Source organism: Neisseria sp. HMSC074B07 (assembly GCF_001810355.1).
GTDB lineage: Bacteria > Pseudomonadota > Gammaproteobacteria > Burkholderiales > Neisseriaceae > Neisseria.
In genome coordinates this window covers 1-47,336 of sequence record NZ_KV800908.1, presented here as the reverse complement: position 1 = coordinate 47,336, position 47,336 = coordinate 1, and the positions used below count along the sequence as shown (strand labels likewise).

Here is a 47,336-nt window from a genome sequence, read left to right as displayed (position 1 = left end):
TTGTCCTGATTTAAAGTTAATCCACTATATTTGCGTTTGAGGCGGAGTGGGGTGGTTGATGGGCATTTTCTGCTTTTGTTCGCTATAAGCCCTTGCTGGTGTAATGAAGCGGATGAACAAAAAAAGGAGGCAATCCCCCACAGGATTGCCCCAATACCTCAAATCAGAGATTTACGCTTCACAAACAATACAGGCTTTCGCCTGCGGCTTTACCTGCACGGCTCAACTCCGTGCGGGTAAACTTTTGTTTCGAGGGAGTGAGTCTCGAAACATTCACTTGCAAGCTGGAAGCTTGCAGTAGGAAACCGGAGTATCAAATCTTGCCAGTACGGCTGTAATTTGATGTAACGAAATTTACGCGAAAATTTTGGGTTTGCCAAGTGGTTTACATTATTTTTTATGTAAAATATATATTTATAACATTCCAATATTTATAAAAAATATAAAATATAATTCTATTAATTTTAAATTTTTATAAATATTAAAATTATATTTTTATAAATTTGGCACTATATTCTTTAAGGGATGGTTGGTGCAATTGATTTTTTAAAAATGTTATTTTATAACGCTTTGATTTTAAATTAAATTAAATTTAATATGTTAATCAAAATTTTGCATCATATTTATGTTTTACGGGAAATACGCCGGTTTTTTCCTCTGTTTCCCGTTTAATGGGGTTGAATATCCATTTTATCCAAAGAGTTAATGTGAAAAATTCTCAATTAAAAATTTGTTACTATCGTTGTTAATTTTCGATTTAATAGAAATGATAAAAGCCCGAATATGACGGGCTTTGCTTTTTGTTGTAATTGTATGTAATTCAATAAAATCCCTGTTCGCCTTCAGGGCGGGTTTTGAAGCGTTTGTGCAGCCAGAAATATTGTTCGGGATTTTCCCTTGCCCGTGCTTCGATAAAATCGTTCATGCGTTGGGTATCGGCTACAACGTCGTCTGAAGGGAAGTTTTCCCATGCGGGATAGAAACGCAGCGTAACTGTGTTGTCGGCATTGCGCGTCGGAATGGCGGGGATAACTTTGGCTTTGGTCATGCCTGCAATGCGGCTTAAGCCTGAAATTGTGGCGGTGGGTATGCCGAAGAAGTTGACGAAGATGGAGTCGTTGCGGCCGAAATCCTGATCGGGCAGGTAAAGGAAGGGGGCGTCGCTTTTTCGCAGTTGCTTGATAATCGCGCGCAGGCCTTCGGTGCGGCCGATGAGGAAGACGTTGTTGTAGCGGTGGCGGCCTTTGAGGATTTGTTCGTCCAACGCTTTGTTTTTTTGGTGCGAATACATGCTGGTCAGCGGCACGTCCTGATTGAGGGTGTAAACCGCCATTTCAAATGCGGTGAAATGCGGATAAAGCAGGATGACTTTTTCGCCTGACGCGAGCGTGTTATCAAGATGGTGTTTGTCTTGATAATGCACGAGTTTGCGCAGCCTGTCGGCAGGCGCGTACCAATACAGTCCGTATTCGAACATCAGCTTCGCCATGTGCTGAAAATGGCGTTTGAGCACGGCTTTGCGTTTGTCTTCGCTCCATTCGGGAAAGCATTTTCTGAGGTTGGTTTCGCCGACTTTACGGCGCGGTTTGACGGCGTAATAGGCGAGGATGCCCACTGCGTCGGCGATTTTGTGTATAACTTTGAAGGGCAGAAGCTGGATGAGGTAGAGGAGGAAAAAGGCGGCTTTCATGTCGTCTGTTGAGGAATGGGGCGGGAAAAAGGGAATTATAACGGAAAGGGCTGTTTTTCAGGCGGATTGAGGTGGGGAAGAGGGAGGGATTGGCGGCATTTTTGAAACCGGTGTTTTCAGGAGACGCAGCCTGTCTACGGGCATGGTTTCAAATTTGCCTGTGGATGGGCAGGGTTTGTTATTTGAAAAAACGGCCGCAGCAGGCTTTGAATTTTTTGTGCGAACCGCAGATGCAGTCATGTTTCATGCCGGGTAAGGGCGTGGTCGGGTCGATGAAATACCAGCGGTCGTCGATTTTGACGAAGGCGGATAATTCATGATGGCAGGCTGTTTCCTGACCGTCTTGAAAATAGGCTTTGAATTCGACTTGGGCGTGTTGTTTGCCGACATTGGCGTGTTGCAATACTTCCAAACCCTGCCAATGGGTCGTCTGACTCCATGCCAGCATATCGGCTTGATCGAGCAGGTGTTGCTGGGAAGGGACAGTCGTTTCAACGATATAGGCGATATCGTGCAAAACATAGGCGCTGTATCTGGAGCGCATCAGCTGTTCGGCGGTTTGCGGCAGGTTTTCGTGGCGGTGGAACGGGGCGCAACAGTCGTTATAAAGTTGTCCTGAAGAGCAGGGGCAGGTTTGGGGAGCGGTCATTTTGGTTTGGGTTGAGTAGTGTTGGGGAAAAGTTGCGGTTTGGCTGTCGGGGATTCAATCGACCAATTTTTTGCCTAAGATGACAACATCGGCTTGTTGTTCTCCTAAGTCGCATACGGCGGGCAATCGCCCCCATTCCGTAAAGCCGAACTGGTGAAACAGGTGCATGCTGGGGTAGTTATGTCCGAAGATGACTGCCAATATGTTTTTAATGCCCAAGGACGGTGCGCGCTCGAGCACATTTTGCAGAAGGATTTTGCCCACGCCGATACCGCGCGCGTCATGGCGGACATAGAGGCTGATTTCTGCGCTGATGTGGTAGGCATGGCGCGGGTAGTAGTCGCTGAGGCTGCACCAAGCCAAAACCGTGCCTTCGTGATTTTTCAATACATACAGAGGCTGCTTGCCGCCGTGTGCGTCGAACCAAGGTTCGCGTTCGGCAATGCTGACAGGCGTCAGGTCGGCAGTGGATTGGCGGGCGGCTATGGTGCTGTTGTAAATCTCGACAATGTCGGGCAGGTCGGTTTTGGCGGCTTCAGTGATGGTGTATTGCATTCAGACGACCTTAACAGGCTATTGAATCAGTTTGGAAACGGTTTTAAAGGCGGGGTGGCGGGCATCGCCCAACAGTTGGAACAAAATGCTTTCCACATTGGAAACGGTGGCGCGGGCTTCGCGCATTTGCGCCAGTCCGTTTTCTTTGTTTGCAGGTGAACGGGATGTCGTGCATTCAAAGGGAACGTAAACGTTGAAACCTTCCAAGCGCAAATCCAATACGGTTTGCAGCATACAAATATGGGTTTCTGCACCGATTAAGATGATGTTTTGAACGGCTGCCTGCGTCAAAATCGCGTGCGTTTCGGGGGAGAGGGCGGAGAAACGGGTTTTTTCGATAAAAGGCGTGGTTTCGGGCAGCAGCAGGGATACGGCGGGAACGGTTTTGCCCAAACCTTTCGGATATTGTTCGGTTACGGCAAACGGGACGCCTAAGGCGTGCAGCCCTTGTATCAGGATGCGGCTGTAGTGCAGCATATCGTCTTTGTCGTGCAGGGCGGGGAGGAGGCGTTCTTGGATGTCGATAATCAGACACAGGGTGTTTTCGGGATTCATAAATATTCCTTTCGCGCCAAGTGGAGGGTGTATTCATTATAGCGAAAGCCGGTGTGTCTGTAATGGCTGTGGCTTTTATGGGCGCGTTTTCATTTGGCGCAGGATGGTAAAGCCCCGGATGGCGAGGTGCGGCTTCGGTTTGAAGCGTATCTGCCGTTAAAAACATGTACGGTCGGTATGGGAAGGTCGAATCCGATTTGACATTTTTCAGACGACCCTTTGCATGAATTTTCTTTCTTAATTCAAATACAAACTTTTAGGACGGTAGAATTCGCCTTGCACTAACCCTTCCCGCCTGCTTGTGCAGACGGGATGTCACATAAGGAGCATTTCATAATGAAGAAAATTCTGATTTTGTCTTTACTCGCACTGCCTGCACTGGCTGCGGCAGAAGTTCATTTTTACGGCGATTTGAAAGCCGGAGTGGAGGCTTCCAACACCCAATACGGCAGCCACAGAATTTCCAATAACGGCGTAAGCGACATGGGCAGCTATGTCGGTATGCGCGGTTCGCATCCTATCGGCGGCAGCAATAATGTATTGTGGCAGGTCGAACAAGATACGTCCTTGGGTTCGAAAACCGGCGCCAAAGACACTTGGCGCAGCCGCAGCCAAGGCAGCGGAGAAACTTATATCGGCTTCGGGCGTTAAAAGAAATAAGGTTCTATCCCGGTTAAGATAAGCAAAAGGTCGTCTGAAAACGTTTCGCATGGGTGCGGATGTTTTCAGACGACCTTTTTGTCTATATTTAGGGGCGCGTTTGTATTCGCACTGACTCGTCATGGGAAGATTGGTACAGCGTGTGACCGATAACCCGCTATTACTGGTTTTGACGGCAGAAGCGGAGCTTGCAAACCAATCTTTTGATTAAACGCTTTATTTAGCCTGAGCGTTTTTCTGTTCTTGGATAATCCATTTGGCCAAATCCGTACCCAAAACTTTGGCAGTCCGGTTCAGGACGGAACAAGAACCTTTAAAACCGCCAAACATGCCGCCCATAGAATTGCGGGAGAATGTGGTTTTTTTGACTTGTTTGCCGTCAATATACAAAGTCACAGAAACAGCCATGCCCTTGGCGTGTCCCACAAAGGCATTGCCTGCGCTCATGGCGGAAGTGATGGCGATGTCTGCGTAAGTGTCTTGTTTCAGACCATCGCGAACGACGGTCACCCCGCTTTTTGCCGCGCTTTCCTGCAAGGATTCGGACATGATGCTGCCGACTTCTAAACACTCGGATACGATGCGGTTATCAATCTCTTCTTTATCGCGATAGGGGATGCTTTCATCAATGTGAACATCGGCACCGGCGAATGCGGAAGCGGACAAGAAGGCGGCAATGAGGAAGCGTCTGGCGGACATGATGGGTACCCAAGATGAAATGTTAAAAAGAGTGAATATTCTATAATGTTATTTTTACTTAATCAATATAGATTGAATGGGTAAATCGATGGAATGCCGGGCCGGAAGTTTTGCTGAAATTTAGGCATGCTTTTTTGCTTGTAGATCGGAAAAAAATATAGTGGCTTAACTTTAAACCGACGGCGTTACCTCGCCTTAGTTCAAAGAGAACGATTCCTCTAAGGTGCTGAAGCACCAAAGTGAATCGGTTCTGTACTGTCTGTACTGTGCGGCTTCGTCGCCTTGTCCTGATTTAAATTTAATCCACTATAACGGCTGCCCGAGTGGCTTCCAAAATTTTTTGAAACTGCTTAAGAAGGCATTTATGGGGTATTGGGGGCGGTGGGTTTGCTGTTTTTGGCGCAGTGCCGTAATCTGCTCTTTGAACTATATTATAATGCGCTGATTGTTTTTATTAGATTAATCTGACATGACTGCTTATACGCAACAGCTCGACCAAAAAATCCAATACTTGCAACAGCTTTTTCAAGGTTTGGATTTTCCTGAAATTCAAGTTTTCGAATCCCCAGAACAGCATTATCGGATGCGTGCCGAATTCCGTATTTGGCACGAAGGCGGCGAAATGTTTTACGCCATGTTCGAGCGCGGGCAGAAAGCGAGCGGCGCAAGCCTGATACGTTGCGACCAATTTCCCGCGGCCTCCGAGTCCATCAACGCCTTGATGCCCAAGCTCATCGAAGCCGCCGCGCAAAATCCCGAACTCAAAAACCGCTGGTACGCCGTAGAATTTTTGTCTGCGTTGAGCGGCGAGATGCTCGTTACCATGATTTACCACAAAAAGCTGGGCGAAGCGTGGCAACGTGCAGCGGAAACTTTGGCGCGTGAATTGGGCATCCATATCATCGGTCGGAGTAGAGGGCAGAAAATCGTCTTGACTCAAGACTATATAACCGAAGAGTTGAACGTAAACGGTAAAACCTTCCGCTACCGTCAAGTCGAAGGCAGCTTTACCCAGCCCAACGCCCGCGTGTGCGAAAAAATGCTCGGCTGGGCGTGTGATGTTGCACAAAACCTCGGCGGCGACCTGCTCGAACTCTACTGCGGCAACGGCAATTTCACCCTGCCGCTCTCGCAGCATTTCCGTCAGGTGTTAGCGACTGAAGTGTCCAAAACTTCCGTTTATGCCGCACAGTGGAACATCGAAGCGAACCAAAGGGACAACATCAAAATCGCCCGCCTCTCCGCCGAAGAATTTACCGAAGCCTATACGCAAAGCCGCGAATTTCGCCGCCTGCAAGAGCAGGGCATCTCGCTGAAAGATTACGGTTTTTCCGCCATTTTTGTCGATCCGCCCCGAGCCGGCGTCGATGATGAAACGCTGAAGCTGGTTTCCCAGTTTGACAACATTATCTATATTTCCTGCAATCCCGAGACTTTGCGCGCGAACCTCGACACACTCTGCCAAACCCATACTGTCGAACGCGCCGCCTTGTTTGACCAATTCCCGTTTACGCATCATATCGAAAGCGGCGTTTATTTGAAGAAGAAATAAAGAAGCGGATTTGAAGAAGGTCGTCTGAAAACTTTCAGACGACCTTTATTCGTTTTACAGAATCTTCAGCAAATCTAAAGGCGATGCGATGCGGTGGTCGAACGGCCATGTTTCGGTTTGGTCTTCGGCGGCGATATAGCCCCAGTCGGCAAGTACGGTTTTCATGCCCGCGTTGCGTCCGGCCTGCATGTCGCGTTCGGCGTCGCCGACGTAAACCGTGTGTTGCGGATCGGCATGGATTTGTTCGCACGCATACAGCATGGGTTTGACGCTGGGTTTGGATTCGCCGCAGGTGTCGCCGCTAACGACGACGGCGGGCGGGATGACGAAGCCGAGTTTGGGGACGAGTTTGTCGGTGAAGCGCATGGGTTTGTTGGTGATGATGCCCCATTTGATGCCACGTTTGTCGAGTTCGGCAATCATTTCGTTCACGCCGTCGAAGAGGGCGGTGTCTTGGGCGTAGCGGCTGTCGTATTCGTCGAGGTATTCGGTGCGCCATTGGGCGTAGTCGGGATGGTCGGGGGTGATGCCTGCACCGAGTTTGAGTAGTCCTGCCGCGCCATGGCTGGCTTGGGTGCGGATTTCGTCCATGCTTTTTGCGGGCAGCCCGTGACGGGTGAGCAGGGTGTTGAGTGCGCCGCCGAGGTCTAGGGCGGTGTCGGCGAGCGTGCCGTCGAGGTCGAACAATACGGCTTGTATCATGTGTTTTCCTTTGGTTTTTCGATGGGGTCGTCTGAAAAGGGTTTCAGACGACCTTTGGGTTTAGTGGTGGTGATGGTGTGCGCCGTCGGTTTCGTTGGCACACAAGACGCTGTCGGGATGCGGATGGTGTTCGCTTTCGATTTGGATGGTGCAGTGTCCGATGTTTTTGTGGGACAACTCGTGTTCGATGCGGTAGGCGATTTGCTCGGATTCGGCAACGGTCATGCTGCCGTCCACGACGATGTGGCAGGATAGGACGTTGATATTGCTGGTAATCGTCCAGACGTGTAGGTCGTGGACGGATTTGACGCCGTCGGTGTTGCGGATAACGGCGAGCAGGTCGTCGGTGTGGATGTTTTCGGGCGCACCTTCCATAAGGATGTGCAGCGTTTGTTTGAGCAGGCTCCAGCCGCTGCGTCCGACCAGCGCGGCAACGAACACGCTGGCGAGCGGGTCCGCCCATTTCCAGCCGAACGCCATCATGAGCACGGCGGCGGCAATCGCGCCGACCGAGCCGACAAGGTCGCTTAAAACGTGCAGATACGCGCCGCGCATGTTGACGTTGGCTTCGGTGTCGCTGTTTTTCAGCATGTAAACCGCTACGCCGATGTTGACCAGCAGCCCGATGACGCTGATAACGAGCATCCCCAGCGTGGCGATTTCGGGAGGATAAAGCAGGCGTTTGACGGCTTCGTAGAAAATCAGCACGGCGATGACCACCAGCGACAAGCCGTTGAACATGGCGGTGAGGATTTCAAAACGTTTGTAGCCGAAGGTCTTTTGCAGCGTGGTTTCTTTTTCGCCGAGTTTGAACGCCCACAACGCCACGCCCAAGGAAAATGCGTCGCTGAACATATGCCCTGCGTCGGAAAGCAGCGCGAGCGAGTGGGTCAGCCAGCCGCCGAACGCCTCCAGCAGCATAAAGGCGGCGATGATGATGAACGACACGCGCAATACTTTTTTGTTGGCGGTATGCGTGTGGGCGTGTGCGTGATGATGGTGTTCGTGATGGTGAGACATAACGTTCCTCAACAGAGGTCGTCTGAAAATCCGGATTCAGGGTTTTCAGACGACCTTTTTGCCTTGTTTCAAACCCTGCTCGAAATCTTCCAACATATCCAATTCAAAGCGGCTGAAGCCCGCTTTTTCCCGCGCTTCGATATTCACATAGCCGCGGAAGATAAACATATCGTAACGGGCAATCAGACTGCGGAACAGGGCGACAGGTTCCAAACCGCGTTCGCGGCAAAGGTGTTGATACCAATGGTTGCCGATGGCGACATGACCCACTTCGTCGCGATAAATGATGTCTAACACGCCGCAGGTTTCCGAATCGCCGCGCTGCTCCACCTTCGCGCGTATCCCCGGCGTAACGTCCAGCCCGCGCGCTTCCAATACGCGCGGCACCAACGCCATGCGCAACAGCGGGTCGTAGGCGGTTTTATACGCCATGTCCCACAAATGGTTGTGCGCCTCGAAATCGCCGTAATCGAAGCCGAAAGCGCTCAGTCGTTCGCGCATCAGGCGGAAGTGGTACACCTCTTCCTTCGCCACCCGCACCCAGTCGCGCACAAACTGAAACGGCAGCGTGCGGAAACGGTATGCCGCGTCCAAAGCCAGATTGATGGCGTTGAACTCGATATGCGCAATCGCGTGCAGCATCGCCGCATAGCCTTCGATCGTGTTCATCTTGCGCGGCGTCAGTTGCGACGGTGCGACCAAAACAGGCTTCGGCGGGCGTCCTGCGTGGCGGAAGTCCAGCGGCGCAGCGTTTGTTTCAGCACCGTCCATGTTCTGAACGGCGGCAAACGCCTCGTCCGTCAGCCGTCCTTTTTCATCGGGGTCGTCTGAAAGCAGGGCAAGTTCCAGCAAAGCATAGATATCAGGTTTCATTCCAAGTCCGCCGTTTTTCGGAAAACAAACATTATAGCGTTTAAAAAAAACAATATAAGGAATATAATCTTTACAATTTGGCGTTGCGCGTCAAAAACCATTAAATACCACAGTTTGCGCAGTCGGCATACATTAAAGAATTGTGAAACCCGATTGTCTTTTCCGCAGGAAAAAATCCCGCAGCTTCAAAAAATTAGCCCTCGGGAAACACTGTTTGCAAAATGTAAACCGCCCATAAGCGGCTTGCATTGTTATTTTGTAACATCGATACTGGGCGCCACACCCCTTCCAACAAGGAAAAATAATGATGAAACAACACAACCTGTTCAAATTCCTCGCCGCTTCCGCCCTGACCGCAACCATCGGTTTCGCGCAGGCAGGCGCAGTGGATGCACTCAAGAAATTCAACAACGACGCCGACGGTATCAGCGGCAGCTTCACCCAAACCGTCCAAGGCAAAAAGAAAACCCAAACCGCACACGGCACTTTCAAAATCCTGCGTCCGGGCCTCTTCAAATGGGAATACACCAAACCCTACAAACAAACCATCGTAGGCGACGGTCAAACCATTTGGCTCTACGACGTTGATTTGGCGCAAGTGACCAAGTCCGCCCAAGACCAAACCATCGGCGACAGCCCCGCTGCCATCCTCTCCAACAAAAACGCCCTTGACAGCAGTTACTCGCTCAAAGAAGACGGCTCGTCCAACGGCATCGACTACGTCTTGGCAACGCCTAAGAAAAACAACGCCGGCTACCAATACATCCGCATCGGCTTCAAAGGCGACAACCTCGCTGCCATGCAGTTGAAAGACAGCTTCGGCAACCAAACCTCCATTACCTTCGGCGGCTTGAACACCAAGCCCAACCTCTCGCGCGGCGCATTCAAGTTCACCCCGCCCAAAGGCGTGGATGTGTTGAGCAACTGATGGTTTGATCATAAAAAGGTCGTCTGAAAGATTTCAGACGACCTTTATGTTTTTGAAGTTGTCGGTGATGCGTGTTTGAGTGGAAAACGCCTCTAGCCGACACAATCCGGATTTGAGGTTGCCGGTCGGATGGCAGTAGGAAAAGTTCAAAGCGCCGTAACAAAGCGGATACCAAAAGGTCGTCTGAAAATATTTCAGACGACCCCATTCGTTTATACTTCAGGCTTTTTCGCCAACATGGTAACAAACTTAAACTGTATCGGATTGCCCGCCGCATCTTTCGCATGCATGGCGCCGAGTTCCTCTTTGTATTCGGCAATCTCCCAGTCGCGGTAGTATTCGCGCAACTCGCCTTCTTTAAATTTAAACGGGAAAGGCATAGGGCAGGGGAAGTCTTCAGTGTCCATCGCCGAAACGATCAGGTTGTAGCCGCCCGGGTTGGTGTGCGCCTGCATATCGGCAATCACTTGCGGCACGAAACGCGGATACAAGAACATAAACACAACGGTCGCCACGATATAGTCGAAATGATCTTGAAGGTTGGCGGCATTCAAATCATATTCCACCGCCCGCACGTCCAGGTCTTCGATGCGCGCCAACTCGTTGACGTTTTGCACCGCCTGCGGATTGTTGTCCACGGCGGTTACGTCAAATCCTTTCAAACCTAAAAACAGCGCATTACGCCCCTGACCGCAGCCCATATCCAAAGCCTTGCCCACAGGAACGATATTTTCAGCCGCCACTACCGCCGAATGGGTCGCGCTCATGCCGTATTTCTTATTGAAATAATCCTTTGCCGCGCAATAAAGCGAGAGCTTGATTTCCGTGTCGTCCGTCAAAGGCTCGACCGTAAACTGTTGCTGCGGCGCGATCATGTGGTCGCCGTCTTCGGCAGTCAGCTCGACAGAAGCATTATCAGCTTCCGTCAATTTCAGACGACCTTGCAATACGTTCAGGCAAGCCCATTCCCCTTCGTCAAACGCATGACCCGCCCGCAGCGCGTCGGGAATCTCGTCTGCCTGCCAAGCCGGCATTTCCTGATAGCAAAAAAGCGCCATTTGTTCATCCATCGTCGGTTCCTTCTAATCTGTTTTTGATAAGGTGCATATTATATGCCTGTTTCGAGCGGGGCATTGAATTATCGGTTTGCCTGCTGATGCATTTGAAGAAACAGCTCGCTGCAAACTGCTTATTTTCAGTTTGCGTACTGCCCGTCTAACCTGATTTTCAGGCGAGGATGGCAGACCGTCGGATTTGTTTTCAAGAATTTGGTTTTTCGCGGGAAGACTAGTATAAAATCCCACTTTATTTTTTTCTCCCCGTCCTTATCCCATGCGCCTGACCCACATCAAACTCTCCGGCTTCAAATCTTTTACCGACCCGACCACGATTCATGTTCCGGGGCAGCTTGTTGCGGTTATCGGGCCGAACGGCTGCGGCAAGTCGAATGTGATTGACGCGGTGCGCTGGGTGTTGGGCGAGGCTTCGGCTAAGCAGCTTCGCGGCGAGAGTATGCAGGACGTGATTTTTAATGGTGCGGCGACGCGCCGTCCTGCGCCGAGGGCTTCGGTGGAGCTGGTGTTTGACAACAGCGACCACAGTTTGCAGGGGGCGTGGGGGCAGTATTCCGAGGTGAGCATCAAGCGGCAGCTGACGCGTCAGGGCGAATCGACGTATTTCATCAACAATCAGACCGTGCGCCGCCGCGATATTACCGATTTGTTCTTGGGTACGGGCGTGGGCGCGCGCGGTTATGCCGTTATCGAGCAGGGGATGATTTCGCGCATCATCGAAGCGCGGCCGGAGGAGTTGCGCGCCTATATCGAGGAGGCGGCGGGCGTGTCCAAATATAAGGAACGCCGCAAGGAGACGGAAGGCCGTCTGAAAGACACGCGCGAGCATTTGCAGCGTTTGGGCGATTTGCAGAACGAGTTGGCACGTCAGGTGGAAAAGCTGGAGAAACAGGCGGAAACCGCCGAACGCTACAAATCCCTGACCGCTCAGTTGAACCAGCAACAGGATTTGCTCGATTACGCCCAATGGCAGCAATCGCTTGCCGCCGCCGACAAGGCGACCGCGCAGCATCAGTCTTTGCAGGCGCAGCAGGACGAAACCGCCGCGCAGGTTCAGGCGTTAAACGACGAAGTACACGCCTTGCAGACCGCCGAACAGTCGCAGCAGCAGGCGGTGCATGAATTGAGCAACAAACGCGGCGTGTTGCGCGAACAGATTGCCCGTTTGGAAGAACAAATCCGCCATCAGCAAAACCTGCACCAACGCATCGAACGCGACAAGCAGGCGGCGCAGGCGCAGATGCAGCGCATCCATCAGGAGCAGCAGCAAATCCGCGTGCAGCTTGAAGAAAATGAGTTGCAGGCCGAAGAAAAGCAAACCGAATTGGCAGAGTGGGCGATGCAGGTTGCCGAACACGAAGAGCGTCTGCCCGAATTGGAAGAAGCCCAAGCCACACTCAACGCCGCCTTCCAAACCCAGCAAGACGAGGCAAACCGTATCCGCCGCGAACTGGCGTTGAAACAGCAGCAGCTTGCCCATGCCGAACAAACCGTTGCCAAACACGAAGAGCGCAAAGGTCGTCTGAAACAGGAAAACCAAGCCTTAAACCTGCCCGACGAGGCCGAAACCGCCGCCGCGCAGGAAGCCGCCGTCTTGTTGCAAAGCCAGCAAGAGCATTACGAAGAACAAATCATTGCCGCCGAAGAAGCCTTACACGCCGCCCGCGAAGCGTTTCAGACGACCTCAAACCGCTTCCAAAGCCTGAAGCAGCAACACATCACCTTGCAGGCGCAGCAGCAGGCGTTATCGCAAATCCTGTCGCAACAGCAGGAAGCCGCCGACTTCTGGCAGGCAACCAACCACACCGCCGCGCCGCAACTGTGGCAACACATCACCGCGCCCGCCGAGTGGCAGCACGCCTTGTCCGTCATCCTTGCCGAACGCCTGCACGCCCGTAGCGTGCCGCAAGGCTTCGTTCCGCCCGTGCCGTTGCCGCAAGGGCAGGCGGCATGGCTTTCAGACGACCTCTCCGGCGGCATCAAAAAATCCCTGCCCGTACAGGCATTGCTGAACCAAATCCAAGTGCAGCCGCCGTTTCAGACGGCATTGCACCACTGGCTCGACGGCGTATTGTGCGCGCCCGATTTGACATACGCCCTCGCGCATCAAAGCGATTTGGGCGCACACCAAATCTGGCTTACGCCCGAAGGCCATCAGGTCGATAAAGTCAGCGTCCTGCTCTATGCCAAACCCGCGCAGGAAAGCCTGATTGCCCAAAAAGCGCGCCTTGACGGCATCGCGTCCGAACTGGAAAACCTCGCCCCCGAACTCTCCGCCGCCGAAGCCGCGTTTAAACAGGCGGAAACCGCCGTGCGCTCATCCGAAACGCAGCACAAAAACCTGATGCAGCAGCAACAGCAGCACACGCGCCAATACAGCCAGGCGCAGCAACGCGCCGCCGAACTTCTGGCGCGCACCAACCAAGGGCAAATCCGCCGTGAACACATCGAGCGCGAACTGGCGCAGTTGGCGGAAGAACAGACCGTGTTGCAACACACGTCTGACGGCTTTTCAGACGACATCGTTACTTTGCAGGAAGCCGCCGCCGAACTCGAACACCAGCAGCAAACCACCGCGCACAGCCGCCAAGAGCAGCAAGGCCGTCTGAAACAGGCGCAGCTTGCCCTGCTGGAAGCCAACCGCCAATACGGGCTTGCCGAAGTCGCCGTCCACAAGCTCAACCAGCAAAAACAAAACTACCAGCAGCAAATCGCCCGACTCGAGCAGCAAACCCTAGACTGGCAGGAACGCCAGCAAGAGCTTGCCCTCGCCTATGAAACCGAGTTCCAAAACGACGAGCAGCACATCAAACTCGACGAGCTGACCGAAGCCGTACAAACTTTGGATGAAGAATACATCGCCGTGCAGGACAAACTCGCGCAGATTCAGGAGCAGGGCAGGGAGCAATACGCCCGCGTACAAACCCTGCAAACCAAGCTTCCGCAGCTTCAGGCAGCCACCCAAACCGCCCTGTTGCAGCAGCAGGAAGCCCTGATTAACGCCAAACGCTACCATCAAAACCTGACCGAACGCGCCGCCGATTTGGACGCGCTCGAAGCGTTGGCGAAAGAATCGCCGAAAGTATTGAACAGCAGCATCGGCAGCCTCACCCAGCAAATCGAAGCCCTCGGCGCCGTCAACCTCGCCGCCCTGCAAGAACTCGAAGAAGCGCGCGAACGCGACGGCTACTACCGCAGCCAAAGCGAAGACGTGCAGGCAGCCATTACCCTTTTGGAAGAAGCCATCGCCCAAATCGACGACAAAACCAAAGCGCGTTTCAAAGAAACCTTCGACGCCGTCAACGGCAAAGTCCAAACCTTCTTCCCCACCCTGTTCGGCGGCGGCGAAGCTACCCTCAAAATGATAGGTGACGACCTCCTGACCGCCGGCGTGTCCATCATGGCGCGCCCGCCCGGCAAGAAAAACAGCACCATCCACCTCCTCTCCGGCGGCGAAAAAGCCCTCACCGCCATGAGCCTCGTGTTCGCCCTGTTCAGCCTCAACCCCGCCCCCTTCTGCCTTCTGGACGAAGTCGACGCCCCGCTGGACGACGCCAACACCTCGCGTTTCTGCAACCTGGTCAAAGAAATGTCGGCGCAAACCCAGTTCCTCTACATCTCCCACAACCGCCTGACCATGGAAATGGCAGAACAGCTCGTCGGCGTAACCATGCAGGAAAAAGGCGTATCGCGCGTCGTCGCCGTGGACATCAAGCAGGCGTTGGAAATGGCGGAGCCGTGATGAGGTGGGGGAATCTTGATTGAGCTTGATACGGAAAGGTCGTCTGAAAAACGAAATTAGGTTTCAGACGACCTTTCCGTGAATTGAAACAGGGCGTTGGATTGAGATTTCAAACTGCTATTGTTTGAGGGATTAAATTCGTCTCAATACAAAGATTCAAAGAATTGCACCAACCGAGCCAGATTTTATAGGGGTAAAACATGAACGAAACCGAACAAGTTTGTTTTGATGAAAAGCGCAGGCAGCATTTTTTGACGGAGGAAAAATATCAGAAAGAGAAAAAAGGATATTTATCCAATTTAAAATTTTGGGATAATAATTGGCAGAAAAGTATTTTAGAGTCAAAACATCTATTTCGCTATAAATTTTCCGAAATATTTGATTATTTGAGAATATCTTATACAGCAGGCGAGTCGATTTCCCTTTTGGCTCCTATGCTGGACATGATTGTCTCTACATTAGAAATTTCCACTAAATTCTGGCAGCAAAACAAAGCCGAATTAAATGAAATCGGCTACTACACCAGCCCGATGCCGTGGTTTTATGTTGAATATTATCTTAAGACGTTGCACCTCATCGCGCTGTGCTACCTCCTCCAACGCGAAGACCTGCTCCCGCGCCTACTCGAAGTCATCCTTGCCAATGCAGAAGGCGATTTAGAACCTGATTCCACTATTGAAGACTTTTTGGACTACCATTTTAAAAATCGTCCCGATCCGGATTATGTCCAAATGGGCAAACACGCCATTTTATTCGGCGAAGCTATGCGCGGCGAAACCAAAGAAGAACAACTGGAAGAACTCAACGCCTACCTCAAAGACTGGTATCGCAAAATGGTCGGTATGAACGACCTCGAATACCAGTCCCATCTTGACCCCGAGCAAAACGGTTATTGCGGTTACTGGGCTTTCGAAGCCGCCGCCATCGCTTATCTTGACGACTTGGATGATACTGAATTGCGCCAATCACCTTATTATCCAAAAGATATGGTTGACTGGGCGAGGGAACAGAAGCGCAAGCGTGAAGATAAAGGGAAAACTGATTAGTTTGGAAAAGTTTAAAGATTAAAAGGTCGTCTGAAAATATGTTTTCAGACGACCTTTTGTTTGCAGTCAAAACTTAGACGGTAAACTTGACGCTCTTGGCGATCAATACTGGGTTCTCTTTTTGAACTTTGAATGTACCAAGGAATGAAAGGGATATGGTTTGTATTGAGAGGGTTTACGGTCGGGGGAGGGATTCAATTGGGTATTTGGGTCTTTTCGATGCTTGCAATCTGAACAAGCGGTCTTATATAGTAGGAGCTACGGTGTTAGCTTCTTTATTTTCAACCCTCAAAGGTTTCTTATTTACATGAATAAAATCATTCTGCCTGCGCTTTGCGCCCTGCTTCTTGCTTCCTGCGGTAACGATACCGACAAAATCGGACGTGCCAGCACGGTTTTTCATATGCTGGGGAAAAATGACCGTATTGAAGTTGAGGGGTTTGACGATCCTGATGTGCAAGGGGTTGCCTGTTATATTTCTTATGCGAAAAAAGGTGGTTTGAAAGAAACGGTGAATTTGGAGGAGGATGCGAGCGATGCTTCCGTGTCGTGCGTGCAGACGGCGGAGGTCATCCGTTACAACGAGCAAGCTGTCGCCAAGCCGCGGGAAGTGTTTAAACGCAGTGCGAGTTTGGCGTTTAAGAGCCAGCAGATTATCCGTTATTACGACCCTAAACGTAAGGCGTTTGCGTATTTGGTTTACAGCGACAAAATCGTTCAGGGTTCGCCGAAGAACTCTTTGAGCGCGGTGTCGTGCTTTGGCGGTGCTAAAGCGGATGCGCAGCAAGTTGCCGGTGCGGAAGGCAAACAGATTTACGGTGCGTGCGTCGTGGATGCGCCTGTGCCGACCAAATAAAAGACAAACGATATGAACCTAACCGACCATTTCCTGATTGCCATGCCCGATATGGACGACCCGTTTTTTGAAAATTCGGTGATTTATGTGTGCGAACACAACGAAGAGGGCGCGTTGGGCATCATCATCAACAAACCGTCGCCGATTACGATGGACATGATTTTTGCGGCAACCGACCGCAATATTCCTTTGCGGATGCAGCACGAACACGTCATGATGGGCGGGCCGGTACAGATCGACCGCGGTTATGTCGTGCATACGCCCGTGGGCAACTGGCAAAACAGTATGATTGTTTCAGACGACATTGCGCTGACGTCTTCGCGCGATGTGATTGAAAACTTATCGCGTCAGGGCGCGGTGGACAAGATTTTAATCAGCATAGGCTATTCGAGCTGGAGCAAAGGGCAGCTTGAACGCGAGCTGGCGGACAATGTCTGGCTGACGGTGAAGGCGGATGAGCATATTTTGTTCGATATGCCTTACGAACACCGCTACGCCGCCGCATTCGCCAAGCTGGGTATTCAGCCCGATGCGCTTGTCTGTGGAGCCGGTCATGCATAAAGCACCGGTAGGGACGGTTTTGGCGTTTGATTTCGGCGAGGCGCGTATCGGCGTGGCGCAGGGCGATGCGGAACTTGGCTTGTCGCATCCTTTGGCGACTGTGACCGGCAACAGCAACGACGAGAAATTCAACGCCATCGCCAAGCTGATACGGGAATGGCAGCCCAAGCATCTGGTCGTCGGACTGCCGACCCACGCCGACGGTACGGAACACGAGTTGACCCGCCTCAGCCGCAAATTCGGCCGCCGCCTGCACGGGCGTTTCAACCTGCCCATATATTGGGTGGACGAACGGATGTCCTCGCTATATGCGGAAAGCCTGCTTGCCGAAGCGCAGGTATTCGGGCGCAAACAGAAGGCGGTACTCGACCAAGTGGCTGCTCAGGCGATTTTGCAGGGCTTTTTCGACGGCGGCGCGGTAGAGTATTTCAACGGTAGGGAAGAAGGTTCGGAAGAATAATTTGTTTGAGATAGTTTGAAAAAAGGTCGTCTGAAAGCTGTATTGACGGGATTGAGTCCGGCAACAGGCTTTCAGACGACCTTTTCGCATCAGAACAAGGCTTCAATCCTTAACAGCGCACCGACGCGGTGTTTTTGGTTTTCCTTGCGGTTGTTGTAGTAGTTGACTTCGGTTTGGGTAAACAGCCAGTTGCGCCAAATCGGTTGGCGGTAGGTGGTAAACGGACCGTAGGTATTGAGGGCGGCTTTGCGTTTTTCGATATTGCCGCCGGTGTACACGCCGTAGTTGACGTGGCGGTGTTTGCCGAGGTTGTGTTGGCGGAAGAGGCTGTTGCCCCATGTCCAGTCTTCGGTTTTATCGTGTTCGTATTGCAGGTGTGCCTGATTGGCGATAAAGCTTTTTTCGCTGGGGATGTAGCGCGTTTCCCAGTTGGTACGGACATGGTGTTTGCTCTTGATGCCGTAACGGTAGATTTGCTCCAAACTGGTGTCGATGTTGTCGGTCAGTTGCCAATTGCTCGAGCTTTTGGCGCGGGCGTACAGGTCGCTGCCGGAGCGGATACCGATATCGAAGTCGGTATCGGTGCGCTGTTTGGCGAATACTTCAGACCAGCGTACGGCAAGGGAAGCATTGTTGTCGCGGCTTTGGGATGCGTCGAATATCCTGCCGTTGGTATTGGTACGGTTGCGGTAGGCGTTGGCTTCGTGTTTCAGCTCGTCGTCCAAAGAGTCGTCACCGAAAATCACATGGACTTTTTTCTCCAAGGTCGGCAGTTTCAGACGACCCCGTACGCGGGGCGTCACGGTAAACTTGTCGTCAGGGTTCCATTCGGTATCGAGCATGACGCGCAGGTTGGCGTCGGCAGGGTGGTCTGGATCGGGTTCGCCAAACCAGTCGTCGATGCGGTTGGACCATTTGTCCAAGCGTTTGGAAACGACTTCGTGGCGGTGGTCCACCCAAGTGTCGCCGTCGGCAGGCGGTTCGTCGTTCGCGGCGGCAATCGTCGGAAAGAGGGTGAGCAGGGTGAGTAGGGATAACGTTGTGGTTCGGATAGTCATTGTTTTTCCTTGCTTAATGCATAAAGCTATTATGGACGGTATCTTAGGGATAATGCAAGTCGTCTGAAAAAGGCTGTGATAAAATCTTGCGCGCCCGGTTTGCCGCCGTTCTGTTGTGCAGAAAAGCAGTCAGGCGGGCGCATACCAATACATTAAGGAAAACAGAATGAGTATTTTGTCGAAAATTTTTGGGAACAAGCCGTCCGGCGAAACGGCAGAAGAGCCGCGCAGACTTTCCGCACAGGAAAAAAGCGAAGGCGCGGCGCGGGCGATTTATGCGAAAGATAAAGTGTATGTGCCGCTTTCTGCCATGCAGGCGGATGTATCGGAAGGGACGGGCATCCCTTATATAGGTCGTCTGAAAGACGGGCGGACGGTTTTATATGTGTTTGAAAACTATGAAGCGGCGCGGGCTTTTTCAGACGGACAGGACGGCGCTTTAGACGGCATCGCTTTGGTCGGCGCGTTGGATAAGGCAGACCAGTTCAATAATTTGAGTAATGTTCTGCGTGTCGCGCACTCGCTGGGCATTCAACTGATGGAATACCGAGGACAGGACGGCGAACATTTCGAATGCGCGCTTTCGTGGCTGATGCGTGTGAACGGCGCGGATGGCATGGCGGCTTCCCGAGAAAAAATGGAGGCGTTGTCCATCGGCACCGATGCCAAGCTGCCGCTGCAATTTCATCCGATAGCCATCGTCGGTTTTTCCAATCCCTATAAGGTTACACCCGCGCGGGCGGAGGAGTTGTTCAAGCAGTTTACAAATGTCGAAGATGACGAATTGCTGAGTTTTTTTGCCGGCAACACGCCGCAGGAGAATGTGTTGCTGATCGGGTTGGTGGAAAAATATTCGGCTGATTTGGCGAAATCCGTGAAATATATTGTTTGGAACCAATTGGCGGAGCAGCCGCTTTTTGTCGGGATAAACCGCAAAGACGGCGGGCTTTACGCGCGGGACGGTTATTTATATGTCTTTTACACCGACCGCTTCCAACACATGGGACCTGCCCGCTGCCATCCCGTTTCCGGCAAGGAAGCAGCGTTGGACTTGGTTCGCCGCCACGAACTGAAAGGCATCGCCCTGACCGACGGGCTGCACAATATGGCGCGGTTTGAAAACGACGTGATTTTCCAAGACGGGGAATAGCGGCAACCTCTCTTCCGCCACTTGAGCGAAACGGTTTGCCTGAGCCGCATATTTAAAATACAAAGGTCGTCTGAAAAGGGCTGTGATAAAATCTTTGCGTTTTCACTATCCCTTTCAGACGACCTTTTTATGTTGAACCCATCCCGAAAACTCGCCGAACTTGTCCGTATTTTGGAAGAGGGCGGCTATATTTTTGCCGGCGATCCCGTGCAGGCGACGGAGGCGTTGTGTCATGTCGAGGGCGGCGTGGAAGGCAAAATCATCCGCCGCGCGGAGATGATAGACAGAGACCGCCAGCTTCGGCATACCTTGGAACAAGTACGGACCGGGTCGTTTTGGCTGTGGATTGTGGCGGCTGCGGCGATGTTCAGCACGGGCTTTTCAGGCACTTACCTTCTGATGGACAGCCAAGGGCTGAATTTCTTCCTGATTTTGGCGGGTGTGTTGGGTATGAATACGCTGATGTTGGCGGTATGGCTGGCATCGCTGTTCCTGCGCGTGAAAGTGGGGCGGTTTTTCAGCAGTCCGGCGACGTGGTTTCGGGGTAAAGATCCCGTCAATCAGGCGGTGTTTCGGCTGTATGCGGACGAATGGCGGCAGCCTTCGGCGCGTTGGATTGCCGGCGCGACTTCGCACAGTCTATGGCTTTGCACATTGGGCGGAATGCTGGTGTCGGTATTGCTGCTGCTTTTGGTGCGCCAATATACGTTCAACTGGGAAAGCACGCTGTTGAGCAATGCCGCTTCGGTACGCGCAGTGGAAATGTTGGCATGGCTGCCGTCGAAACTCGGTTTCCCTGCCCCCGATGCGCGGGCGGTGGTCGAAGGTCGTCTGAACGGCAACATTGCCGATGCGCGCGCGTGGTCGGGCTTGTTGGTCGGCAGCATTGCCTGCTACGGCATCCTGCCGCGCCTGCTGGCTTGGGCGGTATGCAAAATCTTTTTAAAAACAAGCCAAAGCAAGCTGGATTTGGAGAAGCCTTATTATCAGGCGGTCATCCGCCGTTGGCAGAACAAAATCGTCGATGCGGATACGCGTCGGGAAACCGTGTCCGCCGTTTCCCCGAAAATCACCTTAAACGACGCGCCCAAGTGGGCAGTCATGCTGGAAACCGAATGGCACGAAGGCACATGGTTTGCGGGCAGGCTGGCGCAGGAATGGCTGGATAAAGGCGTGGCGGCGAATCGGGAAGAAGTTGCCGCTTTGGAGGCGGAATTGAAACAGAAACCTGCCCAGCTCCTCATCGGCGTGCGCGCGGAAACCGTCCCCGACCGCGGCGTGTTGCGGCAGATTGTCCGACTTTCGGAAGCGGCGCAGGGCGGGGCAGTGGTACAGCTTTTGACGGAACGGGCGCTTTCAGACGACCTGTCCGAAACATTGGACCACTGGCGCAATGCGCTGGCAGAGTGCGATGTGGCATGGCTGGAACCTGACAAGGCGGCGCAGGAAGGTCGTCTGAAAAGCCAATAACGCACTTGCAATGCCCTGTTAAGCCGCCATCCTGAAAAAGGTCGTCTGAAAATCCATTCTCTCAAAATATGATGAACAACCAACCCCTTTCACTCGCCGTTGTCGGGCACACCAATACCGGCAAAACCTCGCTCCTGCGCACCCTGTTGCGCGACAGCGGGTTCGGCGAAGTCAAAAACGCTCCGTCCACCACGCGCCATGTCGAAGAAGCCGCGATTACCGACGGCACCGACACGCTGCTGTACCTGTACGATACGCCCGGACTCGAAGACGCGGGCGGCGTTTTGGATTGGCTGGAAACCAACACGGACACACGCGCCGACGGCATCGAGCGGCTGCAAAAGTTCCTCGACAGCCACGGCGCGCATCACGATTTCAACCAAGAAGCCAAAGTGCTGCGGCAGCTTCTGCAAAGCGACATGGCGTTGTACGTCATCGACGCGCGCGAACCCGTCCTCGACAAATATCGGGACGAATTGACCATTCTTTCATGGTGCGCCAAACCGGTCATGCCCGTGTTCAACTTTACCGGCGGACAGCTTCCTGAAGCGTGGACAACCATGTTGGCGCGTCGCAATCTCCACGTTTTCGCAGGGTTCGACACTGTCGCCTTCGATTTTGAAGGCGAATTGAACCTTTGGAACAAGCTCGCCACCATGCTGCCGCAACACGACATCATCGACCGTCTGACCGCTTCCCGCCGCCGCGAATGGACGCGTCTGGACAAAGAAGCGCGGCACGAAATCGCAGGTTTCCTGCTCGATATGGCAGCCTTCACGCAGGAAATCGACGAAAACGACGACCCCGCGCCCGTCCTGCAAACCATGCAGGCAGAAATCCGCCAGCTCGAACGACAGATGCAGCAGCGGCTGTTTGCCCTCTACCGCTTCTACCACAGCGAAATCGACGGCGGCGACTGGGTACCCAAAGCCTTCCATCAAGATCCATTCGACAGCGAGTTGCTCAAGCAATACGGCATCCGTACCGGCACGGGCGCGGCAACCGGCGCACTCATCGGCTTGGGGCTGGACATCGCCACGCTCGGCGGTTCGCTCGGATTGGGTACGGCAATCGGCGGTTTTTTGGGCGGTATCCTGCCCAATACCCGCACCATTTCCGACAAGCTCACCGGTCGCCAAACCCTGCACACCGACCCCGAAACCCTGACCCTGCTCGCCGCCCGCGCCCTCGATTTGCTCCACATCCTGCAAACGCGCGGCCATGCGGCGCAATCGCAAGTCGAGTTGCACAGCCGCAAAGCGCCCTGGACGCCGGACAAACTCCCGTCCGAACTCAACAAAGCGCGCAGCAGGTGGAAATGGTCGTCGCTCAACACCCACCTCCCCGAAACCAGCCGCGCCGAACGCGAGGAATATACGGAAAGTTTGAGTAGGAAATTGGGCGGGTAAGCAGGCGGCGGGCAGTCGGTTCCCAAATTTCCAAAATACGTCAGGACGAAGATGCCCAAACTTTATATGTTCTATCTCGGCGGTAACGCAGGCCGCTCCAATATCGAAGTGCACGACATCCAATTTGCCGTGTGCGACGACTACCGCGAAGCCATCCCCGCGCTTAAAGCTGCATGGTTCGGCGATGCGGACAAAATCCACATCGACGGCTGGCTGGTTGTCGAATGGGTGGACGGTTACGATGTCGATGTATCCGACCACGCCGAGCCGAAGGGGTCGTCTGAAAACGTCCCGCACCTGTATTTCGTCAATGTCGGCGGTTATCGCGCGGGGCAGCTTGCCGAGGCGCACGCTTTCGGACTGTTCGTTGCTGCTACGCCCGCCGAAGCCAAACAAAAAGCCCTGCAAACCCTGTTGACCGACCATATCCAGCAGCATAAAGACAACTTAAAAGACGTGGACAACCTGCTCCGGCTCGACCGCATCGGCAATCACACCATCCGCCTGACCCCGAATCCGCACGGCAAGCCTGCCGAAATCGGCTTTCAGGGCTATTTACCGATTTAAAGTACCCACCATGAAAATTACCAAGATATTCACCTTCGACTCCTCGCACATGCTCGACGGGCATGACGGTAAATGCCAAAACCTGCACGGGCATACCTACAAACTCGAAATCACCGTTTCAGACGACCCCATACGGGGTGGCGCGAAAGACGGCATGGTGATGGATTTCACCGACCTCAAAGCCATTGTGAAAAAACACATTACCGACCCTTTCGACCACGCGTTTATCTACCACGGCGGCAACGGCCGCGAATGCCAAATCGCCGCGCTCTTGGAGGGCTGGAACATGAAAACCCTGTGCCTGCCCTGCCGCACCACTGCCGAAAATATGGCGGTCGAAATGTATGATCGTTTGAAAAACGCGGGGCTGAAAGTGTGCAGCGTGAAATTGTGGGAAACGCCGACATCGTGTGCAGAGTATGAAGGGGAGTAGGGAATATCTTGCACGTATCCGTAGAGTAAATTCAAATAAGGTATGCCCAACTGCGTCATTCCCGCGCAGGCGGGAATCCAGAGATTTGGAATTACTGCAATTTTTAAATATTTCTGAAAAACCAAAGTCTGGATTCCCGCCTGCGCGGGAATGACGGTGTGGGGCGTCCTTATTTGCTTACCGTAAAATGGTTTTTTCTTCTGTACGGATTCCCCGTTTTTTCAGACGGCCTTTCATACCAACACACCCATTAAAAGGAACACCCATGAAACTCCTCTCCACCCTCTTAGTCCTCCTCGTCGCCGCCGAACATTTCTACATCGCCTGGCTTGAAATGACGCAGATTCCCAGCGAAAAAGCGGCGGAAATTTTCAAGCTGCCTTATGAATTTATGGAACAAAAGCGCGTGCAGACCCTGTTCAGCAACCAAGGGCTGTATAACGGCTTTCTCGGCATCGGGCTGGTTTGGTCGCGGTTTGCCGCGCCGGACAATGCCGTTTACGGGGCAACGATTCTGTTTCTCGGCTTCGTATTGATTGCCGCCGCATGGGGCGCGTTCTCTTCCGGCAATAAAGGCATACTCGTCAAGCAAGGCCTGCCCGCGATGCTGGCGGCGGCAGCGGTGTTGGCGGTATGAAAAAAATCAGTGTCGCCCCCGAAAATCCGCAATACCGCATCGTTGAAATCTTCGAGAGCCTGCAAGGCGAGGGCTGGAACACGGGCATGCCTGCCGTTTTCGTCCGCTTGGGCAAATGCAATCTGGCGTGCGGCTGGTGTGATACCGATTATTTGAAATTCGGCATGATGAGCCTGTCCGACATCTTAGGCCGTCTGAAAACCTACACCGCGCGCAATATCATCATCACCGGCGGCGAGCCGACCATACAGCCGCATCTCGATACGCTGCTGGACGCGCTCAAGGCGGAAGGCTATTTCCTCTGTATCGAAACCAACGGACTCAAGCCCGCACCGCCGCAAATCGACTATGTCGCCACCAGCCCCAAAGCCTGCTACGCCGCCAAATATGAAAATGGCTGTATCTCCGAAGCCGACGAAGTACGCATCGTGGCGGACGGCGATGTCGTTGCGTTCTGCCAAAACATGGAACGCAAAATCCGCGCGCGTCGTTACTACCTTTCGCCCTGCGAACAAAACGGCGTGATGAACATCTACGACACCATCCGCCAAATCGGTCTCTTAAACAGCCGCCCCGATGCGCCCGTGCATTGGCAGTTGAGCGTGCAGACGCACAAATGGGCGGGGATAGAGTAGGTTTCAGACGACATATTGATGTAAGGTTGGGGAGTTAAAAGGTCGTCTGAAAAGATAAAAGGGCCGGGTATGGATATCTGGCCCTTTTGATATGGCAAATGCAAAAAATAAAGCCGATACACAGTATAATCGCCTTATTTTGCCTGACTCTATAAAAACATCATGAAACGTTTCTGGAAATACTTGCTTTGGACGCTGGTCATCCTGCTGCTTGTCATAGCGGTCGTCCTCTACATCGTTCCCTATTATCTGAAACAGCGCGAAATCCAAGCCGCGCAGGAGGATTTGGCGCTGCTCTCCATTCAGTCCACCCCGTCACCGTCTTTGAAAAACGGCATAGATGCCTTGTGGCTGCTGGAATTCAGCACGAAAAATGATGCCGACCGTGCCGATTTGATGAAGCGTTTCGGAAGCGACCTCCAAAGCAATAACAACCAAGATATCCTTAAGCAGAATCAGGAATTGCAAGGCAGGCGGCTTATTGTCCCTGAGTACGATGATAAATCATTGGACTGTGGTACAACGGCGCAAGAGTGCTTGGCTGAAGTGCGTGCCGACTTGCCGAAATCGAAAGCTGGGGTGGAAAAATACGCCGAACTGTTAGCCAATGTAGACAGGCTTGCCGACTACGATATTTTTGTTTCAAGAGATTGGCCTAATGATGATTATGGTATTGCTAATAAACCGCTTCCAAAACTGCAATTCGTGACATACGGTAGAAAACCTGCCGCACTTGATTGGGCGGAAGGGCGGGAAGCCGAGGCATGGAAGCGCGTTTGCCGCAACATCAAGACAGGGCGCAGTATGCTGAATAATGATCCTGAGTTGATTTACGCCATGATAGGGAATGCCGTTATCCGAAGGAATACCGACCTTGCCGCGCAAATGCTGTACGAAAAACCCGAGTGGGCGAACCGTCTGCCTGCCGAATGTGATGGGATGTTTGATGTTCTGACAGCAGAGGAACAAAATATTTGTTTGGCAGTTCAAGAAGAGTTTCGGTTAAGTGCCAATTCACTACGGCGATGGGAATTTGAACAGCAAAGATTATGGTTCTTACAGAAGTGGTACATGAATGTGAATGGATTTTATGAGTTGCTGACATTAATGAACGGAGAAATACAGTATACCGACATAATGTTTTCTCTTCTATTGCGTCCTAATGTGGATGCAGAACATACATTAGCCCACATCTCGCCTTACTTCGCCGCCTACTGCAAACCGGAAAAAATGGCTATTTTGAAAAATGACACTAAGGCGAAATGGATGCCTCCGGAAGATATGAACCAAACATTCGCTAAAAAATGGGCGTGTATGGGCAATAGTGTTGGCTGTATCACTTACGCTATTACTCTTCCTGCCTACGACTCCAACGTCCATCGCCTGCAAGATACCGCCATGCAGCAACGCGCATTCCAAGCCGCTTTAGAGTTATACCGACTGCCTGCCGGTAAACGCCGTGCTGCTTTAGAAAGCGTTTTGGCAAAACATTCCAGCCCTTCCCGTAGATTGCGCTGGAATGAAGAACAGAAGGCTTTGGATTTTGAAATCTATCAGCAAAATGCCTCACCGCTGCTACTTAAATTGAATTTGGAAAATTGATACAACGGTTTTATTTTTCGCATAAATCAGCCAAAGGTCGTCTGAAACTTTTCAGACGACCTTTTTTGCGGCTGTCGGATTTTTTAAAATTGATTGGGTAATCAGAAAATGCCATACTAAATCGTCTGTTATCTGAAACAGTGTAAAATCCAAATTATGCAGAGAGTTGCACATTTTGTTTACAGTATCGTATTTGCCAATAAAGCTTGGGGCAAAAGCTTCAAGTAAGGCTGTTTTAACCTAAAATTAAAGATTTGAAATCATGAGCCACGTTAAATTTCCTTATCATCCGAATATTTATCAACTGGAATTTGGTCCAATTGAGCGCAATCAAGACGGTCTTGTTTGTCAGGTTTGCGGCTGTGTTCCTGATCTTTATTTGGATAGTATGTATGCGACAGAGGAGATTGATTGTCTTTGTTTGGAGTGTGTAGCCAGTGGAGCTGCGGCAGATAAGTTTGATGGTGATTATATTCAAGATGCAGAATCTGAAATGGTCAGCGATCCGGATCGGGTTAAAAACTTTTTCCGTACCACGCCGGGTTATAGCAGCTGGCAGGGGGAATATTGGTTAGCTTGTTGTGATGATTTCTGTAATTTCATTGATCATGTGGGAATGGATGAACTGAACCAGATGCCGGAAAAAGAAGCTATCTTGGCAGATTATGAACTTTCGGATGGATTTGACCGTGATATTTTGGAGGAATGTCTCAGTCGAGATGGCGACATGGCAGGTTATCTTTTTCAATGTCGTCATTGTGGCAAGTATAGACTCCATGTGGATGAAAGTTAGGATTGGATGATAGAAAACTGTCGATTTTGAAACCTATCAGCAAAATGCCTCACCGCTGCCACTTAAGTTGAATTTGGAAAATTGATACAACAGATTTATCTTTCACATAAATCAGCCAAAGGTCGTCTGAAACTTTTCAGACGACTTTTTTGCGGCTGTCAGATTTGTTTGATTGAGAATGAAAGATGGTCATGCAGATGAAAATGATGTATCGGGGACTGTGTAAATTATTTGATTCATGCCCGTCAGTTTCCTATACTCCGACCGTTTTATTTCATCCCATTACAGAAATTTGATAAAAATTCTTATTTAATGCATAAAAAGCCGTTTGCTGCCGAATGGTGCAAGGAGGTTTGGAACTCCGCTGCCGTTCGGACGGCTAAATAATTAGGAGACACCATGCCATTATCTAAATTTCGTCCTGCGCGTTTGCCGGTTGCTGTTGCTGCGGCACTTTTGTCTGCTTACTCCTTAGGTGCAGGGGATGGGGTTGAGCAGGTTGATTTGCCTACTGTCCAAGTACGGGGCATCGGCAAACAGACAACCTCAAACTACACCATTCCGACTTCTTCCGCCGCCACAGGCATCCGCCTGACCCAGCGCGAAACGCCGCAGTCTTTGTCCGTCGTTACCGAAAAACAAATGGACGACCAAGGTTTGGATACCTTGCAGGACGTGTTGAAACAAACACCGGGCGTGTTCCACAGCAAAATGGGCAACAATGTCTCCGGCCACAGCGAGTTTATTTCGCGCAGTCAGGCGATTGACAGCATTTCCGTAGACGGCGCGCCCAAATTCCTTTACGACGGTAAAGCTATACGTCGCGGCACCAATAATCTGGACAGCGCATTGTACGAACAAGTCGTCGTCGTGCGCGGCGCAAGCGGTTTGTCCAACGGCGGTATGGGCGAACCGGGCGGTACGGTTGCTTTGGAACGCAAAAAACCGACTGCCAAACCTGCCGTCAGCGTGGAAGCCGGTGTGGGGTCTTGGAAACACTACCGCTTCGTCCTTGATGCCAATCATCCTCTGAATGCCGATAATACCTTGCGCGGCCGCGCCATTTTGGTCAGCGACCACGGCGGCGATTACTTGCCGAACACTTCGCGCCACAATCACACTTTCTACGGCATTCTGTCCTACGACCTCACGCCGCAAACCCACTGGCGCCTCGGTACGGAAATACACCGTTTCCGCAATACCGGCAGTTCGCCTTTCAGCTATCTGACCGTAGCGGGAAACCCTAGAAACAATCAACCTTTCAAACCGTTTGCAGCCTCACCGCGCAGTAATTCCTCGGCAAAATGGGCTTACGGTAAAGAAAACAGTGCGGAAATCTTCACCTCTATCAATCATGAGTTTGAAAACGGTTGGGCTCTGAACGGCAACTACAGCCATACTTATGGGAAAAGTGATGCAGTTTCCGGCATGGCTGGTCCTTTTACCATTTATCCGGACTATTCCGCTGTATTTGTTGCCGAGCGCGACCAAGCCAAGTACACCGACCAAGATTTTTCTCTGAATTTGGACGGCGATTACCCGCTTTGGGGACGCAAACATGAATTCAATGCCGGCATCAGCTATCAGTACAATAAGGAAACTCCTTCATATTACGAAGAAAATGAAGATGGGATTGTCCCTGATTTGCGCCGTTTTGACGGAAATTTCACAAAACCGGCCATACCCTACATTCGCGACGGCTTTGCCCATATGAAAAACCTCTCTGTTTACGGTTCGACCCGTTTCAAACTGACCGACAGGCTGGCATTGATAGGCGGCGGACGGTTTGTCGATTGGCAATACCGCTACAGTTCCGATCGCAACCATTTTGCCGACAGCAGGCATAAAAACAAGGTATTTATCCCCTATTTGGGCGCAAGTTATGATTTAAACGACAATCTGACAGCCTACACCTCCTATACCACCATATTCCGCCCGCAACCGCGCTATTTGGATCGAAACGGCAAACCGCTCGAACCGCAACGCGGCAAAACATATGAACTCGGCTTAAAAGCCTCGTGGTTTGAAGACCGTTTGAACGCTTCTGCGGCTGCATTTATCAATAAACGCGACCATTTGGGGAAAGAAATTCGCGATGATGAACATCAACGTATTTACTATGAATCTGTTAACAACACAACGACCAAAGGTGTGGAATTGTCCGTCGGCGGACGCTTGAGCGACAAATGGCTGATCAATGCTTCTTATGCGTACTCCAAACTCAAAAACGATGCGGGCAATTTGGTCAACCCTTCTTATCCTATCCACCTTTTCAAACTCTTTACTGCGTATGACGTTACCGACCGCCTAAACTTGGGTGCAAACGTCAACTGGCAAAGCGGTACAAACGCAGTATCTGATGAATACCAGCCCCTCACCGCTGCCGGTAAAGAAGCCTTGACCCAACGCCCATACGCCACGCTAGACTTGACCGCGCATTACAAAATCGGCAAATCCACCCGCATCGGTTTGGATTTTGAAAACGTGTTCAACAAACGCTACCGCCCCATGCCCGACATCCACGTTTACGGCACGCCGCGCAGCCTGACCGCTACGTTGAAACACACGTTCTAAAGCAGGCAGAAGAAAAGGTCGTCTGAAAATCTCGATTTGAGGTTTTTAGACGACCTTTTGGTTTGTATGGCGTGTATCGGGGAGGAAGCGGGTAGATGATTTTCTCTAAAACGGCAATGCTATTGGGACGGGGCGCATTCTTGCAGCAGCAGGTTGTCCGTCATGTTGTCAGGTGTTTCTTCCGAGGCTTCATGATGAACCAGAAAACCGCCGTCTTCCTTGTAGAAATCGGTTTCCGTAAAGTTGCCGATTGTCCAAGTGTATTGACCGTCGCTAAAGGCGTTCAAATCTTCGTTGCTCATTTCGGGGCTGAAAGGTGCGACAAATTCGGCACCTTTAAAGCGTACTTGCGCCGCGGCGCCGTCCTCTGTTTTGAAATAGCGGACTGATACGCTGCCGTTGTCTTTGCAGCGGTAGGTTTGCCATTTTGCCTGATCCAAACCGGTCAGATTTTGTGTGGCGGAAGGCGCGGAGGCTGATGCTGCCTCGGAAGCGGCGGCTTGTGCCGGGGCTTGGGAGGCTGCGGCTGCCGACGCATTTGAAGCTCCGGATGCGCTGGCTTCTGCCGCTTCGTTGCCGGCGCTGCAGGCGCATAGCAATGCAGTCAATGTGGAACACAAAAGGAGAAAAGGTTTGGAAGACATATTTATCACACCTCAAAGATAATCAAAACCTGACGGATTGGAACGGGAATGCCGGTAAAGGTTCATCCGCTCCTTGTCGGATCGGGCGGTTGGCTGCCCGAAATCCTAAAGCAATTTCGGTCATTCCGCTATTGCCGATATGGCAACGGATTATACCCGTGCGGGGGCGAAGGGGGCATTCTAACAGCGTAAACGAAAGACGGGGTCGCACCTGACTTTGTGGCATGAAATATTGGATAAAAGGTATTTTTGTGGGATGATGGGTGCGAAGTTTGTTATTTTGTTAAGATTGCATTTTCAGACGACCCAATAGGGGATGACAGCCGTCAGGACAAGGCGCAGCGAAGCCGTCCGATGAAAGTTGTCCACTCTATCTCTTTTCATTTCTTTAATTGATTCCTAACCCGAAAGCAAAACTATGAGCAAAACCGTCCGTTATCTGAAAGATTACCAAACGCCTGCCTACCGCATTCTCGAAACCGACCTGCATTTTGACATTGCCGAACCGCAAACCATTGTGAAGTCGCGTTTGACGGTCGAGCCGCAGAGGGTGGGGGAACCGCTGGTGTTGGACGGTTCGGCGAAACTCTTGTCCGTCAAAATCAACGGGACGGCGGCAGATTATGTGTTGAAAGGCGAGACGCTGACGATTGCAGACGTACCGTCCGAACGCTTCACCGTCGAAGTGGAAACCGAAATCCTGCCGGCGGAAAACAAATCGCTGATGGGACTGTATGCTTCCGGCGACAATCTGTTTACCCAGTGCGAGCCGGAGGGCTTTCGCAAAATCACGTTCTACATCGACCGTCCGGATGTAATGTCCAAGTTCACGACCACCATTGTCGCGGACAAAAAACGCTATCCCGTTTTGCTTTCCAACGGCAACAAAATCGACGGCGGCGAGTTTTCAGACGGCCGCCATTGGGTGAAATGGGAAGACCCGTTTGCCAAACCGAGCTATCTGTTTGCTTTGGTTGCGGGCGATTTGGCGGTCACGGAAGACCGTTTCACCACCATGAGCGGCAGGAACGTCAAAATCGAGTTTTACACCACCGAAGCGGACAAGCCCAAGGTCGGCTTTGCCGTGGAGTCCTTGAAAAACGCGATGAAGTGGGACGAAACGCGCTTCGGTTTGGAATACGACTTGGATATTTTCATGGTCGTCGCCGTGGGCGATTTCAATATGGGCGCGATGGAAAACAAGGGTTTGAACATCTTTAACACCAAGTTCGTCCTTGCCGACAGCCGCACCGCCACCGATACCGATTTCGAAGGCATCGAATCCGTGGTCGGACACGAATATTTCCACAACTGGACGGGCAACCGCGTGACCTGCCGCGACTGGTTCCAGCTTTCGCTGAAAGAAGGGCTGACCGTGTTCCGCGACCAAGAATTTTCCGGCGACCGCGCCAGCCGCGCCGTGCGCCGCATCGAAAACATCCGCCTGCTGCGCCAGCACCAGTTCCCCGAAGACGCAGGCCCGACCGCGCATCCTGTGCGTCCCGCCAGCTACGAGGAGATGAACAATTTCTACACCATGACCGTTTATGAAAAAGGCGCGGAAGTGGTGCGGATGTATCACACCCTGCTCGGTGAAGAGGGCTTCCAAAAAGGCATGAAGCTCTATTTCCAACGACACGACGGGCAGGCCGTTACCTGCGACGATTTCCGCGCGGCGATGGCGGACGCGAACGGCATCAATCTCGACCAGTTCGCCTTGTGGTACAGCCAGGCGGGCACGCCCGTTTTGGAAGCGGAAGGTCGTCTGAAAAACAATGTTTTCGAGTTGACCATTAAACAAACCGTGCCGCCCACGCCCGATATGGCGGACAAACAGCCGATGATGATTCCGGTCAAAATCGGGCTGTTGAACCGCAACGGCGAAGCGGTGGCATTCGACTATCAGGGCAAACGCGCAACCGAAGCCGTGTTGCTGCTGACCGAAGCCGAACAGACCTTCCCGCTCGAAGGCGTAACCGAAGCCGTCGTTCCCTCGCTGCTGCGCGGGTTCAGCGCGCCGGTGCATCTGAACTATCCGTACAGCGACGACGACCTGCTGCTCCTGCTTGCCCACGACAGCGACGCCTTCACGCGCTGGGAAGCCGCCCAAACGCTCTACCGCCGCGCCGTCGCCGCCAACCTTGCCGCGCTTTCAGGCAGCGTCGAGTTGCCGAAACATGGAAAACTGCTTGCCGCCGTCGAAAAAGTCATTTCAGACGACCTCTTGGACAACGCCTTCAAAGCCCTGCTTTTGGGCGTGCCGTCTGAAGCCGAGCTGTGGGACGGCACAGAAAACATCGACCCGCTGCGCTACCATCAGGCGCGCGAAGCCTTGTTGGATACGCTTGCCGTCCACTTCCTGCCGAAATGGCACGAATTGAACCGTCAGGCGGCGAAGCAGGAAAACCAAAGCTACGAGTACAGCCCCGAAACCGCCGGCTGGCGCACGCTGCGCAACGTCTGCCGCGCCTTCGTCCTGCGCGCCGACCCCGCGCACATCGAAACCGTTGCCGAAAAATACGGCGAAATGGCGCAAAACATGACCCACGAATGGGGCATCCTGTCCGCCGTCAACGGCAACGAAAGCGATACGCGCAACCGCCTGCTGGCGCAGTTTGCCGACAAGTTTTCAGACGACGCGCTGGTCATGGACAAATATTTTGCCCTCGTCGGTTTAAGCCGCCGCAGCGACACCCTGCAACAGGTTCAAACTGCCTTGCAGCATCCGAAATTCAGTCTCGAAAACCCCAACAAAGCCCGTTCGCTCATCGGCAGCTTCAGCCGCAACGTCCCGCATTTTCACGCAGAAGACGGCAGCGGCTACCGCTTCATCGCCGACAAAGTCATCGAAATCGACCGCTTCAACCCGCAGGTCGCCGCCCGCTTAGTACAGGCGTTCAACCTCTGCAACAAGCTCGAGCCGCACCGCAAAAACTTGGTCAAACAAGAATTGCAGCGCATTCGGGCGCAGGAAGGCTTGTCGAAAGACGTGGGCGAAATCGTCGGCAAGATTTTGGATTGAGGTCGTCTGAAATGGTGATGGAAGTTATTATAATGTGATAAAAAAGGTCGCCTGAAACTGTCATTTCAGACGACCTTTTGTGATAGACACATATTCTGCTTCGTCATAAAATGCCATCTGTTTATTATTGATTGAACGATGAGGCTAAAATGAAGAAATATATTCTTGCAGCGTGTGCATTATGGTTTGCAGGTCAAGCATTAGCCGCTGATTTTTCTGGAAATTGGGGGTATGAGCAAGAACTGGAAGATGGTATCTACGGTAAATATTTTAATATTAAACAATCACCGAAATACATTATTTCCGGAGAGTGGAATGAAGGCCGTTCGAATGGTCCGGGCGGCAGCGGCAAGGTAAAAGGCTATGTCAAACGCGGCAAACTGTATTTGAGCTATTGCAGCGAAGGCGACGATTCTTGGTACACGCATTGTCCGAAATATGAAAAAGACCGCGGATATTTCGTGCGGAGAAACGGACAGCTTGTCGAGTATTATAGTTTGCACGGAAAGCGCAATGCTTACAGAAAGGGCGATGTGTTCACCCGACAAAAAGAAAAAGCAGCCGACGCATCCGAATAAGTAAAAGGTCGTCTGAAAACCAATAATAGCGATTTCAGACGGCTTTTTTCTATTAAATATCATTTAATTTCTTGAATTTATAGTGGATTAAATTTAAATCAGAACAAGGCGACGAAGCCGCAGACAGTACAAATAGTACGGCAAGGCGAGGCAACGCCGTACTGGTTTAAATTTAATCCACTATACAATAAAACATCATTCAAGCCCCATCAGCCTTATGGGGTAGCCTTCCTTATCCCTTCATCAAAATGTGCTAAAATCCGCCTTTAAAAACTGCTGTTTCCTACCCATATCCTCTTTATGGACATTACTCAACAACCTTCAAACATCATCGTCGGACTCTCCGGCGGTGTCGATTCCTCCGTAACCGCCGCCCTGCTCAAGCAGCAGGGTTATCAAGTGCGCGGTGTGTTTATGCAAAACTGGGAGGACGACGACAATGACGAATATTGCAGCATCAAGCAAGACTCTTTCGATGCCATTGCCGTCGCCGACATCATCGGTATCGACATCGATATCGTCAATTTTGCCGCCCAATACAAAGACAACGTATTCGCCTATTTCCTCAAAGAATACAGCGCGGGGCGCACGCCGAATCCGGATGTGTTATGTAACGCAGAAATCAAATTCAAATGCTTTTTGGACTACGCCATAGAGCAGGGCGCGGATACCATTGCCACAGGGCATTATGCGCGCAAAGAAGTCCGCAACGGCACTCATTACCTGCTCAAAGGTTTGGATCAAAACAAAGACCAAAGCTATTTCCTCTACCGCCTCAAGCCTTTCCAACTCGAGCGCGCGATTTTCCCGTTGGGCGGTTTGGAAAAACCTGAAGTCCGCCGCCTTGCCGCCGAATTCAATTTGCCGACTGCCGCCAAAAAAGACAGTACCGGCATCTGCTTCATCGGCGAACGTCCGTTCCGCGAGTTCCTGCAAAAATACCTGCCGACCAACAACGGCAAAATGGTCACGCCCGAAGGCAAAACCGTCGGCGAACACGTCGGGCTGATGTTCTACACGCTCGGACAGCGCAAAGGATTGGGCATCGGCGGCGCAGGCGAGCCGTGGTTTGTCGCCGCGAAGGATTTGACAAAAAACGAACTCATCGTCGTACAAGGTCATGACCATCCGCTGCTCTATACCCGCAGCCTCGTCATGAACGATTTGAGTTTCACGCTGCCCGAACGTCCGAAAGAAGGGCGCTACACCTGCAAAACCCGCTACCGCATGGCGGATGCGCCCTGCGAATTGCGTTATCTCGATGATGAAACGGTCGAGCTGGTGTTCGACGAACCGCAATGGGCGGTAACGCCCGGTCAATCCGCCGTGCTGTACGACGGCGACGTCTGCTTGGGCGGCGGTATTATCATGTCCACCGACAAGCCCGTCATTATTACCGCTTGAATAAAAAAGACAAAAGGTCGTCTGAAAACCATTGCGACGGGTTTGTTCCTCCTTTTCAGACGACCTCAAGACAACCATAAAACCAACGAAATAAGATTATTCATATGGAAAAACTCTGGCTCAACAGCTACGAACAAGGTGTCAATGCCGAAATCGACATCACGCAATACAGCTCCATCAGCGACGTATTCCGTCAAAGCGTTGAAAAATTCGCGCACCAACCCGCGTTTCAAAACATGGGCAAAACGCTCACTTACGCCGAAGTCGGCAAGCTGGCGGAAAATTTCGCTTCCTATCTGCAAAACGTCCTGAAGCTGCCGCGCGGCGAGCGCGTGGCGATTATGCTGCCCAACCTGTTGCAATACCCGATTGCGCTTTTCGGCATCCTTCAGGCGGGTCTGGTAGCGGTGAACACCAATCCGCTCTACACCCCGCGCGAGCTGGAGCATCAGTTGAAAGACAGCGGCGCGACCACAATCATCGTTCTGGAAAATTTTGCCAACACGCTGGAGCTGGTGCTGCCGCGCACGCAAATCAAACACGTCATCGTCGCCTCTGTCGGAGAAATGTTCGGTTTCTTCAAAGGCACGCTGATGAATTTCGTGCTGCGCAAAATCAAAAAAATGGTGCCCGAATACCGCATTTCCGGCGCTATCCCTTTTCAGACGACCCTGAAAGAAGGTGCGGCACATACCTTCAGCCCCGTTACCCTGACCCGCGAAGATACCGCGCTGTTGCAATACACGGGCGGCACGACCGGTGTGGCAAAAGGTGCCGTCCTCAGCCACGGCAACATCTGCGCCAATATGCTGCAGGCGAAAGAATGGATTAAGAACCAACTGCGCGAAGGCAAAGAAACCGTCATCGCCGCGCTGCCGCTTTACCACATCTTCGCCCTGACGGTGAACCTGATGATTTTCACCAACGCCGGTTCCAAAATCATCCTGATTACCAACCCGCGCGACATGAAAGGCTTTATCGGCGAACTCAAAAAAGAGCGTATCAGCGTCTTCATCGGCGTGAACACTTTGTTTAACGGCATGGTCAACCAACCCGATTTCTCCACCGTCGATTTCTCCAACCTGCGCCTGACTTTGGGCGGCGGCATGGCGACTCAAAAAGCCGTCGCCGAAAAATGGAAAAAAATCACCGGCACGCCTATCGTTGAAGCCTACGGCCTGACCGAAGCCAGCCCGGGCGTGTGCTGCAACCCGCTCAATATCGAAGCATACAGCGGCGGCATCGGATTGCCCGTTCCCTCCACCGAAGTCGAACTGCGCGATGCAGACGGTAAAGAAGTCGGCATCGGACATCCGGGCGAACTTTGGGTACGCGGCCCGCAAGTGATGAAAGGCTACTGGAACCGTCCCGAAGAAACCGCCAAAACCATAGATGCGCTCGGCTTTTTGGAAACCGGCGACATCGCCGTGATGGACGAAAAAGGCTGGCTGAAACTGGTTGACCGCAAAAAAGACCTCATCGTCGTTTCCGGTTTCAACGTTTATCCGAACGAAATCGAAGAAGTCGTTTCACACAACGATAAAGTCATGGAAGTCGCCTGTATCGGCGTGCCCAACGAAAAAACAGGCGAAGCACTCAAAGTCTTCGTCGTCAAAAAAGACCCGAGCCTGACCAAAGAAGAACTCATCGAATTCTGCCGTACCGAGCTGACCGCTTATAAAGTGCCGAAAGACATCGAGTTCCGCGACGAACTGCCCAAGTCCAACGTCGGCAAAATCCTGCGCCGCGAGCTTCGCGAACAAGCGCAAAACAAATAACACCGAAAGGTCGTCTGAAAAGCATCCCGCACCTTTCAGACGACCTTTAATCATCATGGAAACAAGATATGACCCATACCGTCCATCTTCAATTTGAAGACATCGACAACACCGTCCTCCAACGCCTCTGCGGCGCGCTCGACGGCAACCTCGAAGCCTTGGGCAAAGCCCTCGATATCCAAATCAGCCGCCGCTTCGAACACTTCACCTTCATGGGCGAACTCGCCCACGCCGGCCGCCGCGCATTGCTCGCGCTCGCCGAAGCCGCCGAACAAGGTGATCTGGACGACAACGCCATCCGCCTCGCCGCCGTCGAAGCCAAAACCGCTGACAACAAACACGAAGAAAAGCATCACGACCAACAATATTATTTCCGCACCAAACGCGGCAGCATAGGCGGACGCACCCCGCGTCAAAACGGCTACATCCGCGCGCTGTTAAACCACGACGTCGTCTTCGGGCTGGGGCCTGCCGGTACGGGTAAAACCTATCTCGCCGTTGCTGCCGCCGTCGATGCCATGGAAAAACACCAAATCGAGCGCATCGTCCTCGTCCGCCCCGCCGTCGAAGCAGGCGAAAAACTCGGCTTCCTGCCCGGCGATTTGGCGCAAAAAGTCGACCCCTACCTGCGTCCGCTCTACGACGCGCTCTACGATCTGATGGGCTTCGACCGCGTGACCAAACTGATGGAAAAAGGCTTGATCGAAATCGCCCCGCTCGCCTACATGCGCGGCCGCACGCTCAATGGCGCGTATGTGATTTTGGACGAAGCGCAAAACACCACGCCCGAACAAATGAAAATGTTCCTGACCCGCATCGGCTTCGGCGCGAAAGCCGTCATCACCGGCGACATCAGCCAAATCGACCTTCCGCGCAACATCAAATCCGGCTTGAAAGACGCCCGTGAAAAACTGCGCGACGTGGACGGGCTGTATTTCCACACCTTCACCAGCGAAGACGTTGTCCGTCATCCGCTGGTTCAGAAAATTGTGGAAGCGTATGAAGCGGCAGAAGAGCAAGCCGAAAGAAGCAGCACCGCCGAACGGTAAACGATGAGGTTCAAAAAGGTCGTCTGAAAACCTGAAATACGGGTTTTCAGACGACCTTTTTCATATTACTATAGTGGATTAACTTTAAATCAGGACAAGGCGAGGCAACGCCGTCCTGGTTTAAAGTTAATCCACTATATTAAAGTCAAAATGGATGAAGCAGCCCATCTTGTTATGCCTTATTTTGTGCTGCCGAAAATTGGATATTGTTAACAATATTATCGAGTCTGATATGCGGTCGTTGCTGTTTTTAAAGCATCAGCCTGATGATATAAAATTTCAGACGATTTTTTTAAAAACAAAGGCTTTAGTTTTAGTAGTCGATTTTGGAGGCGATATCGGGCTACGGGGTATCAGGTTTTAGAGGTCGTCTGAAAATAAATTCATATATAAATTAATCAATTTTGAAAATACTGACTACATGCTATTACATTTCATTTGGAAATTGGTTATAGTTACAACTGTGAAGCCCTTAAATTTCAACCAGACATAAGAAGGAAGAGAAATGTCCCAATCCGCCGCAAAAGAAACCCTTAATCCTTTCGAAATCGCCCGCAAACAGGTCAAAACCGCCTGCGACCGACTCAATGCCGACCCTGCGGTGTATGAAATCCTGAAAAGTCCGCAACGCGTTTTGGAAGTTACCTTCCCCGTCAAACTCGACAACGGCACGGTCAAAACCTTCACCGGCTACCGTTCGCAACACAACAACGCCGTCGGCCCGTACAAAGGCGGCGTGCGCTTCCATCCCAATGTGAATTTGGACGAAGTCAAAGCCCTGTCGATTTGGATGACCATCAAATGCTGCGTTTCGGGCATTCCTTACGGCGGCGGCAAAGGCGGCATTACTTTGGATCCGCGCGATTATTCCGAAGCAGAGTTGGAACGCATTGCACGCGCTTATTCCGAAGCCATTTCCCCGCTCATCGGCGAGAAAATCGATATTCCTGCACCTGACGTGAACACCAACGGCAAAATCATGTCGTGGATGGTTGATGCCTACGAAAATGTCGTTAAAAAATCCGCGCCGGGCGTGTTCACCGGTAAACCGGTCGAATTCGGCGGCTCTTTGGCGCGTACCGAAGCGACAGGTTACGGCGTGAACTTCGCTGCCGTTCAAGCTTTGGAAAAACTCGGCAAAGACGTGAAAGGCGCGACCTACGCCATTCAGGGCTTCGGCAATGTGGGCTATCACACAGGCTATTACGCGCATCAATCCGGCGCGAAAGTCGTCGCCGTTTCCACCGTCGATGTCGCCATCTACAACGAAAACGGCTTGGATATGGAAGCCCTCTTCAAAGAGTTCCAAGAAAAAGGCTTCATTACCAACGAAGCGGGTTACGGCAAAGAAATCAGCAACGCCGAACTCTTGGCATTGGATGTGGACGTACTCGCCCCTTGCGCGCTGGAAAACCAATTGACTTCCGAAAACGCAGGCAAAGTTCGCGCTAAAATCGTGGTCGAAGGCGCAAACGGCCCGACTACGCCCGAAGCCGATGCCATCCTGCGTCAAAACGGCGTGCTGGTCGTGCCCGATATTCTGGCGAACTGCGGCGGCGTGGTCGTTTCCTATTTCGAATGGGTGCAAAACCTGCAAGGCTATTACTGGGAATTTGACGAAGTTCAGGAAAAAGAAACCGTTGTCCTGCGCCGCGCGTTCCGCGATATTTGGAATCTGGCGCAAGAGTATGATGTGGACCTGCGTACCGCTTCTTACATGATGAGTATCCGCCGTGTTGAAAAAGCGATGAAGCTGCGCGGTTGGTACTGATCAAATTTTGAAGCGTTAGTTTGAGAAAAGGTCGTCTGAAAAATTTTCAGACGACCTTTTGGTTATGGCGGATAAGGTTAGATCATGGTGGAAGGAAATCCTAGTGTGATTTGATTTTCCCTCAATTGGCTTGCTATTTCTATTCAGAAATTACATGTCTACCATTATTCACGTAGTCTATAGGTGTGAAATGTATGGGTAACTCTGCATTCCTAATAGAAAAAATGTAATTCTTATAAAATAAACTATTTATGGAATGAATGTCTATTTCTAAAATATCTCTTTTAAATTTTTGAGCAATTTTTGTGCATTCTTTCTCATCAACATTTTTCCCAAGGAAGAAAAATAAAATTGACAATAACAAACAATAGCAACATCTAAATTGATGCAAGGAGGAATTAATAAAAATTGGTTCTTTAATATCTGAAATATAAAATGGAATCAGCCATATTTCTTTGTTTTTATTTATCGCAAAGAAACCATTATTATTTCTTCCGAAAACAATAAATTCATCTTTTTTATCGTTCTCAACGAGAACTTCCTCATCTTTAAATTTTATGAATTCAAATTTGTCTTTGTAATAATTTTCCAATTTTGAATATTCATTATTTGCCATGTCATTTAATAATTCAGAAAATGAAAAAATTTTTCTATTAAACTTTTTCGAGATTCTATATTCTGTTCCTTTTAAATCAATCTCGTTAATAATCATATGAATTTATCCTGTAAACTTTTGCATCGACCTAATAATTTTTAGTGAGTTCTCGAAAGTATAATACTCTAAAAACAGTAAGGTAGATTGGTTTAGAAAGACAACTTTTAAAAGGGTCGTCTGAAAACCATTTTTCAGACGACCCCGTATGGTTTGATGATCGATGCGGTAAGGTATGTTTGATGTAACACCTATTACATAAAATCCCCCGAATGTTTCCAATCGGGGGATTGTTCAATGTTGATAAAAAGTTTATTTATTCAACTCATTAGCCAAATACAGCCAAGTTTCGATGACGGTATCCGGATTCAGTGAAACGCTTTCGATGCCTTCTTGAACCAGCCATTTGGCGAAGTCCGGATGGTCTGACGGACCTTGACCGCAGATACCGACGTATTTGTTTTGCTTGCGGCAGGCAGAGATTGCCAAATGCAGCATCACTTTGACGGCAGGGTTGCGTTCGTCAAACGATTCGGACACCAAGCCGCTGTCGCGGTCGAGGCCGAGGGTCAGTTGGGTCATGTCGTTGGAGCCGATAGAGAAGCCGTCGAAGTATTGCAGGAATTGTTCCGCCAATACCGCATTGCTCGGCAGTTCGCACATCATGATCAGGCGCAGGCCGTTTTTGCCGCGTTCCAAACCGTTTTCTTTCAAGGCTTTGACGACGGCTTCGGCTTCGCCCAAAGTGCGGACGAACGGAATCATGATTTCGACGTTGGTCAGCCCCATTTCGTCACGGACGCGTTTGAGGGCTTTGCATTCGAGGGCGAAGCAGTCTTTGAAGCTTTCGGCGACATAACGCGCTGCGCCGCGGAAGCCCAGCATCGGATTTTCTTCGTGCGGTTCGTAAATGCTGCCGCCGACCAAGTTGGCGTATTCGTTGGATTTGAAGTCGGACATACGGACGATGGTTTTACGCGGATAAACCGATGCGGCCAATGTCGCCACGCCTTCGGCGATTTTATCGACGTAGAAGTCGACAGGGGAGGCGTAGCCGGCGATGCGGCGGGTAATTTCCGCTTTCAATTCATCGTCTTGTTTGTCAAATTCCAACAAGGCTTTCGGGTGGATGCCGATTTGGCGGTTGATGATGAATTCCATCCGCGCCAAGCCGATGCCTTCGCTCGGCAGGTTGGCGAAGCTGAATGCGAGTTCGGGGTTGCCGACGTTCATCATGACTTTAACCGGTGCTTTGGGCATATTGTCCAAGGCAACGTCGGTGATTTGTACGTCCAGCAGGCCGGAATAGATGAAGCCTGTATCGCCTTCGGCACAGGATACGGTGACTTCTTGACCGTTGCTCAGCAATTCGGTCGCATTGCCGCAGCCGACTACGGCAGGAATACCCAGTTCGCGCGCGATGATGGCGGCGTGACAGGTACGGCCGCCGCGGTTGGTGACGATGGCGGAAGCGCGTTTCATTACCGGCTCCCAATCCGGGTCGGTCATGTCGGTAACGAGTACGTCGCCTGCTTCAACGGAATCCATTTCGGAGGCGTCTTTCACCAAGCGGACTTTGCCTTGACCGACTTTTTGACCGATGGCGCGGCCTTCGCACAAGACGTTTTTGTCGCCGTTGATGTCGAAGCGGCGCAGGTTGCGGCTGCTTTCTTCTTGGGATTTCACGGTCTCGGGGCGGGCTTGCAGGATGTAGAGTTTGCCGTCCAAGCCGTCACGGCCCCACTCGATATCCATCGGGCGGCCGTAGTGTTTTTCAATCGTCAGCGCGTAGTGTGCCAACTCGGTGATTTCTTCGTCGGTAATGGAGAAGCGGTTGCGGTCTTCTTCGGGAACATCGACGTTCATCACGGATTTACCGGCTTCTGCTTTGTCGGTAAAGATCATTTTGATTTGTTTCGAACCCATGGTTTTGCGCAGGATGGCAGGTTTGCCCGCTTTCAGCGTGGGTTTGAATACATAGAATTCGTCAGGGTTGACCGCACCTTGTACAACGTTTTCGCCCAGACCGTAAGATGAAGTCACGAAAACGACTTGGTCGAAGCCGGATTCGGTGTCGAGGGTGAACATGACGCCGGACGCGCCGCTGTCGGAACGCACCATGCGTTGCACGCCTGCGGAGAGGGCGACGATGTCGTGTTCGAAGCCTTTATGTACGCGGTAGGAGATGGCACGGTCGTTGTACAAAGAGGCGAATACATGGCGCATGGCTTCTTTGACGTTTTCCAAGCCGTTGATATTCAGGAAGGTTTCCTGTTGACCTGCAAACGATGCGTCGGGCAGGTCTTCGGCGGTCGCAGAAGAACGGACGGCAACGGAAATGTCCGCGCCGCCTGCGTCTGCAACCATTTTGTTCCATGCCGTTTCGATTTCGGCATCCAGTTGTTCGGGGAAGGGCGTATCCAAAATCCATTGGCGGATTTCTTTACCGACGCGCGCCAGTTCGGCGACATCTTCCACATCCAGTTGTGCCAGTGCGGCGGAAATACGCTCGCTCAGTCCGTTGTGCGCCAAAAATGCGCGGTAGGCTTCGGCAGTAGTGGCAAAGCCGCCGGGGACGCGGACGCCTTTTTCAGTCAGCTGACTGATCATTTCACCTAGGGAGGCGTTTTTGCCGCCCACGCTTTCAACATCAGTCATACGCAGGTTTTCAAACCAAATTACGTAGTTGTCAGCCATTTGTGTGTCCAATCCAAGATATGTTAAAAAAGAAACGAATACGCTTTGTTATTTTAAGCGATTCAAACGACCGCTGTCATGCTTTTTCTGTCTCGATTTATTTGCGGGTCGTCTGAAAAATTGCGGGCTTCAGGCGTGTAGTCAAATGAAATCTGATGGGAAAACCAGTATTCTTGTTGTCTATTTCTTTGTAAAACATAAGGTTTGAAATAGATTAATGACTGATTGGTAGAGTTTGGAAAGGTTTTGGATGGGTATAAAATTTTAAGATAATTCGATTATTAAAATAAAAATGCGTTTAAAGGTGGGTTTAATTGCGTTGTAGTTGGGTGTAATTTAAGCGTATTCCCTTTATTTATAAGGTTTCAGCTGCTATGATAACCGTCTGCAACTGTCTTAAATTTCAAAGGATAACCGAATGACCGCCCCGCGCCATGTGTTTTATATTTCCGACCGTACCGGCCTGACTGCTGAAAATATCGGTGAGGCACTGCTGAATCAGTTTGGCAGAATCGAATTCAAACGCCACACCTATCCTTTCATTGATACGCCTGAAAAAGCGCGTACCGTCGTCGAAATAGTCAACCGCAACGCTCAGGAAAACGGTTTGCGCCCGATTGCCTTCGTCAGCGTCGTTAATGACGAAATCCGTGAAATCATCAAAAAAGCGGGCGCTTTCCATATCAATTTTTTCGAAACCTTCCTCGGGCTTTTGGAAAAAGAACTCAACACCGAGGCGGTTGCCGCCGAACAGGGGCACCACAGTATCGGCAATACGCAACGCTACGATGCGCGCATGGAGGCGGTCAATTTCTCGCTCAACCACGACGACGGCGTCAGCGATAAAAACCTGAAAGAAGCCGATGTGATCCTGATGGGCGTATCGCGTTCGGGCAAAACGCCGACCTGTCTTTACCTCGCCTTGCAATACGGTATCCGCGCCGCCAATTACCCGCTGATTCCCGACGATTTGGAATCCACCGACCTGCCGCGCATGGTCAAACCTTACAAAGACAAGCTGTTCGGCCTGACCATTCAACCTGAACGCCTGCAGGCCATCCGTCAAGAGCGCCGTCCGAATTCGACTTATGCCAAAATCGATACCTGCCGCAGTGAGATTGCTGATGCGCAAAATATGTTCAAACGCCACGGCATCCCGTTCACCAATACGACGGATAAATCGGTAGAAGAACTTGCCGTCCATATCCTTCAAGCCTGCAAATTGAAGCGGCGTTTTTGAGGTATAACGCATTGACTATTAATAAAAGGTCGTCTGAAACACGGAAGCGCGTTTCAGACGACCTTTTGCTGTCATGAATGCTTGGATTTACTTACATTTGCTATTATAATGCGCGTTTGGATTGACCGTTTGAGGTCGTCTGAAAATATATAGTGGCTTAACTTTAAACCAGTACGGCGTTGCCTTGCCTTGCTGTACTATCTGTACTGTCTGCGGCTTCGTTGCCTTGTCCTCATTTAAATTTAATTCACTATAGTTTTTACCAACCGCCGCACACCTGAAACCCTAACTATGCACATTCTCACTTTTAGTGTGCATTATTAGTGTTTTAGCGTGCGGCATTCTGAAAGGAACGAAATGTTCGATAAACACGTTAAAACCTTCCAATACGGCAATCACACCGTTACCTTGGAAACCGGCGAAATCGCGCGCCAAGCCGCAGCGGCTGTTAAAGTATCGATGGGCGATACCGTTGTTTTGGTTGCCGTGACCACTAACAAAGAAGTCAAAGAAGGTCAAGACTTCTTCCCTCTGACTGTTGATTACCTTGAACGTACTTACGCCGCAGGTAAAATCCCCGGCGGTTTCTTTAAGCGCGAAGGCAAACAAAGTGAAAAGGAAATCCTGACCAGCCGTCTGATTGACCGTCCTATCCGCCCGCTGTTCCCTGAAGGTTTCTACCACGACATCCAAATCGTTGCGATGGTGGTTTCCGTTGACCCTGAAATCGATTCCGATATTCCTGCCATGCTCGGCGCATCCGCTGCGCTGGTGTTGAGCGGCGTACCGTTTGCCGGTCCGATTGGTGCCGCGCGCGTAGGTTATGTAAACGGCGTGTACGTATTGAACCCGACCAAAGCTGAATTGGCAAAATCCAAGCTGGACTTGGTGGTTGCGGGTACATCCAAAGCCGTTTTGATGGTGGAATCTGAAGCCAAAATCCTGCCGGAAGACGTGATGTTGGGTGCCGTCGTTTACGGTCACGACCAAATGCAGGTGGCGATTAACGCCATCAACGAGTTTGCAGACGAAGTAAACCCTGAAGTATGGGATTGGAAAGCGCCTGAAACCAATGAAGAATTGGTTGCCAAAGTGCGCGAAATCGCAGGCGAAGCAATTAAAGAAGCGTTCAAAATCCGTCAAAAACAAGCGCGTTCCGCTAAATTGGACGAGGCTTGGAACGCAGTAAAAGACGCGCTGATTACCGAAGAAACCGATACTCTGGCTGCCAACGAAATCAAGGGCATTTTCAAACATTTGGAAGCTGACGTTGTCCGCACCCAAATTTTGGAAGGTCAGCCGCGTATCGACGGTCGCGATACCCGAACCGTCCGTCCTTTGAACATCCAAACCGGCGTATTGCCGCGTACACACGGTTCTGCCCTGTTTACCCGTGGCGAAACCCAAGCCCTTGCCGTAGCGACTTTGGGTACTTCGCGCGACGAGCAAATTATTGACGCGCTTTCCGGTGAATACACTGACCGCTTCATGCTGCATTACAACTTCCCACCGTATTCTACCGGTGAAGTGGGTCGCGTCGGCGCGCCGAAACGCCGCGAAATCGGACATGGCCGTTTGGCAAAACGCGCACTGGTTGCCGTATTGCCGTCTCCTGAAGAATTCAGCTACACCATGCGCGTTGTTTCCGAAATTACCGAGTCCAACGGTTCGTCTTCTATGGCTTCTGTCTGCGGCGGCTGCTTGAGCCTGCTGTCTGCCGGTGTGCCTTTGAAAGCACACGTTGCCGGTATCGCGATGGGTCTGATTTTGGACAACAACAAATTCGCCGTATTGACCGACATCTTGGGTGATGAAGACCACTTGGGCGACATGGACTTTAAAGTTGCCGGTACGACCGAAGGCGTAACCGCGCTGCAAATGGACATCAAAATCCAAGGTATTACCAAAGAAATCATGCAGATTGCTTTGGCGCAAGCCAAAGACGCGCGTCTGCACATCTTGGAACAGATGAAAGCCGCCGTGGCAGGTCCGCAAGAGTTGTCCGCTCACGCTCCGCGCCTGTTCACCATGAAAATCAACCAAGACAAAATCCGTGAAGTCATTGGCAAAGGCGGTGAAACCATCCGTGCGATTACTGCTGAAACCGGTACTGAAATCAATATCGCGGAAGACGGCACCATCACTATTGCTGCAACCACTCAAGAAGCCGGCGACGCTGCGAAAAAACGTATCGAAGAAATCACTGCCGAAGTGGAAGTGGGCAAAGTGTACGAAGGTACTGTGGTTAAAATCCTCGACAACAACGTCGGCGCCATCGTCAGCGTGATGCCGGGCAAAGACGGTTTGGTACACATCAGCCAAATCGCCCACGAGCGCGTACGCAACGTCAGCGACTATCTGCAAGTCGGTCAGGTTGTGAATGTGAAAGCATTGGAAGTGGACGACCGCGGCCGCGTGCGTCTGTCTATCAAAGCATTGACCGAAGCTCCTGCGCGCGAAGAAAAAGCGCCTGAATAATCGTTGAGCCGATTTTGATTGATGAAAGGTCGTCTGAAAGATGAACTGGCCCCCAAATCTTGGACACTCATAAA

The 47,336-nt window shown here is 51.5% G+C and carries 39 protein-coding genes and 2 pseudogenes; 27 read left to right on the top strand and 14 right to left on the bottom strand.

The annotated features are described in order from the left end of the window. Window positions 1-820: 820 nt before the first annotated feature. The 4 genes from HMPREF2726_RS02495 to HMPREF2726_RS02480 all read right to left on the bottom strand — a co-directional run bounded on the left by HMPREF2726_RS02495 (window position 821) and on the right by HMPREF2726_RS02480 (window position 3,449). A complete protein-coding gene (locus HMPREF2726_RS02495; RefSeq protein ID WP_070602076.1) occupies window positions 821-1,690 on the bottom strand; it encodes a lipid A biosynthesis lauroyl acyltransferase in 870 nt (289 codons plus the stop codon). A 178-nt stretch (window positions 1,691-1,868) separates the two neighbouring features. After that, window positions 1,869-2,339 carry a YchJ family protein gene (locus HMPREF2726_RS02490; RefSeq protein WP_003767397.1) on the bottom strand — a complete coding sequence of 157 codons (471 nt, stop codon included), beginning with the start codon at window positions 2,337-2,339 and terminating at the stop codon, window positions 1,869-1,871. Between the two features lie 54 nt (window positions 2,340-2,393). Beyond that, entirely contained in the window at window positions 2,394-2,894 is a 501-nt protein-coding gene (locus HMPREF2726_RS02485; RefSeq protein ID WP_003767389.1) for a GNAT family N-acetyltransferase, read from the bottom strand. Between the two features lie 18 nt (window positions 2,895-2,912). Further along, window positions 2,913-3,449, bottom strand: coding sequence for an isochorismatase family protein (locus HMPREF2726_RS02480; RefSeq protein WP_070602075.1), 537 nt, complete (start codon window positions 3,447-3,449; stop codon window positions 2,913-2,915). 336 nt (window positions 3,450-3,785) lie between these two features. Here HMPREF2726_RS02480 and HMPREF2726_RS02475 point away from each other — a divergent pair, with 336 nt between their 5' ends. Further along, window positions 3,786-4,100: a porin gene (locus HMPREF2726_RS02475; protein ID WP_070602074.1), complete on the top strand. Its 315-nt coding sequence runs from the start codon at window positions 3,786-3,788 to the stop codon at window positions 4,098-4,100. 225 nt (window positions 4,101-4,325) lie between these two features. On the opposite strand, the gene HMPREF2726_RS02470 is transcribed toward HMPREF2726_RS02475, so the two are convergent. Further along, a complete protein-coding gene (locus tag HMPREF2726_RS02470; RefSeq protein WP_070602073.1) occupies window positions 4,326-4,808 on the bottom strand; it encodes a hypothetical protein in 483 nt (160 codons plus the stop codon). Window positions 4,809-5,277: 469 nt separating this feature from the next. On the opposite strand from HMPREF2726_RS02470, the gene trmA reads away from it, so the two are divergent. Further along, the gene (gene trmA / locus HMPREF2726_RS02465; RefSeq protein WP_070602072.1) at window positions 5,278-6,360 is read left to right on the top strand and encodes a tRNA (uridine(54)-C5)-methyltransferase TrmA; all 1,083 of its coding nucleotides are present in this window, start codon (window positions 5,278-5,280) and stop codon (window positions 6,358-6,360) included. A 54-nt stretch (window positions 6,361-6,414) separates the two neighbouring features. Here the strand turns inward: trmA and HMPREF2726_RS02460 are convergent, their stop codons facing one another. Genes HMPREF2726_RS02460 through HMPREF2726_RS02450 form a run of 3 tightly spaced genes read right to left on the bottom strand, consistent with a single transcriptional unit; the run spans window position 6,415 to window position 8,955 of the window. Beyond that, a complete protein-coding gene (locus HMPREF2726_RS02460) occupies window positions 6,415-7,062 on the bottom strand; it encodes an HAD family hydrolase (protein WP_070602071.1) in 648 nt (215 codons plus the stop codon). A gap of 60 nt (window positions 7,063-7,122) precedes the next feature. Then, window positions 7,123-8,082: a cation diffusion facilitator family transporter gene (locus HMPREF2726_RS02455; RefSeq protein WP_070514634.1), complete on the bottom strand. Its 960-nt coding sequence runs from the start codon at window positions 8,080-8,082 to the stop codon at window positions 7,123-7,125. 45 nt (window positions 8,083-8,127) lie between these two features. Beyond that, complete coding sequence (locus HMPREF2726_RS02450) at window positions 8,128-8,955, bottom strand: ferritin-like domain-containing protein (RefSeq protein WP_070602070.1); 828 nt, start codon at window positions 8,953-8,955, stop codon at window positions 8,128-8,130. Between the two features lie 304 nt (window positions 8,956-9,259). Between HMPREF2726_RS02450 and lolA the strand changes: the two genes are divergently transcribed. Next, window positions 9,260-9,883 carry an outer membrane lipoprotein periplasmic chaperone LolA gene (gene lolA / locus HMPREF2726_RS02445; protein ID WP_049225994.1) on the top strand — a complete coding sequence of 208 codons (624 nt, stop codon included), beginning with the start codon at window positions 9,260-9,262 and terminating at the stop codon, window positions 9,881-9,883. 212 nt (window positions 9,884-10,095) lie between these two features. On the opposite strand, the gene tehB is transcribed toward lolA, so the two are convergent. Next, window positions 10,096-10,953: an SAM-dependent methyltransferase TehB gene (gene tehB / locus HMPREF2726_RS02440; protein WP_070602069.1), complete on the bottom strand. Its 858-nt coding sequence runs from the start codon at window positions 10,951-10,953 to the stop codon at window positions 10,096-10,098. Between the two features lie 262 nt (window positions 10,954-11,215). On the opposite strand from tehB, the gene smc reads away from it, so the two are divergent. The 5 genes from smc (at window position 11,216) to ruvX (ending at window position 17,621) form a co-directional block, all read left to right on the top strand. Further along, on the top strand, window positions 11,216-14,698 hold the full coding sequence (smc, locus tag HMPREF2726_RS02435; RefSeq protein WP_070602068.1) for a chromosome segregation protein SMC: 3,483 nt from the start codon (window positions 11,216-11,218) through the stop codon (window positions 14,696-14,698). A 434-nt stretch (window positions 14,699-15,132) separates the two neighbouring features. Beyond that, a complete protein-coding gene (locus HMPREF2726_RS02430) occupies window positions 15,133-15,744 on the top strand; it encodes a PoNe immunity protein domain-containing protein (RefSeq protein ID WP_246827850.1) in 612 nt (203 codons plus the stop codon). A gap of 307 nt (window positions 15,745-16,051) precedes the next feature. Then, window positions 16,052-16,600 (top strand): CreA family protein, encoded by a 549-nt coding sequence (locus HMPREF2726_RS02425; RefSeq protein ID WP_070602066.1) that lies wholly within the window; start codon window positions 16,052-16,054, stop codon window positions 16,598-16,600. Window positions 16,601-16,612: 12 nt separating this feature from the next. After that, window positions 16,613-17,161, top strand: coding sequence for a YqgE/AlgH family protein (locus HMPREF2726_RS02420; protein WP_019271440.1), 549 nt, complete (start codon window positions 16,613-16,615; stop codon window positions 17,159-17,161). Next, window positions 17,154-17,621: a Holliday junction resolvase RuvX gene (gene ruvX, locus HMPREF2726_RS02415; RefSeq protein ID WP_009312251.1), complete on the top strand. Its 468-nt coding sequence runs from the start codon at window positions 17,154-17,156 to the stop codon at window positions 17,619-17,621. The genes HMPREF2726_RS02420 and ruvX overlap by 8 nt, the downstream gene beginning before the upstream one ends. Window positions 17,622-17,710: 89 nt before the next feature. Here the strand turns inward: ruvX and HMPREF2726_RS02410 are convergent, their stop codons facing one another. Next, window positions 17,711-18,679, bottom strand: a complete 969-nt coding sequence (locus HMPREF2726_RS02410; protein ID WP_009312249.1) for a hypothetical protein — start codon at window positions 18,677-18,679, stop codon at window positions 17,711-17,713. A gap of 166 nt (window positions 18,680-18,845) precedes the next feature. On the opposite strand from HMPREF2726_RS02410, the gene HMPREF2726_RS02405 reads away from it, so the two are divergent. The 10 genes from HMPREF2726_RS02405 (at window position 18,846) to HMPREF2726_RS02360 (ending at window position 29,949) form a co-directional block, all read left to right on the top strand. After that, on the top strand, window positions 18,846-19,829 hold the full coding sequence (locus HMPREF2726_RS02405; protein ID WP_070602065.1) for a hypothetical protein: 984 nt from the start codon (window positions 18,846-18,848) through the stop codon (window positions 19,827-19,829). 129 nt (window positions 19,830-19,958) lie between these two features. Then, complete coding sequence (locus HMPREF2726_RS02400; protein WP_070602064.1) at window positions 19,959-21,299, top strand: DUF2868 domain-containing protein; 1,341 nt, start codon at window positions 19,959-19,961, stop codon at window positions 21,297-21,299. 71 nt (window positions 21,300-21,370) lie between these two features. Next, window positions 21,371-22,708, top strand: coding sequence for a DUF3482 domain-containing protein (locus tag HMPREF2726_RS02395; RefSeq protein ID WP_141765154.1), 1,338 nt, complete (start codon window positions 21,371-21,373; stop codon window positions 22,706-22,708). Between the two features lie 51 nt (window positions 22,709-22,759). Beyond that, window positions 22,760-23,275, top strand: a complete 516-nt coding sequence (locus tag HMPREF2726_RS02390) for a DUF1543 domain-containing protein (RefSeq protein WP_009312245.1) — start codon at window positions 22,760-22,762, stop codon at window positions 23,273-23,275. A 10-nt stretch (window positions 23,276-23,285) separates the two neighbouring features. Continuing rightward, window positions 23,286-23,708, top strand: a complete 423-nt coding sequence (gene queD / locus HMPREF2726_RS02385; RefSeq protein WP_003777269.1) for a 6-carboxytetrahydropterin synthase QueD — start codon at window positions 23,286-23,288, stop codon at window positions 23,706-23,708. Between the two features lie 265 nt (window positions 23,709-23,973). Next, a complete protein-coding gene (locus tag HMPREF2726_RS02380; protein ID WP_070541005.1) occupies window positions 23,974-24,345 on the top strand; it encodes a DUF1304 domain-containing protein in 372 nt (123 codons plus the stop codon). Further along, window positions 24,342-24,980 (top strand): 7-carboxy-7-deazaguanine synthase QueE, encoded by a 639-nt coding sequence (locus HMPREF2726_RS02375; protein WP_070602062.1) that lies wholly within the window; start codon window positions 24,342-24,344, stop codon window positions 24,978-24,980. Before HMPREF2726_RS02380 ends, HMPREF2726_RS02375 begins: the two co-directional genes overlap by 4 nt. A 162-nt stretch (window positions 24,981-25,142) precedes the next feature. Continuing rightward, window positions 25,143-26,582, top strand: coding sequence for a hypothetical protein (locus tag HMPREF2726_RS02370; protein ID WP_009312243.1), 1,440 nt, complete (start codon window positions 25,143-25,145; stop codon window positions 26,580-26,582). A gap of 262 nt (window positions 26,583-26,844) precedes the next feature. After that, window positions 26,845-27,375 (top strand): CbrC family protein, encoded by a 531-nt coding sequence (locus HMPREF2726_RS02365; protein WP_003757316.1) that lies wholly within the window; start codon window positions 26,845-26,847, stop codon window positions 27,373-27,375. Between the two features lie 399 nt (window positions 27,376-27,774). After that, window positions 27,775-29,949 (top strand): TonB-dependent siderophore receptor, encoded by a 2,175-nt coding sequence (locus HMPREF2726_RS02360; RefSeq protein WP_009312242.1) that lies wholly within the window; start codon window positions 27,775-27,777, stop codon window positions 29,947-29,949. A 119-nt stretch (window positions 29,950-30,068) separates the two neighbouring features. On the opposite strand, the gene HMPREF2726_RS02355 is transcribed toward HMPREF2726_RS02360, so the two are convergent. Beyond that, window positions 30,069-30,593, bottom strand: a complete 525-nt coding sequence (locus tag HMPREF2726_RS02355; RefSeq protein WP_070602061.1) for a hypothetical protein — start codon at window positions 30,591-30,593, stop codon at window positions 30,069-30,071. A gap of 418 nt (window positions 30,594-31,011) precedes the next feature. On the opposite strand from HMPREF2726_RS02355, the gene pepN reads away from it, so the two are divergent. The 7 genes and pseudogenes from pepN (at window position 31,012) to HMPREF2726_RS02320 (ending at window position 40,195) form a co-directional block, all read left to right on the top strand. Next, window positions 31,012-33,615, top strand: a complete 2,604-nt coding sequence (gene pepN / locus HMPREF2726_RS02350) for an aminopeptidase N (protein WP_070602060.1) — start codon at window positions 31,012-31,014, stop codon at window positions 33,613-33,615. Window positions 33,616-33,764: 149 nt separating this feature from the next. After that, window positions 33,765-34,193 (top strand): hypothetical protein, encoded by a 429-nt coding sequence (locus HMPREF2726_RS02345; RefSeq protein ID WP_003764307.1) that lies wholly within the window; start codon window positions 33,765-33,767, stop codon window positions 34,191-34,193. Window positions 34,194-34,271: 78 nt separating this feature from the next. Then, a pseudogene (locus HMPREF2726_RS14290) lies at window positions 34,272-34,379 on the top strand (IS5/IS1182 family transposase); the annotation flags it as partial. 114 nt (window positions 34,380-34,493) lie between these two features. Beyond that, window positions 34,494-35,597, top strand: coding sequence for a tRNA 2-thiouridine(34) synthase MnmA (gene mnmA / locus HMPREF2726_RS02340; RefSeq protein WP_009312239.1), 1,104 nt, complete (start codon window positions 34,494-34,496; stop codon window positions 35,595-35,597). Between the two features lie 104 nt (window positions 35,598-35,701). After that, window positions 35,702-37,375 (top strand): AMP-binding protein, encoded by a 1,674-nt coding sequence (locus HMPREF2726_RS02335; protein ID WP_070602059.1) that lies wholly within the window; start codon window positions 35,702-35,704, stop codon window positions 37,373-37,375. A 68-nt stretch (window positions 37,376-37,443) separates the two neighbouring features. Further along, complete coding sequence (locus HMPREF2726_RS02330) at window positions 37,444-38,424, top strand: PhoH family protein (RefSeq protein WP_009312237.1); 981 nt, start codon at window positions 37,444-37,446, stop codon at window positions 38,422-38,424. Window positions 38,425-38,929: 505 nt separating this feature from the next. Further along, window positions 38,930-40,195, top strand: a complete 1,266-nt coding sequence (locus HMPREF2726_RS02320; RefSeq protein ID WP_009312236.1) for a Glu/Leu/Phe/Val family dehydrogenase — start codon at window positions 38,930-38,932, stop codon at window positions 40,193-40,195. 139 nt (window positions 40,196-40,334) lie between these two features. Here HMPREF2726_RS02320 and HMPREF2726_RS02315 read toward each other — a convergent pair whose 3' ends face one another. Both HMPREF2726_RS02315 and ppsA read right to left on the bottom strand, forming a co-directional pair. After that, entirely contained in the window at window positions 40,335-40,907 is a 573-nt protein-coding gene (locus HMPREF2726_RS02315) for a hypothetical protein (RefSeq protein ID WP_009312235.1), read from the bottom strand. A 252-nt stretch (window positions 40,908-41,159) separates the two neighbouring features. After that, on the bottom strand, window positions 41,160-43,544 hold the full coding sequence (gene ppsA / locus HMPREF2726_RS02310) for a phosphoenolpyruvate synthase (protein WP_003757353.1): 2,385 nt from the start codon (window positions 43,542-43,544) through the stop codon (window positions 41,160-41,162). Between the two features lie 418 nt (window positions 43,545-43,962). Here ppsA and HMPREF2726_RS02305 point away from each other — a divergent pair, with 418 nt between their 5' ends. Next, on the top strand, window positions 43,963-44,784 hold the full coding sequence (locus HMPREF2726_RS02305) for a posphoenolpyruvate synthetase regulatory kinase/phosphorylase PpsR (RefSeq protein WP_003757356.1): 822 nt from the start codon (window positions 43,963-43,965) through the stop codon (window positions 44,782-44,784). Window positions 44,785-44,928: 144 nt separating this feature from the next. Here HMPREF2726_RS02305 and HMPREF2726_RS14285 read toward each other — a convergent pair. Beyond that, a pseudogene (locus HMPREF2726_RS14285) lies at window positions 44,929-45,039 on the bottom strand (IS5/IS1182 family transposase); the annotation flags it as partial. A 102-nt stretch (window positions 45,040-45,141) separates the two neighbouring features. On the opposite strand from HMPREF2726_RS14285, the gene pnp reads away from it, so the two are divergent. Then, complete coding sequence (pnp, locus tag HMPREF2726_RS02300; protein WP_003757358.1) at window positions 45,142-47,262, top strand: polyribonucleotide nucleotidyltransferase; 2,121 nt, start codon at window positions 45,142-45,144, stop codon at window positions 47,260-47,262. Window positions 47,263-47,336 lie beyond the last annotated feature (74 nt).

Bases quoted from the DNA above. Each gene is read 5' to 3' on its own strand.
- HMPREF2726_RS02360 (WP_009312242.1), top strand. From the start codon at position 27,775: ATGCCATTATCTAAATTTCGTCCTGCGCGTTTGCCGGTTGCTGTTGCT.
- pnp (WP_003757358.1), top strand. From the start codon at position 45,142: ATGTTCGATAAACACGTTAAAACCTTCCAATACGGCAATCACACCGTT.
- HMPREF2726_RS02410 (WP_009312249.1), bottom strand. From the start codon at position 18,679: ATGACTATCCGAACCACAACGTTATCCCTACTCACCCTGCTCACCCTC.
- HMPREF2726_RS02335 (WP_070602059.1), top strand. From the start codon at position 35,702: ATGGAAAAACTCTGGCTCAACAGCTACGAACAAGGTGTCAATGCCGAA.
- HMPREF2726_RS02395 (WP_141765154.1), top strand. From the start codon at position 21,371: ATGAACAACCAACCCCTTTCACTCGCCGTTGTCGGGCACACCAATACC.
- lolA (WP_049225994.1), top strand. From the start codon at position 9,260: ATGATGAAACAACACAACCTGTTCAAATTCCTCGCCGCTTCCGCCCTG.
- HMPREF2726_RS02475 (WP_070602074.1), top strand. From the start codon at position 3,786: ATGAAGAAAATTCTGATTTTGTCTTTACTCGCACTGCCTGCACTGGCT.
- HMPREF2726_RS02485 (WP_003767389.1), bottom strand. From the start codon at position 2,894: ATGCAATACACCATCACTGAAGCCGCCAAAACCGACCTGCCCGACATT.
- HMPREF2726_RS02430 (WP_246827850.1), top strand. From the start codon at position 15,133: ATGCTGGACATGATTGTCTCTACATTAGAAATTTCCACTAAATTCTGG.
- HMPREF2726_RS02355 (WP_070602061.1), bottom strand. From the start codon at position 30,593: ATGTCTTCCAAACCTTTTCTCCTTTTGTGTTCCACATTGACTGCATTG.
- HMPREF2726_RS02470 (WP_070602073.1), bottom strand. From the start codon at position 4,808: ATGTCCGCCAGACGCTTCCTCATTGCCGCCTTCTTGTCCGCTTCCGCA.
- ppsA (WP_003757353.1), bottom strand. From the start codon at position 43,544: ATGGCTGACAACTACGTAATTTGGTTTGAAAACCTGCGTATGACTGAT.
- HMPREF2726_RS02365 (WP_003757316.1), top strand. From the start codon at position 26,845: ATGAGCCACGTTAAATTTCCTTATCATCCGAATATTTATCAACTGGAA.
- HMPREF2726_RS02380 (WP_070541005.1), top strand. From the start codon at position 23,974: ATGAAACTCCTCTCCACCCTCTTAGTCCTCCTCGTCGCCGCCGAACAT.
- trmA (WP_070602072.1), top strand. From the start codon at position 5,278: ATGACTGCTTATACGCAACAGCTCGACCAAAAAATCCAATACTTGCAA.
- HMPREF2726_RS02375 (WP_070602062.1), top strand. From the start codon at position 24,342: ATGAAAAAAATCAGTGTCGCCCCCGAAAATCCGCAATACCGCATCGTT.
- ruvX (WP_009312251.1), top strand. From the start codon at position 17,154: ATGCATAAAGCACCGGTAGGGACGGTTTTGGCGTTTGATTTCGGCGAG.
- HMPREF2726_RS02450 (WP_070602070.1), bottom strand. From the start codon at position 8,955: ATGAAACCTGATATCTATGCTTTGCTGGAACTTGCCCTGCTTTCAGAC.
- mnmA (WP_009312239.1), top strand. From the start codon at position 34,494: ATGGACATTACTCAACAACCTTCAAACATCATCGTCGGACTCTCCGGC.
- HMPREF2726_RS02320 (WP_009312236.1), top strand. From the start codon at position 38,930: ATGTCCCAATCCGCCGCAAAAGAAACCCTTAATCCTTTCGAAATCGCC.
- tehB (WP_070602069.1), bottom strand. From the start codon at position 10,953: ATGGATGAACAAATGGCGCTTTTTTGCTATCAGGAAATGCCGGCTTGG.
- pepN (WP_070602060.1), top strand. From the start codon at position 31,012: ATGAGCAAAACCGTCCGTTATCTGAAAGATTACCAAACGCCTGCCTAC.
- HMPREF2726_RS02330 (WP_009312237.1), top strand. From the start codon at position 37,444: ATGACCCATACCGTCCATCTTCAATTTGAAGACATCGACAACACCGTC.
- HMPREF2726_RS02315 (WP_009312235.1), bottom strand. From the start codon at position 40,907: ATGATTATTAACGAGATTGATTTAAAAGGAACAGAATATAGAATCTCG.
- HMPREF2726_RS02370 (WP_009312243.1), top strand. From the start codon at position 25,143: ATGAAACGTTTCTGGAAATACTTGCTTTGGACGCTGGTCATCCTGCTG.
- HMPREF2726_RS02400 (WP_070602064.1), top strand. From the start codon at position 19,959: ATGTTGAACCCATCCCGAAAACTCGCCGAACTTGTCCGTATTTTGGAA.
- HMPREF2726_RS02345 (WP_003764307.1), top strand. From the start codon at position 33,765: ATGAAGAAATATATTCTTGCAGCGTGTGCATTATGGTTTGCAGGTCAA.
- HMPREF2726_RS02495 (WP_070602076.1), bottom strand. From the start codon at position 1,690: ATGAAAGCCGCCTTTTTCCTCCTCTACCTCATCCAGCTTCTGCCCTTC.
- HMPREF2726_RS02405 (WP_070602065.1), top strand. From the start codon at position 18,846: ATGAGTATTTTGTCGAAAATTTTTGGGAACAAGCCGTCCGGCGAAACG.
- queD (WP_003777269.1), top strand. From the start codon at position 23,286: ATGAAAATTACCAAGATATTCACCTTCGACTCCTCGCACATGCTCGAC.
- HMPREF2726_RS02390 (WP_009312245.1), top strand. From the start codon at position 22,760: ATGCCCAAACTTTATATGTTCTATCTCGGCGGTAACGCAGGCCGCTCC.
- HMPREF2726_RS02305 (WP_003757356.1), top strand. From the start codon at position 43,963: ATGACCGCCCCGCGCCATGTGTTTTATATTTCCGACCGTACCGGCCTG.
- HMPREF2726_RS02460 (WP_070602071.1), bottom strand. From the start codon at position 7,062: ATGATACAAGCCGTATTGTTCGACCTCGACGGCACGCTCGCCGACACC.
- HMPREF2726_RS02420 (WP_019271440.1), top strand. From the start codon at position 16,613: ATGAACCTAACCGACCATTTCCTGATTGCCATGCCCGATATGGACGAC.
- HMPREF2726_RS02455 (WP_070514634.1), bottom strand. From the start codon at position 8,082: ATGTCTCACCATCACGAACACCATCATCACGCACACGCCCACACGCAT.
- HMPREF2726_RS02490 (WP_003767397.1), bottom strand. From the start codon at position 2,339: ATGACCGCTCCCCAAACCTGCCCCTGCTCTTCAGGACAACTTTATAAC.
- HMPREF2726_RS02425 (WP_070602066.1), top strand. From the start codon at position 16,052: ATGAATAAAATCATTCTGCCTGCGCTTTGCGCCCTGCTTCTTGCTTCC.
- HMPREF2726_RS02480 (WP_070602075.1), bottom strand. From the start codon at position 3,449: ATGAATCCCGAAAACACCCTGTGTCTGATTATCGACATCCAAGAACGC.
- smc (WP_070602068.1), top strand. From the start codon at position 11,216: ATGCGCCTGACCCACATCAAACTCTCCGGCTTCAAATCTTTTACCGAC.